General features: G+C 58.5%; 59 protein-coding genes and 1 pseudogene (2 of these 60 cut by a window edge). 34 read left to right on the plus strand and 26 right to left on the minus strand.

Going from position 1 to position 56,497, the window contains the following annotated elements; genetic code table 11:
- The 3 genes and pseudogenes from QRN55_RS12315 to QRN55_RS12325 form a co-directional block, all read left to right on the plus strand.
- Positions 1–88 carry the 3' portion of a M16 family metallopeptidase gene (locus tag QRN55_RS12315; protein ID WP_111840633.1) on the plus strand. The gene continues 1,211 nt to the left of window position 1, outside the view, so only the last 88 of its 1,299 coding nucleotides appear in the window; the start codon falls outside the window, past its left edge; it ends in the stop codon at positions 86–88.
- A gap of 48 nt (positions 89–136) precedes the next feature.
- Complete coding sequence (locus tag QRN55_RS12320; protein WP_112498345.1) at positions 137–727, plus strand: GNAT family N-acetyltransferase; 591 nt, start codon at positions 137–139, stop codon at positions 725–727.
- Between the two features lie 101 nt (positions 728–828).
- Positions 829–3,645 (plus strand): annotated as a pseudogene (locus QRN55_RS12325) (EAL domain-containing protein); the annotation flags it as partial.
- Here the strand turns inward: QRN55_RS12325 and QRN55_RS12330 are convergent.
- From QRN55_RS12330 to QRN55_RS12340, 3 genes are all read right to left on the minus strand, one after another.
- A complete protein-coding gene (locus QRN55_RS12330) occupies positions 3,624–4,760 on the minus strand; it encodes a zinc-binding metallopeptidase family protein (RefSeq protein ID WP_284776910.1) in 1,137 nt (378 codons plus the stop codon). The pseudogene QRN55_RS12325 and the gene QRN55_RS12330 overlap by 22 nt on opposite strands.
- A gap of 163 nt (positions 4,761–4,923) precedes the next feature.
- The gene (locus tag QRN55_RS12335; protein ID WP_111840630.1) at positions 4,924–5,115 is read right to left on the minus strand and encodes a CsbD family protein; all 192 of its coding nucleotides are present in this window, start codon (positions 5,113–5,115) and stop codon (positions 4,924–4,926) included.
- A gap of 94 nt (positions 5,116–5,209) precedes the next feature.
- Entirely contained in the window at positions 5,210–5,815 is a 606-nt protein-coding gene (locus QRN55_RS12340; protein WP_284776911.1) for a YqgE/AlgH family protein, read from the minus strand.
- A gap of 158 nt (positions 5,816–5,973) precedes the next feature.
- On the opposite strand from QRN55_RS12340, the gene QRN55_RS12345 reads away from it, so the two are divergent.
- The 6 genes from QRN55_RS12345 (at position 5,974) to QRN55_RS12370 (ending at position 10,328) form a co-directional block, all read left to right on the plus strand.
- Entirely contained in the window at positions 5,974–6,822 is an 849-nt protein-coding gene (locus QRN55_RS12345) for a protein-disulfide reductase DsbD domain-containing protein (protein ID WP_284776912.1), read from the plus strand.
- A gap of 78 nt (positions 6,823–6,900) precedes the next feature.
- Complete coding sequence (locus tag QRN55_RS12350; RefSeq protein WP_111840627.1) at positions 6,901–7,386, plus strand: peroxiredoxin; 486 nt, start codon at positions 6,901–6,903, stop codon at positions 7,384–7,386.
- Between the two features lie 297 nt (positions 7,387–7,683).
- A complete protein-coding gene (locus QRN55_RS12355; protein ID WP_284776913.1) occupies positions 7,684–7,806 on the plus strand; it encodes a hypothetical protein in 123 nt (40 codons plus the stop codon).
- Positions 7,803–8,546 (plus strand): metal ABC transporter ATP-binding protein, encoded by a 744-nt coding sequence (locus tag QRN55_RS12360; RefSeq protein WP_284776914.1) that lies wholly within the window; start codon positions 7,803–7,805, stop codon positions 8,544–8,546. The genes QRN55_RS12355 and QRN55_RS12360 overlap by 4 nt, the downstream gene beginning before the upstream one ends.
- Positions 8,543–9,415, plus strand: a complete 873-nt coding sequence (locus QRN55_RS12365) for a metal ABC transporter permease (RefSeq protein WP_284776915.1) — start codon at positions 8,543–8,545, stop codon at positions 9,413–9,415. Before QRN55_RS12360 ends, QRN55_RS12365 begins: the two co-directional genes overlap by 4 nt.
- Positions 9,416–9,431: 16 nt before the next feature.
- On the plus strand, positions 9,432–10,328 hold the full coding sequence (locus QRN55_RS12370; RefSeq protein WP_284776916.1) for a metal ABC transporter substrate-binding protein: 897 nt from the start codon (positions 9,432–9,434) through the stop codon (positions 10,326–10,328).
- 44 nt (positions 10,329–10,372) lie between these two features.
- Here the strand turns inward: QRN55_RS12370 and QRN55_RS12375 are convergent, their stop codons facing one another.
- From QRN55_RS12375 to coxB, 12 genes are all read right to left on the minus strand, one after another.
- Positions 10,373–10,681, minus strand: coding sequence for a Dabb family protein (locus QRN55_RS12375; RefSeq protein ID WP_284776917.1), 309 nt, complete (start codon positions 10,679–10,681; stop codon positions 10,373–10,375).
- Positions 10,682–10,770: 89 nt separating this feature from the next.
- A complete protein-coding gene (gene rnhA, locus QRN55_RS12380; protein WP_111840622.1) occupies positions 10,771–11,211 on the minus strand; it encodes a ribonuclease HI in 441 nt (146 codons plus the stop codon).
- Entirely contained in the window at positions 11,208–12,176 is a 969-nt protein-coding gene (locus tag QRN55_RS12385; RefSeq protein ID WP_284776918.1) for a homoserine kinase, read from the minus strand. The genes rnhA and QRN55_RS12385 overlap by 4 nt, the downstream gene beginning before the upstream one ends.
- A gap of 52 nt (positions 12,177–12,228) precedes the next feature.
- A complete protein-coding gene (gene ispH, locus QRN55_RS12390; protein WP_284776919.1) occupies positions 12,229–13,275 on the minus strand; it encodes a 4-hydroxy-3-methylbut-2-enyl diphosphate reductase in 1,047 nt (348 codons plus the stop codon).
- A 26-nt stretch (positions 13,276–13,301) separates the two neighbouring features.
- Positions 13,302–14,054, minus strand: coding sequence for an SURF1 family protein (locus QRN55_RS12395; RefSeq protein WP_502871313.1), 753 nt, complete (start codon positions 14,052–14,054; stop codon positions 13,302–13,304).
- Entirely contained in the window at positions 14,047–14,433 is a 387-nt protein-coding gene (locus QRN55_RS12400) for a DUF983 domain-containing protein (protein WP_284776920.1), read from the minus strand. Before QRN55_RS12400 ends, QRN55_RS12395 begins: the two co-directional genes overlap by 8 nt.
- A gap of 85 nt (positions 14,434–14,518) precedes the next feature.
- Complete coding sequence (locus QRN55_RS12405; RefSeq protein WP_111840618.1) at positions 14,519–15,394, minus strand: cytochrome c oxidase subunit 3; 876 nt, start codon at positions 15,392–15,394, stop codon at positions 14,519–14,521.
- A 201-nt stretch (positions 15,395–15,595) separates the two neighbouring features.
- Positions 15,596–16,198: a cytochrome c oxidase assembly protein gene (locus tag QRN55_RS12410; RefSeq protein WP_233136020.1), complete on the minus strand. Its 603-nt coding sequence runs from the start codon at positions 16,196–16,198 to the stop codon at positions 15,596–15,598.
- A gap of 26 nt (positions 16,199–16,224) precedes the next feature.
- On the minus strand, positions 16,225–16,356 hold the full coding sequence (locus QRN55_RS12415) for a cytochrome c oxidase system small membrane protein (RefSeq protein ID WP_111840616.1): 132 nt from the start codon (positions 16,354–16,356) through the stop codon (positions 16,225–16,227).
- Entirely contained in the window at positions 16,356–17,309 is a 954-nt protein-coding gene (locus QRN55_RS12420; protein WP_112498447.1) for a heme o synthase, read from the minus strand. The genes QRN55_RS12415 and QRN55_RS12420 overlap by 1 nt, the downstream gene beginning before the upstream one ends.
- Positions 17,310–17,427: 118 nt before the next feature.
- Positions 17,428–19,122 carry a cytochrome c oxidase subunit I gene (gene ctaD, locus QRN55_RS12425; protein WP_284776921.1) on the minus strand — a complete coding sequence of 565 codons (1,695 nt, stop codon included), beginning with the start codon at positions 19,120–19,122 and terminating at the stop codon, positions 17,428–17,430.
- Between the two features lie 17 nt (positions 19,123–19,139).
- A complete protein-coding gene (gene coxB, locus QRN55_RS12430) occupies positions 19,140–20,036 on the minus strand; it encodes a cytochrome c oxidase subunit II (protein ID WP_284776922.1) in 897 nt (298 codons plus the stop codon).
- Between the two features lie 327 nt (positions 20,037–20,363).
- Here coxB and QRN55_RS12435 point away from each other — a divergent pair, with 327 nt between their 5' ends.
- From QRN55_RS12435 to QRN55_RS12455, 5 genes are all read left to right on the plus strand, one after another.
- Positions 20,364–20,882, plus strand: a complete 519-nt coding sequence (locus QRN55_RS12435) for an invasion associated locus B family protein (protein ID WP_111840612.1) — start codon at positions 20,364–20,366, stop codon at positions 20,880–20,882.
- Positions 20,883–20,979: 97 nt separating this feature from the next.
- Complete coding sequence (gene tldD, locus QRN55_RS12440; protein ID WP_284776923.1) at positions 20,980–22,395, plus strand: metalloprotease TldD; 1,416 nt, start codon at positions 20,980–20,982, stop codon at positions 22,393–22,395.
- A 9-nt stretch (positions 22,396–22,404) separates the two neighbouring features.
- Positions 22,405–22,662, plus strand: coding sequence for a hypothetical protein (locus QRN55_RS12445; RefSeq protein WP_284776924.1), 258 nt, complete (start codon positions 22,405–22,407; stop codon positions 22,660–22,662).
- A gap of 99 nt (positions 22,663–22,761) precedes the next feature.
- A complete protein-coding gene (locus QRN55_RS12450; protein ID WP_112498333.1) occupies positions 22,762–23,199 on the plus strand; it encodes a bleomycin resistance protein in 438 nt (145 codons plus the stop codon).
- A 3-nt stretch (positions 23,200–23,202) separates the two neighbouring features.
- Positions 23,203–23,868, plus strand: a complete 666-nt coding sequence (locus QRN55_RS12455) for an HAD family hydrolase (protein WP_162694633.1) — start codon at positions 23,203–23,205, stop codon at positions 23,866–23,868.
- A gap of 14 nt (positions 23,869–23,882) precedes the next feature.
- On the opposite strand, the gene pdxH is transcribed toward QRN55_RS12455, so the two are convergent.
- The gene (pdxH, locus tag QRN55_RS12460) at positions 23,883–24,503 is read right to left on the minus strand and encodes a pyridoxamine 5'-phosphate oxidase (RefSeq protein ID WP_111840609.1); all 621 of its coding nucleotides are present in this window, start codon (positions 24,501–24,503) and stop codon (positions 23,883–23,885) included.
- 57 nt (positions 24,504–24,560) lie between these two features.
- Here pdxH and QRN55_RS12465 point away from each other — a divergent pair, with 57 nt between their 5' ends.
- The 4 genes from QRN55_RS12465 (at position 24,561) to QRN55_RS12480 (ending at position 28,008) form a co-directional block, all read left to right on the plus strand.
- On the plus strand, positions 24,561–25,010 hold the full coding sequence (locus QRN55_RS12465; protein WP_111840608.1) for an RT0821/Lpp0805 family surface protein: 450 nt from the start codon (positions 24,561–24,563) through the stop codon (positions 25,008–25,010).
- A 218-nt stretch (positions 25,011–25,228) separates the two neighbouring features.
- Positions 25,229–26,311: a DnaJ C-terminal domain-containing protein gene (locus QRN55_RS12470; protein ID WP_284776925.1), complete on the plus strand. Its 1,083-nt coding sequence runs from the start codon at positions 25,229–25,231 to the stop codon at positions 26,309–26,311.
- Positions 26,312–26,462: 151 nt separating this feature from the next.
- Positions 26,463–27,281, plus strand: a complete 819-nt coding sequence (gene fabI, locus QRN55_RS12475) for an enoyl-ACP reductase FabI (protein WP_112498330.1) — start codon at positions 26,463–26,465, stop codon at positions 27,279–27,281.
- A 118-nt stretch (positions 27,282–27,399) separates the two neighbouring features.
- Positions 27,400–28,008: a histidine phosphatase family protein gene (locus tag QRN55_RS12480; RefSeq protein ID WP_284776926.1), complete on the plus strand. Its 609-nt coding sequence runs from the start codon at positions 27,400–27,402 to the stop codon at positions 28,006–28,008.
- 6 nt (positions 28,009–28,014) lie between these two features.
- On the opposite strand, the gene QRN55_RS12485 is transcribed toward QRN55_RS12480, so the two are convergent.
- A complete protein-coding gene (locus tag QRN55_RS12485) occupies positions 28,015–28,275 on the minus strand; it encodes a DUF1344 domain-containing protein (RefSeq protein WP_062450584.1) in 261 nt (86 codons plus the stop codon).
- A gap of 294 nt (positions 28,276–28,569) precedes the next feature.
- On the opposite strand from QRN55_RS12485, the gene QRN55_RS12490 reads away from it, so the two are divergent.
- From QRN55_RS12490 to ribB, 3 genes are all read left to right on the plus strand, one after another.
- On the plus strand, positions 28,570–31,707 hold the full coding sequence (locus tag QRN55_RS12490) for a bifunctional diguanylate cyclase/phosphodiesterase (RefSeq protein WP_284776927.1): 3,138 nt from the start codon (positions 28,570–28,572) through the stop codon (positions 31,705–31,707).
- 167 nt (positions 31,708–31,874) lie between these two features.
- On the plus strand, positions 31,875–32,972 hold the full coding sequence (gene aroC / locus QRN55_RS12495) for a chorismate synthase (protein ID WP_233122664.1): 1,098 nt from the start codon (positions 31,875–31,877) through the stop codon (positions 32,970–32,972).
- Positions 32,973–32,983: 11 nt separating this feature from the next.
- On the plus strand, positions 32,984–34,084 hold the full coding sequence (ribB, locus tag QRN55_RS12500; RefSeq protein WP_112498328.1) for a 3,4-dihydroxy-2-butanone-4-phosphate synthase: 1,101 nt from the start codon (positions 32,984–32,986) through the stop codon (positions 34,082–34,084).
- A 167-nt stretch (positions 34,085–34,251) separates the two neighbouring features.
- Here the strand turns inward: ribB and QRN55_RS12505 are convergent, their stop codons facing one another.
- Positions 34,252–35,442, minus strand: a complete 1,191-nt coding sequence (locus QRN55_RS12505; RefSeq protein WP_284776928.1) for a winged helix-turn-helix domain-containing protein — start codon at positions 35,440–35,442, stop codon at positions 34,252–34,254.
- A 113-nt stretch (positions 35,443–35,555) separates the two neighbouring features.
- On the opposite strand from QRN55_RS12505, the gene QRN55_RS12510 reads away from it, so the two are divergent.
- From QRN55_RS12510 to dxs, 7 genes are all read left to right on the plus strand, one after another.
- The gene (locus QRN55_RS12510; protein ID WP_284776929.1) at positions 35,556–36,236 is read left to right on the plus strand and encodes an energy-coupling factor ABC transporter ATP-binding protein; all 681 of its coding nucleotides are present in this window, start codon (positions 35,556–35,558) and stop codon (positions 36,234–36,236) included.
- On the plus strand, positions 36,233–36,853 hold the full coding sequence (locus QRN55_RS12515) for a CbiQ family ECF transporter T component (protein WP_284776930.1): 621 nt from the start codon (positions 36,233–36,235) through the stop codon (positions 36,851–36,853). Before QRN55_RS12510 ends, QRN55_RS12515 begins: the two co-directional genes overlap by 4 nt.
- A gap of 17 nt (positions 36,854–36,870) precedes the next feature.
- The gene (locus QRN55_RS12520; protein ID WP_284776931.1) at positions 36,871–37,434 is read left to right on the plus strand and encodes a biotin transporter BioY; all 564 of its coding nucleotides are present in this window, start codon (positions 36,871–36,873) and stop codon (positions 37,432–37,434) included.
- Between the two features lie 30 nt (positions 37,435–37,464).
- Positions 37,465–38,400: a histone deacetylase family protein gene (locus QRN55_RS12525; RefSeq protein ID WP_173996237.1), complete on the plus strand. Its 936-nt coding sequence runs from the start codon at positions 37,465–37,467 to the stop codon at positions 38,398–38,400.
- A 2-nt stretch (positions 38,401–38,402) separates the two neighbouring features.
- Positions 38,403–38,657 carry an exodeoxyribonuclease VII small subunit gene (locus QRN55_RS12530; RefSeq protein ID WP_042618153.1) on the plus strand — a complete coding sequence of 85 codons (255 nt, stop codon included), beginning with the start codon at positions 38,403–38,405 and terminating at the stop codon, positions 38,655–38,657.
- A 231-nt stretch (positions 38,658–38,888) separates the two neighbouring features.
- On the plus strand, positions 38,889–39,812 hold the full coding sequence (locus tag QRN55_RS12535) for a pirin family protein (RefSeq protein ID WP_233122657.1): 924 nt from the start codon (positions 38,889–38,891) through the stop codon (positions 39,810–39,812).
- A gap of 92 nt (positions 39,813–39,904) precedes the next feature.
- Positions 39,905–41,827, plus strand: coding sequence for a 1-deoxy-D-xylulose-5-phosphate synthase (dxs, locus tag QRN55_RS12540; RefSeq protein ID WP_284776932.1), 1,923 nt, complete (start codon positions 39,905–39,907; stop codon positions 41,825–41,827).
- Between the two features lie 99 nt (positions 41,828–41,926).
- Here dxs and QRN55_RS12545 read toward each other — a convergent pair whose 3' ends face one another.
- Positions 41,927–43,942: a methyl-accepting chemotaxis protein gene (locus QRN55_RS12545; protein ID WP_284776933.1), complete on the minus strand. Its 2,016-nt coding sequence runs from the start codon at positions 43,940–43,942 to the stop codon at positions 41,927–41,929.
- A gap of 272 nt (positions 43,943–44,214) precedes the next feature.
- Here QRN55_RS12545 and QRN55_RS12550 point away from each other — a divergent pair, with 272 nt between their 5' ends.
- Both QRN55_RS12550 and QRN55_RS12555 read left to right on the plus strand, forming a co-directional pair.
- Positions 44,215–44,967 (plus strand): TlyA family RNA methyltransferase, encoded by a 753-nt coding sequence (locus tag QRN55_RS12550; RefSeq protein WP_284776934.1) that lies wholly within the window; start codon positions 44,215–44,217, stop codon positions 44,965–44,967.
- On the plus strand, positions 44,964–46,214 hold the full coding sequence (locus QRN55_RS12555; protein WP_284776935.1) for a class I SAM-dependent RNA methyltransferase: 1,251 nt from the start codon (positions 44,964–44,966) through the stop codon (positions 46,212–46,214). Before QRN55_RS12550 ends, QRN55_RS12555 begins: the two co-directional genes overlap by 4 nt.
- A gap of 142 nt (positions 46,215–46,356) precedes the next feature.
- Here the strand turns inward: QRN55_RS12555 and QRN55_RS12560 are convergent, their stop codons facing one another.
- The 3 genes from QRN55_RS12560 to QRN55_RS12570 form a co-directional block, all read right to left on the minus strand.
- A complete protein-coding gene (locus QRN55_RS12560) occupies positions 46,357–46,677 on the minus strand; it encodes a hypothetical protein (RefSeq protein WP_284776936.1) in 321 nt (106 codons plus the stop codon).
- Positions 46,678–46,773: 96 nt separating this feature from the next.
- Positions 46,774–47,532, minus strand: coding sequence for a crotonase/enoyl-CoA hydratase family protein (locus tag QRN55_RS12565; protein WP_284776937.1), 759 nt, complete (start codon positions 47,530–47,532; stop codon positions 46,774–46,776).
- Between the two features lie 10 nt (positions 47,533–47,542).
- A complete protein-coding gene (locus tag QRN55_RS12570; RefSeq protein WP_284776938.1) occupies positions 47,543–49,327 on the minus strand; it encodes an acyl-CoA dehydrogenase in 1,785 nt (594 codons plus the stop codon).
- Between the two features lie 202 nt (positions 49,328–49,529).
- Here QRN55_RS12570 and QRN55_RS12575 point away from each other — a divergent pair, with 202 nt between their 5' ends.
- Positions 49,530–50,525, plus strand: a complete 996-nt coding sequence (locus tag QRN55_RS12575; protein WP_111840591.1) for a transporter — start codon at positions 49,530–49,532, stop codon at positions 50,523–50,525.
- 60 nt (positions 50,526–50,585) lie between these two features.
- Here the strand turns inward: QRN55_RS12575 and QRN55_RS12580 are convergent, their stop codons facing one another.
- The 4 genes from QRN55_RS12580 to QRN55_RS12595 all read right to left on the minus strand — a co-directional run bounded on the left by QRN55_RS12580 (position 50,586) and on the right by QRN55_RS12595 (position 54,209).
- Positions 50,586–51,089: a BA14K family protein gene (locus QRN55_RS12580; protein WP_111840590.1), complete on the minus strand. Its 504-nt coding sequence runs from the start codon at positions 51,087–51,089 to the stop codon at positions 50,586–50,588.
- A 227-nt stretch (positions 51,090–51,316) separates the two neighbouring features.
- Positions 51,317–51,778 carry a BA14K family protein gene (locus QRN55_RS12585; RefSeq protein ID WP_111840589.1) on the minus strand — a complete coding sequence of 154 codons (462 nt, stop codon included), beginning with the start codon at positions 51,776–51,778 and terminating at the stop codon, positions 51,317–51,319.
- A gap of 101 nt (positions 51,779–51,879) precedes the next feature.
- Positions 51,880–52,959, minus strand: coding sequence for an FAD-binding oxidoreductase (locus tag QRN55_RS12590; protein WP_284777173.1), 1,080 nt, complete (start codon positions 52,957–52,959; stop codon positions 51,880–51,882).
- Between the two features lie 5 nt (positions 52,960–52,964).
- A complete protein-coding gene (locus QRN55_RS12595; RefSeq protein ID WP_111840741.1) occupies positions 52,965–54,209 on the minus strand; it encodes an aromatic ring-hydroxylating oxygenase subunit alpha in 1,245 nt (414 codons plus the stop codon).
- 323 nt (positions 54,210–54,532) lie between these two features.
- Here QRN55_RS12595 and QRN55_RS12600 point away from each other — a divergent pair, with 323 nt between their 5' ends.
- The 3 genes from QRN55_RS12600 to QRN55_RS12610 form a co-directional block, all read left to right on the plus strand.
- Complete coding sequence (locus QRN55_RS12600) at positions 54,533–55,141, plus strand: DUF6656 family protein (RefSeq protein ID WP_111840588.1); 609 nt, start codon at positions 54,533–54,535, stop codon at positions 55,139–55,141.
- 141 nt (positions 55,142–55,282) lie between these two features.
- Complete coding sequence (locus QRN55_RS12605) at positions 55,283–56,260, plus strand: L-threonylcarbamoyladenylate synthase (protein ID WP_284776939.1); 978 nt, start codon at positions 55,283–55,285, stop codon at positions 56,258–56,260.
- A gap of 20 nt (positions 56,261–56,280) precedes the next feature.
- Positions 56,281–56,497 carry the beginning of an FAD-binding oxidoreductase gene (locus QRN55_RS12610; protein ID WP_284776940.1) on the plus strand. Its footprint extends 1,214 nt past the window's final position, so 217 of the gene's 1,431 nt are visible here — the first part of the coding sequence; its start codon is at positions 56,281–56,283; its stop codon lies off the right edge, out of view.

A 56,497-nucleotide genomic window follows, 5' to 3' on the forward strand; every position in this document is an offset into this window, starting at 1 on the left:
CGGCCCGCTGGAAAACCTCTCGCCGCTGTCAGACATCACGGCGGAGCTTTCTGCGTCGCCGTCCATCCAGATAAAGGCAAATGGCTGAGGGCTAAGGGCATGTGTCCGCGGCAGGTAGGATGAGGTTTGACCTTACATGCTGCGTTTTCTTTCCCGTCACAGCGATACGCCGGAACTTCGCAGTGCCGAATATCTGTTGCGACTGCCGCGCTATTCCGACTACCGGCAGTGGCACAGGCTGCGCTCGGATAGCAGACAGTTCCTTCAACCGTGGGAACCGAGCTGGCGCGGTGACGAGCTGAGCGAAAGCTCCTATCGGGTACGCGTGACACGCAACGGCCAGGAATTTTCCTCTGGCCTTGCCGTGTCCATGCTGCTGTTCAAATCCGACAACACGCTTTTGGGCGGCATCACTATTGGCTACATCCGGCGGGGTGCGGCGCAAAGCTGCATGATCGGATATTGGATGGGCGAGGCTTACGCGGGCCAAGGCCATATGTCTGCCGCATTAAAGCTGGTAATACCCTACATCTTCAACGGACTTCAGTTGCACCGTATTGAGGCAGCCTGTATTCCAGAGAACTTCAAAAGCATACGGCTGCTTGAAAACGCCGGATTTCAGCGAGAAGGTCTCTTGCGGGAATATCTGAAAATAAACGGTGAGTGGCGAGACCACGTCATGTTCTCCCTCATTGCCGATAAGCAAAATCCCGGCGGGACGCAGTAGGATAGATGACATATATTAGCCTTGCGTTGCGCCTTATAGGACGCTTTGTGGCCGCAGCGCGCTTTACGCCCCTGATGTTTCTGTGCGCACTTTTCGCCGCACAAGCCCATGCTTTCGAACCGGTCAAGATTTCTCGCGATGACACCGCGCTGGACCTGACGGCGACGACGGACATTTACGCCAATCAGGGTGAAGCCTTTCAGGTTTCTACCGCGCCCGGCCCGGATGGCATTCGCCGCCGTATCGAGGTGCGCGCCTCCTCCCCCGCTCATCAGGGTGACTGGGCCGTGTTTGCGCTGGCAAACGTGTCGGAAGAGCAGTTGGAGCGCGTGATCGTGGCGCCGCATTTCCGTCTGGTGAATTCCAAACTGTTCTGGCCCGATCTCGGCTCGCAGCGCATCATTGCGATTACGCCGAGTGAAGGCTTTGCGCTGGACCGGCAACCCAGCCCCGACGCCGACGTGTTTCGCATCACGCTAAACCCCGGCGCGGTCATCACCTTCGTAGCAGAGCTTTCCACGCCGCAACTGCCGCAAATTTACCTCTGGGAACCCGAGGCATATAAGGACACGATCAACGCTTTCACGCTCTATCGCGGCATCGTGCTGGGTATTGCGGGTCTGCTTGCCGTGCTCCTGACCATTCTCTTCGTCGTCAAGGGTACGTCCGTCCTGCCCGCCTCTGCGGCGCTGTCCTGGGCCGTTCTGGCCTATATCTGCGTGGATTTCGGCTTTCTGGAAAAGCTGATCACCGTGACATCAAGCGACGAGCGAATATGGCGCGCGGGTGCGGAAGTCGCACTCGCGTCCAGTTTCGTGGTCTTCCTGTTCACCTATCTCAATCTGAACAGATGGCACGCGCATCTTGGCTACGCGACATTTGCGTGGATCATCGGGCTTGGTGCACTGTTCGGCGTGGCGATCTACGATCCCTCCATCGCGTCCGGCATCGCCCGCCTGTCGTTTGCGCTGACGGCCACTGCCGGTATCGTGCTGATCATCTATCTCGGCTTCAACCGCTACGACCGTGCCATTTTGCTTGTGCCCTCATGGGCGCTGATTCTCGTCTGGCTGTTCGGCAGTTGGCTGACGGTCACGGGGCAACTGGATAACGATATCGTTCAGCCTGCGCTGGGCGGGGGTCTCGTTCTCATCGTTCTCTTGATCGGCTTTACCGTGATCCAGCACGCCTTTGCGGGCAGTGCCTATCAACAGGGGCTGTTTTCGGATCTCGAGCGGCAATCGCTGGCGCTGACGGGTAGTGGCGACACGGTGTGGGACTGGGACGTGACGCGTGACCGCATCGTCACCACGCCTGATGTCTCGATCAAGCTCGGCTTGCATCCCGGCACTATGCACGGCGCCGCGCGCAACTGGTTGCCGCGCCTGCACCCGGATGACCGCGACCGGTTCAAAGCCACGCTGGACGTGCTGCTGGACCATCGCAAGGGACGCCTGAACCACGAGTTCCGCATTCGCGCCGAGGATGGGCATTTCCATTGGCTGCAAATCCGTGCGCGGCCCGTGCTGGGCTCGAACGGCGAAATCATCCGCTGCGTCGGCACCATTACCGATATCACCGAGCAGAAGAACTCGGTCGAGCGGCTGTTGCAGGACGCCTTGAGCGACAATCTAACTGGCCTGCCCAACCGCCAGGTTTTTCTCGACCGCCTGCAATCCGTGCTCAATCTGGCACCGGAAGGCGAAACCGTACGCCCCACCGTCATGGCCATCGATATCGACCGCTACAAGCTGGTCAATGATACGCTGGGCATTGCCGCTGGCGACAATATCCTGATTGCATTGACACGCCGCCTGCGCCGTCTGCTGAAACCACAGGATACGCTTGCGCGTCTGTCCGGCGATGAATTCGGCCTCATTCTCGTCTCGGAACGCGATCCTCAACGCGTGGCGGATTTTGCCGATGCGGTGAACAAGGCCATCATGGTGCCGATCAATTTCGCCAACCGCGAAATCATTCTGACGGCGTCCATCGGCCTCGTTTCGTGGATCGACCAGCAGGAAAATGCCGCTGGTCTGCTCAGCGATGCCGAGCTTGCCATGTACCGTGCCAAGCGCGCAGGCGGCAATCGCGTCGAACCGTTCCGCCCTGCCTTCCGCACATCCGGCACCGACCGTTTGCAGATGGAGAGCGACCTTCGCCGCGCGATCGAGCGCAAGGAGCTGTCGCTGGCCTATCAGCCCATCATCAAGCTCGACAATGGCGATATGGCAGGTTTCGAAGCATTGATGCGTTGGGAACACCCCAAGCGTGGCAGCATTCCGCCATCCGAGTTCATTCCCGTTGCGGAAGCATCCGGTCTTATCGAACCGCTTGGCATGTTCGCCCTGGAACGGGCTGCGACAGATCTGATGGACTGGCAACATGCCATCGACAAGCTGCCGATCTTCATTTCCGTGAACATCTCCAGCGCGCAACTGCTGAACAACGAGCTTTACAACGACGTGCGCAGCATGTTGCAGCGGACACGGTGCAATCCCGCGCAGTTGAAGCTGGAATTGACCGAATCCGTCGTGATGGAAAACCCGGAACAGGCGCGTCTGGTTCTGGCGAAGCTCAAGGAAACCGGGCTTAGCCTCGCGCTGGATGATTTCGGCACGGGCTATTCTTCGCTCGCCTATCTCACCCGCTTCCCGTTCGACACGATCAAGCTGGACAAGGCGCTGGTCGCCAATACCAGCGACAAGCGAAACGTGTTGCTGCGCTCCATTATCGCCATGGCGAGAGCGCTGGAAATGCAGGTCGTTGCTGAGGGGATCGAAACGCCGGAAGATGCGGCAGAGCTTGCCCGCATGAATTGTCACTACGGGCAAAGCTTCCTATTCGGCACGCCGGATACGCCAGAGGCGGCGCTACAGCTGCTGCGCGAGCGTTTTCAGGTGGTCAAGAGAGCCTGATTTTGCTCTGCCTGCTGCTGCGGCGCTGGCTGCCAGCTCTGCTGCTGATCTTCAGGCACGCGACCGTGCAACAGCTTGTGCAGGAACTCCAGCTTGTCCACAACGGCTGGCGTCAGCACGAAGGGATATAGGTCGGCCTCACCCATGCTTCGCTGCATGGAGTTCAACGCGACGCTAAGCGGCACCCAAGCGTTGACCAACTGTTTGGCACTTCGTGCGCTATAGGGCTCGAAGGCGACGTCCGTTTCCAGTTCCTCATGGCCTTCCGGCTCGATGGCGATGCCGAAAGCATGCGCCGTTTCCAGCGTGTCGACGATGTGGAGGTAGTGCGCGAAGCATTCCGCAAAGTCCTCCCACGGGTGAACCGAGGCATAGGAGCTGATGTAAGTCTGCTCCCAGCCGAGCTGCGGCCCCTGCTCGTAATTGCGCTTCAGCGCATCGCCATAATCCTCGCGCTCGTCGCCAAAAACGGCACGGCAGGCTTCCAACCGGTTGGCATCGCGCACCAGCTTGTTCCAGATGAAGTGACCGACTTCATGGCGGAAATGGCCGAGCATGGTGCGGTATGGCTCGTTCATGTTGCTTTTGATCTGCGCGCGCGTCGCATCGTCGGATTCAGCAGCGCGAATGGCGATCAGGCCTTCGTCATGGCCGGTCATGGCAGGAATGATCGAACCATCGGGTGCGACCTCATCCACCAGAAAGTCGAATACGAGACCGCCATTGGGGTCAACATCGCGGTTGGGGTGCGGCAGGTTGAGGCGCAGCATGGAATAGAACAGATGACGTTGCGCCTGGCTCAACCGGCGCCACTGCTCGATGCCCTCTTCCGTCGAAGCGTCTGGAACGAGCCGGTTATGGCTGCAGGCCGGGCAGAATTTATGATCGCTCTCAGCGGGAACCGACCAGTTGCAGATGTCGTTGACCTCATTGGCGCAATAGCGAATTTGCCGTTCTGGATTGGACACCAGCGACCAGTTGGGGTCACCCGCAGGGTCTACGGCTTCCATGGAAAGCGTTTCCGGCACGAAGGCCAGACGATGGCCGCATTTGACGCAGGACCGATTGTCGAAATGGACCGGCTGCCCACAGGCAGCGCAAGAGAATAGCTGCATTTAACGCTCCAGAAGCGAGCACTCGGACGGAAAGATCGGCTTTCGAATGGTCCGGCGCTAGGAAAATTGAGAGATCAGAGATGAAAAAACGCATGTGCCTTATATCGGCACATGCGCTTTACAGAATATTGCCACGGCCCGGTGGCCGAAGTGGCAAAATGAATTACATGCGGTCTACGGCGCCCTTGACGGAATCCTTGGCCTTGCCAACCGTCTTCTGGACCTTGCCTTTGGTTTCCTGTGCAGCACCCTCGGCGCGCATACGGTCATTACCAGTGGCAGAGCCAACGCTCTTCTTTACCTTGCCAGCAACTTCATTGGCTGTGCCAGCGACTTTATCGGATGTGCTACCCATGATGTTTCTCCCTAGTTTTTTAACCAGACTTGGCGCTGGCGACCGAGATAAAAACGTCGGGATTAAATTTTGGTTCCGCTAAATTTCTGGCGCCTTAAGCATGACCCGCTTCTGCCGACAGCATTCGCGGATCGACGCCCATCAGCGCCAGGGCACGTTCGTATTTATTGTCCAGCATACGGTCGAAGATCAATTCCTCGGATGCGGGGCAATTGAGCCAGCCATTGCTGGCAATCTCACCTTCGAGCTGCCCTGGTCCCCAACCGGCATAGCCCAGCAGCATCGTTGCCTTATCGGGTCCACGCCCGTTGGAAATGGCGCGCACAATATCCAGCGTCGAGGTCAACGAGATATCGTCGCTGACGGGAATGCTGGAGTCGCCATTATAATCGTCCGAATGCAGCACGAAGCCCCTGCCGGACTCCACCGGTCCGCCGCACTGAATGGGGAACTCGCGGGTGCGGTTCGGCAGCATGATGGCGTCGTTCTGATCCATCATCTTCAAGTGCAGCAGCACATCGGTAAAGGTGATCTGTTGCGGGCGGTTGATGATAAAGCCCATAGCACCGGCGCTGGAATGGGCGCAGATGTAAACCACCGAACGCTCGAAGGACCCGCCCTCCAGTCCCGGCATCGCGATGAGAAAGTGGCCATCCAGAAAGCCGCGTTCTCTCTTGTCCATCAGGGTCGAAAAGGTCACTGGAGCCTCCGGTCTGCGATAGGCTGGCGTGAGCAGCTACGGCATTGGGTTGGTCATTTGTTAAGGATGCGGCATAGTCGCCCATCAATCAACCGAAAATGATAACCGGCTCAAAATCGTAACTGGCCCGCTAGCGGATGTTAGGCTAGACCGGGGGAATGAACGCTAAGCTCCCTCTCTTTCTGCGCGCATCGCTGCCATTCTTCGCCCTTGCGCTTCCATTCGTCCTCTCCCCTGCCCCGGCCAATGCCGATACGACGGACTGGGAAACCAGCGAGGGTGGGCGCATGCGTGTCGTCAGCCAACCCGCCGACGCCAGCGGTCGCATCGAGGCCGTGTTGCAGATCGAACTCAAACCGGGCTGGATTACCTATTGGCGCGAACCGGGCGAAGCAGGCATTCCGCCGAAGATCACGCTCGATCCGACAAGCGGCGCGACCCTGACGTCGCTGGCGTTTCCCGTGCCGAAACTGATCGAGAATGGCGAAATCAACGACATCGGCTACGACGCCCCCGTCAGCCTGCCTTTCGTTTTGCAAGCACAACCGGGTTCGGATGAGGACAAGGCAAGATTGACGGCATTCATCGGCGTCTGCCTGAATATCTGTATTCCCTTCGAAGCGAATTTCGAGATACGCAAGGACCACGGCAAACCTGCGACTCCGGAAGAAACCGAGGCTGTCGCCAACGCCAAAGTCGCACTGCCACAGCCACCGGATGATGATTTCAAAGTGCAGAATTTCCACATCACGCCCGACAAAACCCTGCTCGGCGTGGAGCTTCGCCTGCCGGACAATGCGCCGAAGGAGACGGAAATCTACGTCGCTGGCCCCTCAGGCTACGCCTATTTCGAGCCGCAGAACATGGTGCGCGACAAGCGAAAGCTGTCCTTCTACATGAATATCAAGGGCCTGCCAAAATCCTATAACCCGCGCGGCCAGCACTGGACCATTCTGGTCAAGTCCGGTGGAGAGGTCATGGAAGCGCCGCTCGATTTTCCGCAGTGAAAGACACCGGATTTCATTGACGACGGCAGCAATTCGTCCTCTATAGTCGCCCCTGAAAACTGCCACAGGAGCGACAGCATGACCATCAAGATCGGCGATAAACTTCCATCCGCAACCTTCAAGGAAAAGACGGCAGACGGCCCGGTGGACACCACCACGGACGCCCTGTTTGCAGGCAAGAAGGTCGTTGTCTTCGCCGTTCCCGGCGCGTTCACCCCGACCTGCTCGCTCAACCACCTGCCCGGCTACCTCGAAAACCGCGATACGATCCTCGCGCGTGGCGTGGACGATATTGCCGTTGTTTCGGTCAATGACTGGCACGTCATGGGCGCATGGGCACAGTCTTCTGGTGGCCAGGGCAAAATCCACTTCCTCGCGGACTGGGACGCATCCTTCACCAAGGCCCTTGGCCTCGATGCCGATCTCTCCGCCGGAAGCCTCGGCGTGCGCTCCAAGCGCTACTCCATGCTGGTGGAAGACGGCGTGGTGAAGTCTTTGAACGTCGAAGACAATCCCGGCCAGGCCACGGTATCGTCTGCCGCGACCATGATCGAGCAGCTTTAAGCGTCTACCGACGCCGTCACCCCGGCCTTAAGCCGGGGTCCAGCCAACCCAAGTCCTTGGGTTGAAAGACTCTTTTGACCTGACCAACTCAGATCGCTAGTGTCAACGCTCAAGGCCGGAATGAGAAAAGCGATGATCAGAACCGGCTGCTGTCGTGGGTCTGGCTGGTCACTCACCTATATTTCGCTCATCGCGCGCTTAGGCGTGCTGTCTACCGTCATCGCAAATCGCACGTCATGCTTTCGCCGCAATCGTTATATCATTACAGTAATGCTATAACATTATTGTGAGCATTCCATGCTGCATCATCTCTCTCCACGGCACCTGTTGCGACAGTCTGCCATGACCCGCCTTATCCTCGCTCTTGTCATTCTCCTTCCGCTCTGGCTTGCCATCCACTGGGCAGCGGCGTTGTCATGAGCGGCGCGGCGGTTCTGTCGATCGATAATCTAACCGTGGCCTATGACAGGCATCCGGCGGTGCATCACCTCTCCGGGAGTTTTGACCGGGGCAGCCTGACGGCGATTGCCGGGCCGAATGGGGCGGGCAAGTCCACGCTGCTGAAGGCGATTATCGGCGACCTCAAGGTGTCAGAAGGCAGAATCACCCACGCTCTTGAGCGCGCCGACTTCGGTTACCTGCCGCAAGCAGCCGATATAAACAGGCGTTTTCCGATTTCGGTTCTGGAAACTGTGCTTCTGGGCACATGGAAAACCGCCGGGGCCTTCGGGTCCATTGGCAAAAAGCAGCAGGCGCGTGCTGAGGAGGCTCTTGCCATCGTCGGTCTTGCGGGCTTCGAGCACCGATCCATCGGGGCGCTTTCCGCCGGCCAGTTCCAGCGCGTGCTGTTTGCCCGCCTGTTGATGCAGGATGCCAGCGTCATTCTGTTGGACGAGCCCTTCACCGCAATCGACGCCCGCACCACCCGTGACCTTCTGGACATCGTTGGTCGCTGGCATGGCGAGGGACGCACGGTGATTGCCGTACTGCATGATTTCGATCAGCTGCGCGCCCATTTTCCCGAGACTCTTTTGATGGCCCGAGAACTGATTGCGTGGGGGCCGACGCAACAAGTGATGTCCCCCGTCAATCTGATGCGCGCCCGCATCATGGCGGAGCGCTGGGACGACAACAGCGATGTCTGTGAGCCAGCAGCATGACGGCCTATGATATTTTCCTCGCGCCGTTTCAGGATTATGGCTTCATGCGCCGGGCACTCGTTGCCTGCTTCTGTCTGGCAGTGGGCGCAAGTCCCATCGGCGTGTTTCTGATGCTACGCCGCATGAGCCTGATGGGAGATGCGCTGAGCCATGCCATCCTGCCGGGCGCTGCCATCGGCTACCTTATCGCCGGTTCACTTTCGCTGACAGCCATGGGTTTTGGCGGGCTGATTGCCGGGCTGTCCGTCGCCCTTCTCTCAGGCATCGTCAGCCGCATCACGCCGTTGCAGGAGGATGCGAGTTTTGCCAGCTTCTATCTGGCGTCGCTGGCGTTGGGTGTGCTGATTGTGTCGCTGCGCGGTTCCAATGTCGATCTTCTGCATGTGCTGTTCGGCACCATTCTGGCGATAGATGCACCGGCCCTCTACCAGATCGGCGCAATCACCTCCCTCACCCTTGTCGCTCTCGCCTTCATCTACCGCCCACTGGTGACGGAATGTTTCGACCCCGGCTTCCTGCGCGCCGTGGGTGGGCGTGGGCCTGCCTATCACGTCATTTTTCTGGTGCTGGTCGTCATCAATCTGGTCGCGAGCTTTCAGGCACTCGGCACCTTGATGGCAGTGGGGCTCATGATGCTGCCTGCGGCCATCGCACAACTGTGGACACGCAGCCTGCCATCCATGCTGATCGTCGCAGCACTCAGCGCCGCGCTTTCCGGCTATCTCGGGCTTGTGGTGTCCTACCATTTCGAGCTCGCCTCCGGCCCGACCATCATCATGGCAGCAACCTGCCTATACGGGCTTTCCATTCTGGCCGCCCCTGCGGGACTGGCCGGTCGTTACCTCACCCGCCCACATTTAAAGGGCTAAATCTGGAGACTTGCCAATGCTATCGCGAACTCTGCTCCTGACTGCTGCAATAACTGCCCTCATGGCGTATATCGCGCCCGCATCCGCTGCGGAATTGAAGACCGTCGCTTCTTTCACCGTGCTGGCCGATGTGGTCAAGCAGGTGGGCGGCAACCATGTGACCGTCACCAGTCTCGTCAAGCCTGACGGCGACCCGCATGAATTCGAGCCATCGCCTGCCGATGCCAAAGGCCTGAAGGCGGCAAATGTGGTTTTCGTCAGCGGCCTGGGGCTGGAAGGCTGGATGGACCGCCTGATTTCCGCCTCCGGTTACAAGGGAACGCCCGTGACTGTCTCGCAAGGCATCAAGACCCGCGAGATGGATGAGGACGGCAAGACGGTGACCGATCCGCATGTGTGGAACAGCCCGGTCAATGTGAAAGTCTGGGTGGAAAACATCGAGACCGCGCTTTCAGCCGCAGACCCGTCGGACGCCCAGGACTTCAAGGCCAATGCGCAGGCCTACCTCAAGACGCTGGACACTCTGGATGCCTATGCCCATACGAAATTCGATTCCATCCCGGAAGATCGCCGCAAGGTGCTGACCAGCCATGATGCGTTCGGCTATTTCGGGCGGGAATACAAGGTGACGTTCCTGTCGCCGCTGGGTGTCTCGACGGAAACCGAGGCGTCTGCGGGCGATGTTGCCAAGCTGATCGAGCAGATCAAGGCCGAGCATGTGAAGACGTATTTCTTCGAGAATTCGAACGATCCGCGCCTGGTGAAGCAGGTGGCAAAGGCAACGGGTGCCGAGCCGGGCGGTGAGCTCTACGTGGAATCACTCTCCAAGGCCAAGGGTCCTGCCTCGACTTACGAAAAGATGTTCCGTTACAATGTCGATCAGATTGCCGCTGCCATCAGCAAGTCCAGCTGATCAGCGGTTTGAGTTGCGGCGGGCCACCCCGCCGCAAGTCTCGATCAGATGGCCATATCGAAGACCAGCAGCCCGGCAGCGCCGCCATCCGTCAGGCCGATCAAGCGCTCGCCCACATCGATATGCTGCGGATGTGCCAGATATTCGTCGCGGGCTTCGACACTGTCGAGCGTTACGATAAACCCATCCAAAAAGCCGCCATTCAGCCCCTCAGACGAGACGTTTTGTCCGAATTTGACGTCGATAATGCCGGGAATGACGTCTTTAAGCGCGACGATCGCTTCATAGATCGCCTGCTTTTCCGAACTGGCAACGGCGGATTTGAAGCGCACGAATACGCAATGTGAAATCATCGGGGTCCCTCTCTGCTTTATTTCTTATTATGATCAGCGATAGATAGCCTTGCGGGCGCGATCTGCAACCCCAGTAAAGCACCTGTCTGTTACCGCCGTTTGAATGGCTCCATGCCCTTTCGGGCAAGTTCGTCGGCACGTTCGTTTTCCGGGTGACCGGCATGGCCTTTGACCCAATGTAGCGTCACCTTGTGTCGCTCACGTGCCAATTCTAGCGCCTGCCAAAGCTCGACATTCTTGACCGGTTTGTTATCGGCGGTTTTCCAGCCCTTTTTCTTCCAGCCGAAAATCCACTTGGTGATGCCGTCCTTCACATAGGCGCTATCGGTGTAAAGATCGACCTCGCAAGCCGCTTTTAGCGCGTTGAGCGACTGTATCGCTGCCATCAGCTCCATGCGGTTGTTGGTGGTATCCGCCTCTCCACCGAACAGTTCTTTTTCCGTCTCGCCATAGCGCAGCACCGCGCCCCAGCCGCCCGGACCCGGATTACCCGAGCAGGCACCATCGGTGTAAATTTCGACATGCTTCATGCGACTGTCAGCCCGTATTCCGCCACGTTGGAAACCGCGCGGTGGAACCGAAGCTTGCGCAGATACTCCAGCGGGTCTTTCTTGACCACCAGCGCGCTTTCCGGCGTCGTCAGCCAGTCATAAAGGCGGGTCAGGAAAAACCGCAGTGCAGAACCGCGCGCCAGAAGCGGCAGCGCGTCCAGTTCAGCCGCACTCATGGGCCGCACAGACTGGTAGCCCTCCAGCAGCGCCTTGCCCTTCGTGACGTTATAAGACCCGTCTTTCTCGAAGCACCATGCGTTGAGGCAGATGGAAACATCGTAGGCCAGCAGATCATTGCAGGCGAAATAGAAGTCGATCAGGCCTGACAGTTCATCTCCGAGAAAGAAGACATTGTCCTGAAACAGATCGGCATGGATGACGCCCGATGGCAGGTCCTTCGGCCAGTGGGTGCTGAGGAAATCGATATCGGCAGGGATTTCGCTTTGCAAACCGGCTTCGACCTCGTCAGCCCGATCAGCGGATTTTTCCCACAGAACCTTCCAGCCTTCCACCGACAGCGCATTGGGGCGTGTGAGTTCGAAGCCCTCACCAGCCAGATGCATGGCGGCGAGCGCCTTACCCACTTTACGGCAATGACGCGCCTCGGGCTTGCGCAACCACATGCCTTCCAGAAACGAGATCAGTGCGGCGGGACGGCCCGAAAGTTCACCCAGAAGCTCGCCATCGTGGCGCGGCAGGGGCAGAGGGCACGACAGGCCATTTGCGAAAAGATGCTGCTTCAGGCCCAGAAAGAATGGCAGGTCCGACTTTTCCACCCGCTTTTCATAGAGCGTCAGGATCAGCGGCTCTTTTGTCGTGTGCAGCAGAAAATTGGTGTTTTCCACGCCCTCGGCAATGCCCTTATAGGATGTCAGCTCACCGACATCGTATTGTCCGAGAAACTGCCGCAGATCGTCTTCGCTGATATCCGTGTAAACTGCCAATTTTCAATCTCTTAAGCGGAAGAAGGGTCGGGACATAAATTTTCGCTAGCGATCAGAAGGGCTTGGCGAGTTTGGCAGGCAGAGCGTCGCTTGCGCTACCGTTGACGAACGCCATGTCCTGCACCGTTAGTTCGATCTCGCGCAATTCGCGATTGACGAGGAAATGTTCTGTTTCCTCGACCGTTACGGCCAGATCGAGCTTGGTGTCGTAGCGCGCCTTGAAGGCCTGGATGATCTCATCCACGATGACCTCGGGCGCGGACGCACCGGCAGACAGGCCAACGGTCTCGACCTCACCGACCTCGTTCCAGTCGATTTCGGCAGCGCGCTGCACCAGCACGGAGCGCTTTGCGCCTGCGCGCAATGCCACTTCCACCAGCCGCTTGGAGTTGGAGGAGTTGGGGGCGCCGACGACGATGAAAAGGTCGCAACCGGGCGCCGCCTGCTTGACCGCATCCTGACGGTTGGTGGTGGCATAGCAGATGCTGTCTGCCGCAGGTGCCTGCATGGCAGGAAACCGCTCCTGAAGCTTGGCAATCACGCCTGCCGTGTCATCCACGGACAGGGTCGTCTGGGTGACGAAGCCGAGATTTTGTTTATCCGCGGGCTGATAGCGCGCGGCATCTTCGATGGTTTCGACCAGCGAGACAGAGCCTTCCGGCAGTTGCCCCATGGTGCCGATGACCTCCGGGTGACCGGCATGACCGATGAGGATGACATGGCGGCCAAGACGCTGGTGGCGCATGGCCTGCTTGTGGACTTTCGACACCAGCGGGCACGTCGCATCGAGGTAGAACAGGTTTCTGGCCTGCGCGTCTTCCGGCACGGATTTTGGCACCCCATGGGCCGAAAACACCACGGGCTGCTGGCGATGCTCCGGCGGAATTTCGTTCAATTCCTCAACGAAAATCGCGCCTTTGGCCTCAAGACCTTCGACGACATAGCGGTTGTGAACGATTTCATGGCGGACATAAACCGGAGCGCCATAGGCTTTCAGCGCCAGAACGACGATCTGGATGGCACGGTCGACACCGGCACAGAAGCCACGCGGGCCACAGAGCCTGATCGTCAGAGGCGGTTTGGAAACGGCAATATTCATTCCTTCTCCTTCTGCCTCCCGAGCTTTCAGTCCGTCGCTTTTCTTGAACCCCGGACATAGGCAAAACCGACCACGATGACAAGGGCGAGCGCCAATCCGTACCAAGTTATCGCGTATTGAAGGTGATTATTCGGCAGATCGATCAGGGTCACACCGCCCTTCGGCCATCCGCCGGGGTTGGGTGCATCGTTGGCATCCACGAAAAATGGCAGGACATTTTCCGCCTGAAGCCCCGCAGCGCCGGTCATTGCGGTGAGGTCTTTCCAATAATAGATGTTTTTGCCCAGATCGTTTTCCGGCAGCAGGCTGGATGGTTTGGCGTTAAGCCGCGCGCGGGCAAGACCTTCTATCGACACCACACTTGCAACCTCGCCTGCCATACGTTTGGCAGGCTCTTTCATGTCATAGGGCACGAAGCCACGATTGACGAAAATGGATCTGCCATCCTCAAGCTTCAGTGGCGTATAGATGTAATAGCCGGTCTGGCCCTGAAACGTCGCGAAGAAGTGTTGTTCGTGGGCGTGATCGAACGTGCCGGTGAGCGCCACAGTGCGATATTCGATATCGCCACCGCTCTTGGCCATCTCCTCGATATCCGAAAGCGGCACGGGGGCTGCGTGGATGCGTTGCTGGATATCGGCCAGAAGCGCCTCTTTCCAGTACATCCGTTTCACCTGCCAAGTACCCAGCGACACGAGAATGATCATGGCCAGCAGGATGAGCGGTGCGGCAAACCAGAAGCTGCGCTGTCGCGGTTTAAGAGATGCGCTGTCAGTCACGATCGATCCTGCCTTCACTGGCCTTGGTGCGATATTGCAGGGCAATCATGATGCCCTTCATTTTCTTGAGCAGAACGAGCGACAGGATGATCGCCGTGGGTATCCAAATCAAGGCGTGCAGCCAGACCGGTGGCGCAAACCGCGCATCGAACCACAGCGCCAGACCGATGATGAGGAAACCGACGATGAGCATGACGAAAACGGCAGGCCCCTCGCCCGCATCGGCAAAGGCATAATCCAGACCGCAGGCGCTGCATTTGGGTTTCAACGTCAGAAATCCGGCAAACAGCTTGCCGTGGCCGCAACGCGGGCAACAGCCCCGCAGCCCAACCTTGACCGGGTCCACGGGCGGATAAAGCGCCTCATTGTCCTGCGTCATCGCATCCTCTCCCTTTGCGATCCATCAGGCCGCAAAAATACAAAGGGCGGCACGCGCCGCCCTTTGTTCAATTCCTCGTTTGACCTCAATGGGCCAGCGGTGCGCCCCAGCCACCCCAAACGTAGATAGCGAAGAACAGGAACAGCCAGACAACGTCCACAAAGTGCCAGTACCATGCAGCAGCCTCGAAGGCGAAATGCCGCTTGGGTGAAAAATCACCTGAAATGGCACGGAACAGGCAGACCAGCAGGAAGATCGTTCCCACGAAGACGTGGAAGCCGTGAAAACCCGTCGCCATGAAGAAGGTCGCGCCGTAAATCGAATTCTTGAAGTCGAATGGCGCGTGCATGTATTCGTAAACCTGCACGAAGGAGAAGAATGCGCCGAGCGCGACCGTCAACGCCAGTCCGCTGATCAGACCCTTGCGGTCATTGTGCAGCAGCGCATGGTGCGCCCAGGTCACGCAGGTACCGGACAACAGCAGGATGACGGTGTTGTAAAGCGGCAGGTGCCAGGGATCGATGACCTCGATACCCTTGGGTGGCCATTGACCGCCTGTGAACTCCACGCGTGCTGCCTGAATGGCCTCATGCGGGTAAAGGCTGGCATCGAAATAGGCCCAGAACCAAGCCACGAAGAACATGACTTCGGAGGCGATGAACATGATCATGCCATAGCGCAGGTGCAGCGACACGACGGGCGTGTGGTGCCCCTCATGCCCTTCCTTCACCGTATCGGCCCACCAGGCGTACATGACGTAGAGCACGATGGCAACACCGATGTAGAACATCCATGGGTTGGCCCATTCCAGGCCGAACATCTTCATCGATCCGCCATGCAGGTAGCGCATGTAACAGACGCCACCGAAGGTCAGGACGAAAGCACCAATCGAGGCCAGAAGCGGCCACGGGCTGGGGTCTATGATATGGTAGTCATGTTTCTTCTGATGTGTGTCTGCCATGTGATCGATCCCCGCAGGCTCTTCCCTAAAGCGCCGGACGTCCAACCGGACGCACGCCACGCTCTCACTCTCTTCATCTACCCATCGACCATTTCGAAACCCTTGAGGTTTCAAGTCGATGCGCTCGTCTCACTCGATATCGTGTTCTCCGTCAAGAAGACCACGTCTACAGCACGACCGAAACGGTCGGGCCTCCCACTCTCAAAGTTTCGTCTCTTCACGTTCAGTCTTTACCGGCAAGGACGCAACCGGTTTTTCCGTCTTGGACGGATAAAACGTATAGGACAGTGTCAAAGTATGAATGCCCTTCGTTTCCCGAGCCTTGACGATCTCGGGATCGATGAAGAAAACCACTGGCATCTCAAGCGTTTCGCCGGGTTGCAACGTGGTTTCCGTAAAGCAGAAACATTGCACCTTGTTGAAGTAGGCACCCGCCTCCATCGGCGTCACGTTGAACACAGCGCTGCCGGTGGTGGCGACCGGCGAGCGATTCGTCGCCTTGAACATAACCTGCACCGTCTCGCCGATTTTCGGCTCGACTTGTCTGTCGACCGGACGGAAATCCCAGTTCAAACCGGTGGAGGTGTTGGCGTCGAAGGTGACCTTCATCGTCTTGTCGAGAATGACATCCGAATATTGCTCGACGCGCTGGGTGGTGCCGTTATAGCCGGTGACCTGGCAGAACAGACGGTAAAGCGGCACCGACGCATAGGCCATGCCGACCATGCCGCAGACGAAGACAAGGCACAGCACGAGAATAGAGCCGTTGCTGGTCTTCTTAGCCGTGGTTTCCGTTGCTGCCATATCGCCTCCCCCTCCTCTGATCGCGATCAGAAATCGCCGATTTTTATGATGGTGATGATGTAGAAAAGAACCACGAGCGATGCCAGCACGACGCCGAGCGCGATGTTGCGGCTGCGTCGCGAGCGCTTCTGTGCATCGTTGAGCTTGATGGTTTCCATTATGCCGCTCCCGAGATCAACGTCATAAATGACGGCGCGAGATGATCGGCCAACAGGCCGGAAAAGATCGCGAAGAGATAGAAAACCGAATAGGCGAACATCTTCTTGGCCTGCATCATACGCTCGTCGCCATCCGGCATGCGCCGGACAGAGATGGAACAGTAGATGAAGATGGCGCTGAGAACGGCGGCGAAGATGCCGTAACCGGCACCCGCAAGACCCGTGTAATAGGGCGCAACCGCAACGAAGGCCGTCAGCACCGCATAGGCGATCATCTGGTTTTTGGTGGACCGCTCGCCTGCAACATTCGGCATCATTGGGATGCCGACGGAGCCGTAGTCGCGCATCTTGAAAAGCGCCAGCGCCCAGAAATGCGCAGGCGTCCAAAGGAAGATGATGAGAAACAAAATGGTGCTGTCGAGCGACACGCCGCCCGTTACACAGGCCCAGCCCAGCATGGGCGGGAATGCGCCTGCCGCGCCACCGATAACGATGTTCTGCGGTGTCGAGCGCTTCAGCCACATGGTGTAGACCACGGCGTAGAAGAAGATCGTAAAGGCCAGAAGGCCTGCGGCGAACCAGTTGATGGCCAGCCCCAGAATGGCGACTGAGAACACCGACAATATCAGGCCGAATGCCAACGCTTCACCGGGTGCGACGCGACCAGACGGGATGGGGCGCTTGGCGGTGCGCGTCATCACGGCGTCGATATCGGCATCGTACCACATGTTCAGCGCGCCGGATGCACCGGCACCCACGGCGATACAGAGGATGGCAACCACGGCCAGAACCGGATTGATCGTGCCCGGCGCGAGGACGAGGCCAGCAAAGCCCGTGAACACCACAAGCGACATGACGCGTGGCTTCAGCAGCTCGAAATAATCGCGAGCGCCCGCTTCCGAAAGCCTGACGCTTTCCAGTCCCAACGTGTCGCGATTGTCGATAACAGTCATTTTTCCTGCTTTCATAGGAAACGCCGCGCATGGATGCGGCGCTCCTGTGTGTCTTTCATCTCAGCGTGAAACTGACATTTATCATGTTCAGCAAACATACACGCTTGGACAAAATGCCTCAGCGGATACGGGGAAGCTGTTCCCACTGGTGATATGGCGGCGGCGAAGACAGCTGCCATTCCAGCGTGGTTGCACCTTCACCCCAGGGGTTGTCACCCGCCACACGCTTCTTGGCGAAGGCTTCCCAGACACCGGCGAGGAAGATGAGAACCGCCACGGCCGAGATATAAGAGCCGTAGGACGACACTGCGTTCCAATGTGCATAGGCATCCGGGTAGTCGATGTAACGACGCGGCATGCCAGCAAGACCGAGGAAGTGCTGCGGGAAGAAGATGAGGTTGACGCCGACGAACATGACCCAGAAGTGCAGGTTGCCGATCTTTTCGCTGTACATGTAACCGGTGATCTTCGGGAACCAGTAGTACCAGCCCGCAAAGATCGCGAAGACGGCACCCAGCGACAGCACGTAATGGAAGTGCGCGACCACGTAATAGGTGTCATGCAGCGAACGGTCGAGACCGGCATTGGCGAGCTGTACGCCGGTGACGCCACCCACCGTGAACAGGAAGATGAAGCCGATGGCCCAGATCATCGGTGTCGAGAAAGTCAGCGACCCACCCCACATCGTGGCAATCCAGGAGAAGATCTTGATCCCCGTGGGCACCGCGATGACCATGGTTGCGAAGACGAAGTAGCGCTGCGCTTCTAGCGACAGGCCGACTGTGTACATGTGGTGCGCCCACACGATGAAGCCGACGGCACCAATGGCGACCATGGCGTAAGCCATGCCGAGATAACCGAAGATCGGCTTCTTGGAGAATGTCGAGACGATGTGGCTGATGATGCCGAAGCCGGGCAGGATTAGAATGTAGACTTCCGGGTGACCGAAGAACCAGAACAGGTGCTGGTAGAGGATTGGATCACCGCCGCCTTCCGGCGAGAAGAAGGTCGTGCCGAAGTTGCGGTCGGTCAGAAGCATGGTGATGCCACCAGCCAGAACCGGCAACGACAGAAGAAGCAGGAACGCCGTGACCAGCACCGACCATGCAAACAGCGGCATTTTGTGCAGGGTCATGCCCGGCGCACGCATGTTGAGAATGGTCGTGATGAAGTTGATTGCACCCAGAATGGACGAGGCACCGGCAACGTGCAGCGCAAAGATCGCCAGATCCACCGCAGGCCCCGGCATACCGCTGGTCGAGAGCGGCGGATACATGGTCCAGCCACCACCCACACCATAGGCACCCGCCGGTCCTTCAACGAAGAGCGACAGAAGCAGCAGGATGAAGGCTGGCACGATGAGCCAGAAGGAGATGTTGTTGAGACGAGGGAACGCCATATCTGGCGCACCGATCATGATCGGCACCATCCAGTTGGCGAAACCGCCGATCATGGCAGGCATGACCATGAAGAAGATCATGATGAGCGCGTGCGCGGTGGTGAACACATTATACATGTGCTTGCCACCATCAATGGCTGCATCGCCTTCGAAACCATAGACCATGGATGCGAGGCCATGGAAAATCTGGATGCCCGGCTCTTGCAGTTCCATACGCATGACGACGGAAAGGCCACCACCGATGATACCGGCGATGATCGCGAAGATCAGGTAGAGCGTACCGATGTCTTTGTGGTTGGTGGAAAAGAGCCAGCGCTGAGCGAAGCTCGGCTTATGCGCATGGTGCGCGTGATCATCATGAGAAACATCATGCGCGTGAGAGTGATGATCGTCGTGTGCGGAAGGTCCAGCCATTGTCCTCACTCCTTACGTTACTTGGTTTCGTTTTCGGCGACTTGAACGGTGCTTGGCGCACCATCCACGGAAGCCATGAGCGCCCGGTTCGCACCGCTCAGATCTGAAGCGGCTGCGGCGTGCCAGGTGTTATACTGCTCTTCGGAAACCACACGTATGGCGATCGGCATGAAGGCGTGATCCTTGCCGCAAAGCTCGGAGCACTGCCCGTAATAGAGGCCTTCTTTTTCAGGCTTGAACCATGTTTCATTCAGGCGGCCCGGCACGGCATCGATCTTGACGCCGAAGGCAGGCATGGCGAAGGCATGGATGACGTCTGTCGGCGCTGCCGTGACCAGAAGACGCACGGTCTTGCCGACGGGAACGACCATTTCGTTGTCGACGGCAAGAAGACGCGGATAGCGAGCCACATCCTGCTTTCCAGCGGTGGCGCGATCCGGCTCTTTCAGCATGTAGCTGTCGAAGGCCAGCGGCTCAGTGCCCTCGGCAGCCGCGTATTCGTAGTTCCACTGCCACTGTGTAGCTGTGGCCTTGAGCGTCAGATCGGGATTTTCCGGCTGCGTCAGCTGCGCATTGAGCAGGTTGAACGAGGGAAATGCCAGGAACATCAGAATGAGAACCGGCGCAAGCGTCCAGACGATCTCGATGGCAGTGTTATGGCTTGTCTTGGACGGCACCGGATTTTTCGACGCGCGGAACTTGACCGCGACGACAATCAACAGGGCGAGCACGAACAGCGTGACCGGAACGATGAACCAAAGCGTATATTGTTCGAACCAGCGAATCTCATGCATGATGGGCGTTGCTGCCTCCTGCAATCCCATTTGCCAGTCCCGCGGCTGATCGGCGCGGGCGCCGGCAGCCGTGAGCAGACAGATGGTGCCCACCAAGCTTGCGTAAATCCTGTTAGTCACGGTACCTCTCCCTCACGCGTTTGATCATGATCAATCTCAAACGCAGAATCCATGCATATAGTGTAGACTTCAAATCATAGTTTGCCCTTCGCCGCAATATCGCCTTGGTTGGCAAGCCACGCATTTTTAACGCTATACGTTCTGCTATGATGGCCCAAGCAGGCCCGTAAAGCGCAGGATTAGGCGCTTGCCGAAGCCCGGAACCGCAGCCATCTCCCCTCTAAGTCCTATTTTGGCCGCACTCGCTTGGAATTGAGGAGCGCGGCTCTTTCCTTGTCCCTGACGGCAAGTCAAAATAGCCGCACTGATTCGAATTCCGAGGTATCCATGCGTCTGTCCCCGATTGCGCGCGCTTTTCTTTTCGCCGCCGGTCTTTCCCTTACCGTTCCCGCTGCGGGTTTTGCCCAGCAGCCGCCGGGAACACCGAAATCGACGCATGGCGCATGGTCTGTCATCTGCGACAAGCCCGCAGGCGCATCCGAAGAACAATGCGCATTGATGCAGAACGTGATTGCAGACGATCGCCCGGAAGTCGGCCTTTCCGTTGTCATTCTCAAGACAGCGGATCGCAAGTCGCGCATTCTGCGCATTCTGGCGCCGCTGGGCGTGTTGTTGAAGGACGGGATGGAACTTTACATCGACAACAACAATATCGGCCGCGCCTATTTCACACGCTGCTTCTCCGAAGGTTGCTATGTCGAGGTCGATATTGACGACGAGTTGCTGAAGGTGCTGCGGGCTGGCAAGAATGCCGTTTTCGCGCTGCGTGAAGCCGTGGATCAGGACCGTGTCGGTATCCCCATCGAGCTGCGCGGCTTTGCCGAAGGTTACGACACCCTCCCCTGACCGATCTTGCGCGCAAGGGTTTCAGCACTTAAATGCGCTGAAGCATTGGACAGAAAGACTGTTCGATGCTGAGGACACACCAAGACTGGAGCCTGCGATGACCCAAGACCTGTTGACCCTTTTCGATTGCGATGAAGGGCAGTTGCGCGCCAAGGTCGCCGAGGCGCTCTCAGGGGCAGACGACGGTGAATTGTTCGTGGAACATGCGCAGTCGGAATCCCTTACCTTCGACAATGGTCGCCTCAAGGGCGGCAGCTTCAACACCGATCAGGGCTTTGGCCTTCGCGCCGTTGCGGGTGAAACAGTGGGCTATGCCCATGCTGGCGAACTTTCGCTGGGCGCCCTTCAGCGTGCATCGGATGCCGTTAGCGCCGTGACTAAGGGATATGCCGGATCTTACGCCGCAGCACCGCAGCGGACCAACAAGAAACTCTACGGCGATGAAAATCCCATTGGGGCGCCAAGCTTCGAGGAAAAGGTCAAGCTTCTGACCGAAATCGATGCCTATCTGCGCGACAAGGACCCCAAGGTGCGTCAGGTCACGGCCAGCGTCTCGGCAAGCTGGCAGGTCGTGGATATCTTGCGTGCAGACGGCCACCGCGTCAGCGACATCAGGCCGATGACGCGCATCAATATCTCCGTCATCGCCGGAGAAGGCGACCGTCAGGAAAGCGGCTCCTTCGGCGTCGGCGGTCGTGTTGGCTTCAGCGATTTCATCACCACGGAAAGCTGGCAGCGCGGTGCCGATGACGCCTTGCGTCAGGCCCTCGTCAACCTCAGCGCCATCGATGCGCCTGCGGGCACCATGGATGTGGTGCTCGGTTCTGGCTGGCCCGGTGTGATGCTGCATGAAGCGGTCGGCCACGGGCTGGAAGGTGATTTCAACCGCAAGAAGACATCGGCCTTTGCTGGCCTGTTGGGCGAAACGGTGGCAGCACCCGGTGTAACCGTGGTGGATGACGGCACCATCGACAATCGTCGCGGTTCGATCACTGTCGATGACGAAGGCACGCCATCGGCCTACAACGTCCTGATCGAAAACGGCAAGCTGGTCGGATATATGCAGGACCGGCAGAACGCTCGCCTGATGGGCATGACGGCAACCGGCAATGGCCGCCGTCAGGGCTATTCCCACGTGCCGATGCCGCGCATGACCAACACCTATATGCTGGGCGGCGACAAGACACCGGACGAGATCATCGCTTCGGTCAAGAAGGGCATCTACGCCGTGTCCTTCGGCGGCGGTCAGGTGGACATCACCTCGGGCAAATTCGTTTTCGGCTGCACGGAAGCCTACCTGATCGAGAACGGCAAGATCGGCGCGCCGGTCAAGGGCGCCATGCTGATCGGCAACGGGCCTGACGCCATGAAGCGCGTGACGATGATCGGCAACGACATGAAGCTCGACACCGGTATCGGCAATTGCGGCAAGGCAGGCCAATGGGTGCCGGTCGGCGTTGGCCAGCCGCATCTGCGCATGGACCAAATCACCGTGGGCGGGACGAAGGCTTGACGGAGCGTCATGCGGAAGCTCGCCGAACTAACTCTCTTATCGATATGGGTGTTGTTCGCCTCAAGCGTTCTCACGCATCTCTGGCTCACGCGACCTGACTGGTTTCCGCAATTTCCGCAACCACTTGCCGAAAAGCTTGTCGATCTTTATGGGGCGGAAAATGCGGAACAGGTTGCTGATCTGGAAATGCTGATCGGCTTTGGCATCAGCTTACCGCTCATGATCGTGCTGACCTATGGTGCCCTCAAACTGGTGCGTTCGCGTTGAATGGATCGCGGGCCTGCAACGTTTCCGCCTGAACGGAGTTACCTTTTCTGCGCAGAAGCGTTATAGCAATTGTATTTTTAAAGGTGACATGGCCCAAAAATGACTTTCATAGCAAATGCCCTTGTTCCTGAACTGGCCGTTAGCGACTGGCCGAGAAGCCGGTCTTTTTATTGCGATCTCATCGGTTTTCACGTGGTCTATGAACGTCCAGAAGAAGGTTTTACCTATCTGGCGCTGGGTGATGCGCAGCTGATGATCGACCAGATCGGGGCGGGACGGACTTTCGAAGACGACAACGGGCCGATGAATTATCCATTGGGGCGGGGAATGAACCTTCAATTGGTGGTGCCATCGCTGGAGGCCATTATCGAGCGGTTGGAGCGCGCGGAGATTTCACTGTTTCTGCCGTTGGAAGAGAAATGGTATCGGCGGGGCGAGACCGAAGTCGGCAACCGGCAATTCGTCGTCGCTGACCCGGACGGCTACCTCATCCGCCCATTCGAAAGCCTGGGCGAGCGCCCATTCCGGTTCGGCTGAACCATGGCCCTGATGTTGCGCAGGCCGAAAGCCGTCATTTTTGATATGGATGGGCTGCTGATCGAGAGCGAAAAGCACTACCGGGATGCATTTCTGGCTGCCTCAGAAGAGGGCGGCCATGGCATGGTGGTCGATGTCTACCAGCGGGTCTGCGGTAGTCCGTGGGATGTCATTACCAAGACCATCCGCACCGAATACGGCGAGGATTTTCCAATGGAGGCGTTTCGCGACGCCTGGCTTCGGCATCTGGCGATCCAGATGGCGGATGGCGTGGCACTTCGGGGTGGCGTTCTCGAAATTCTGGATCTGCTGGACGAGATGGGCCTGCCGCGCGCCATCGCCACGTCGTCCGGCCACGAATCCGTCAATCGCCATCTCGGCCCGTTCGATCTCCTGCGCCGCTTTGACCATATCCTGGCGCGCGGCGATTATGCGGAACCGAAGCCATCGCCCCTCCCCTATCTGACCGCCGCCGAACGTCTCGGCATCGACCCTCGCGATTGCGTTGCGCTGGAAGATTCCTATCACGGCGTTCAGTCCGCATGGAGCGCTGGAACGCAGACCATTATGGTGCCGGATGTCGCGCCCGCGACGGACGCGATGCGCGAAAAGTGTGTGGCGATCTGCGACAGCCTGTTCGACGTAGCGGAATTGTTGAAAGCGTCGTAACAGACGCTTTCAGATCACGGATACATCCGCACCTTCGACCAATCGCCCTGAGGCGTATCGCGGCGGAATTCGACGCGGTCGTGCAGGCGGAATTTGCCGTCTTGCCAGAACTCGATGGTCAGCGGCTGGATGCGGAAGCCCGACCAGTGCGGCGGGCGGGGTATGTCGCCGATGGCGTATTTTGCCGTATAGGCGGCAACCGCTTTTTCCAGCGCGAAACGGCTTTCCAGCGGGCGCGACTGTTTGGACGCCCATGCGCCGATGCGGCTGCCACGGGCGCGCGTTGCGTAATATTCATCCGCTTCCGCATCGCTGACAACCTCGACCAGACCGCGCACACGCACCTGTCTGCGCAGGCTTTTCCAATGAAAACACATGGCCGCCTTTTTTTGGCCAAGCAGTTCATGGCCTTTGCGGCTTTCGAAGTTGGTGTAGAAAACGAAGCCCCGCTCATCGGCATGTTTCAACAGAACCATACGCACGCTGGGCATGCCTTCCTCATCCACCGAAGCGAGTGCTACGCCGTTCGGATCGTTGATTTCCGACGCGGTCGCATCCTGCAACCAGGCCGCAAAAAGTGTGAAAGGTTCATTTTCCTCAGTAAAGTCACTGGATGTTAACCGGCTTTCCGACATATTGAATAAAATGCTCCTGAGCTGATTTGCACACCAGAGATGGATTCTGGTTTATAGATGGTGAACGTCATAGCAAAGTCGAACAGTCGAACAAAGAGCTTCTTGTCATCGGTCGCGGGTGTCTCCGCAACTGTGTGCATGCTTGGCATGTTGACCGGTTGCGTCAGTCTTGACCTGTTCGGTGGTGACAAGGTCGATAAATCCCTGTCCACGGCATCGGTTCCCAACCAGTCGAATACCCAGACGCTTTCCGACGATGCGACGATCCGCAACGCCGTCACGTCTGCCGATCTCGCAAAGATTTCCGATTCTCCCCTGCCCTGGGCCAACGCGGCCACCGGCAGTGCCGGTGTCGTCACCGCCATCAGGGAAGACAGGGCCAGCGGATTCGTGTGCCGCCAGTTCGACACCACTCGCCATTCTTTCGAAGGCGTGGCGAGCTATAGCGGTCAGGCCTGTCTCTCAGAGACCGGTGAATGGCTGATGACCCGCTTCAGCCAGAAATAAAGCATTTACCCTTTCCTTCTTTAAAGCGGCAGCAACAGCTGACGGCTTGCGACTGTAAAGGTCTGATTAGCAACTTCTTGCGACAGTCAAACCCAATTTAAACCGAACGATGCAACGCAATACACCGCAAGCACGTTCAGAAGGGGTGGCATACGTGTTGCAGGCTTTTCATGATGGAAACAAACGGCCTGCACCGGCAAGCGTAACTGGTGGTCTGGATGCGTGATCCTTACTCTATTCTCGGTGTTCAAAAGGATGCCGGATCGGACGAAATCAAGGCGGCGTGGCGTTCGCAGGCGAAAGCCGTGCATCCTGATCAAAACCGCAACGACCCGGACGCAACCGCGCGCTTTGCCGAAATAGGCCAGGCCTATGACCTCCTGAAAGACCCCAAGAAACGCGGCCTTTATGATCAGGCCAAGCGTGTGGCGGAAACCAAGAAACGCGACCAGACCATCATGCAGCAGCGCGATGCAGCCAGACAGGCAGCGGAACGCGCAAAGGCTGCGGAAAAACTGATGGAAGAACTGGCCCGCGCACAGGCCCGCACTGCTAAGGCAGAACCGTCAGCCGAGGCTGCAAAGCCGGAAACTGCCGAGGATATGCTGGAGCGCATTTTCGGCGCAGACGCGAAGGCCAAGGTCTCCGCCAAGGCTGAGGCAGAACAGTCCGACAATTCATCGGAAGACACTCCGGCACAGCAAAGAGAAAAGGCCGAAGCTGCCAGCGCGCAGGTCACGAGCTTCTTCGCTTCGCTTTTGCGCCGTATCAGGGGCACCACGAGTGTTCCCGAAAAGGCACCCGATATCACCGCCGAAGCCACAATCAGCGTGACCGATCTTATCGAGCGCAAGTGGGTCACCCTCAACATGCCAGAAGACCGGGAAGTTCGCTTCCAGCTCGAGCCCGGCATGACGGATGGTTACGTCGTGCGTCTAAAGGGTCAGGGGCTAAAACTGCCGGAATCCAATCGCGGCGACCTCGTGGTGACGCTGCTGGTTTCGCGAGATGGCCCCTTCACCATCAACAATTTCGATATTCACACGACTTTGCCTGTTTCCCTGGCGGATGCCGTTCTGGGTTACGAGGCCACCGTTCAGTCTCCGTTCGGAGAGGTGAAAGTCGATGTTCCCGCATGGTCCGGCTCCGACCGCGCCATTCGCGTTGAAGGCAAGGGTCTTGCCGATGGCAATGGCGGCCATGGGGATTTCGTCGTCGAGCTGCGCATTGTGCTGCTGGACACGCCGGATGCCAAGGTGATGGACCTCATGCGCCACATGCGCGAAGGGCTTTATCTCTAAGCCGGCACACGGTTTCTACGTACTTCTTGTCGAAAGGCGTGAACAACGCACCCTTTGTTACGTTCCCAAACACGAGATGATCCCGGCCCTGCTTGAACCGGCGTTCGGCCTATGCCATAGGCAAGTTCGATTTGTGTATAGGGAGCATCCAATGGCTCAGACATCCGGCCTCATGGCTGGCAAGCGCGGCCTCATCATGGGCGTCGCAAACAACCGCTCCATCGCATGGGGCATTGCCAAGGCGTGCGCGGATGCGGGCGCGGAACTGGCTTTCACCTGGCAGGGCGATGCGCTGAAGAAGCGCGTCGAACCACTTGCGCAGGAACTTGGCGCGTTTATGGCGGGCCACTGCGACGTGACCGATCTCAGCACCATCGATGCGGTGTTTGCGAATATCGAAGCACATTGGGGCAAGATCGACTTCGTCGTTCACGCCATCGCGTTTTCCGACAAAGATGAGCTGACCGGTCGTTATCTCGATACCAGCCGCGACAACTTCAACCGTACCATGGACATTTCGGTCTATTCGCTGGCCGCAGTTGCCAAGCGCGCGGACCCGGTCATGAACGATGGCGGCTCGCTGCTGACGCTGACCTATTATGGCGCGGAAAAAGTCATGCCAAATTACAACGTCATGGGCGTTGCAAAGGCGGCTCTCGAAGCCAGCGTTCGTTATCTCGCTGTCGATCTCGGCGGTCGTGGCATTCGCGTCAACGCTGTCTCGGCTGGCCCGATCAAGACGCTTGCCGCCTCCGGCATCGGTGACTTCCGCTATATCCTTAAGTGGAACGAATATAATGCGCCGCTGAAGCGCACCGTTTCCATCGAAGAAGTCGGCAAATCCGCCTTGTATCTCTTGTCCGATCTGTCCACCGGCGTGACGGGTGAAGTTCACCACGTCGATTCCGGCTATCACACGATCGGCATGAAGGCTGTGGACGCGCCCGATATCTCTGTCGTAAAAGACTGATATTCTGCATGTCGCGCAAAAGTGTAAAGCGCTTTTGCGCGACATGTGTAATCAACGCACTTGCCGTTGAGTACAGCGCAGCTGTCCTTGAATGACCGAATGAAACAGGAGTGACGCTTTGCTGGTCTATGTTATCCGTCACGGACAAACAGACTGGAATGCGATCCGCAGGCTTCAAGGCCAAAAAGACATTCCCCTCAATGACTTCGGCCGCTCACAGGCGATCGCCAACGGCAAGACCCTTCGCGACATTCTTGGGGAAAAAGCTCCCGAATTCGACTACATCGCCAGCCCGCTGGGCCGCACGCGCGAAACCATGGAACTGCTGCGCGGTGCCATGGGACTGGACACGAACGCCTACCGAACCGATGATCGTTTGGTGGAAGTTTCCTTCGGTGACTGGGAAGGCCAGACACTCCCCGAGTTGAAGCTCACGCATCCCGAAAAAGTCAGGACCCGCAAGGCTGCCAAATGGGATTTCATCCCACCCGGTCAGGACGCTGAAAGCTACGAGATTTTGTCCTGGCGGATCGGCGCTTGGCTAGCGTCTGTCGAGCGTCAGACCGTCTGCGTCTGCCATGGTGGCGTTATCCGCTCCATCTTCCGTCTGGTGACAGGCATGGAAAAAGAAGAAGCTGCGGACATTCCCATTCCGCAGGACAAGATTCTCAGGGTCGAAACCGATAACGGAACCGCCGAGTGGATCGACGCCACGGCGAACCTCTAAGGGCTGTTACTGGATAACCTCAAGGTCATCCACGACGCGCTTTCCGTCGACTTCGGTGTAGAACACCACGACCTTAACGCCCGCCTGCAAACCATCGAAATTGAATTCTTCGGGTACCTTGTAGCTCTTGCCATCGGCAAGCGTAATCGTCAGGCCCTTCACATCCACCTTGCTGATGGTGGATTCCACATCCACGCTCTGCGAGAACGCGTTGAAGGGAGCAAACAGACTGGCTGTGGCCATCAGTGCGGCAATCATCAAACGCATCGCTATAGCTTTCTTAAGGCTGCTGAAAAACTGTGTACGCGACAAGATTTGCCTCCCGAATGTGGCGGAATTCGCCCGCAAGCATGACATTTTCCGTATAATTGATGAACGGATTTTAACTTTTAATCAAGCCTTTAGGCAATGTTTCCTCTTGCTGTGCGCGAAACCGCCCGGCAATTTTGGTGTTTCTATATTAGCTTTAATTGAAACACGATCTATATTTCACGATTCAGAATATATTGTCTTTTACACTGTATAGCAGAGAAAATTGCGATAATGCCGAAGGATAATTAAGTGACTGTTTGGGCTGATATTAGCGACCGCCTTAACGAAATCATAAAACGCCGGGTTGTCGCCGCCATGCTGGCTCTCGCCATGGCCGGTATCACCTTCTGCGCATTCAATGTCGTGGATCACCGCAGCGCGACGTCAATGCGCGAAGACCTCGAAACCCACGCGCATTACGCGCTCGATCTCCTGCATGACGGTCTTGTCATGCGTTTGCGCAACGATGTCGCGACGCTGACCTCGCTTGGGCATTACGCCACGCTGTCAACGCAGGGTTTTGACAGGATCGCAGACTTCCAGTTCGAGCAGTCGAACCATTTCATCGCCATCGGCTTTGCGCAGAATTTCCAGCTGGATAAGGTCTATACGTCTCAGTCTGCGTCTGATTTTCCCGCCGATCGACTGAACAGGATGCTGAACGAGTGGCTGGCGAAGCTAGCGGCCATGCCGGAAAAAGATCGTCTGCCGCACACGCAGGTTTTCGAGGCGGCTGAGGGCGGCACCATCATGGTCATCGTCACCATGCCGCCTGCCACCGCTGGAAACACGAATAAAGATGATCTCATCCTTGCCGTCGTCGACCGCAGAAAGCTGCTCCAGAACATCGGTTACGACACGCATGCACCGCTGAGTGAAGACGCCGGTGATATAAGGTTCGAAATCCGCGATACGGTGACGAACGAAGTCGTCAGCAGCGTCCTTGAGCCACTGCACGAAGACCCCGTCGTCAGAACCGTGGACCTGCCCGGTTCGAACTGGGAAATCCGTGCCACACCCGCGTCGGGATGGGAGGCGGTGAAGCCCTATTATCGCTCCGTCAGCACCACTCTGGCCATCGCTGCAATATCCATGCTGCTGCCCATCATCGTGGCCGCACTGCTGCTTTCCGAGCGCAACCGCAACATCAAGACGCTGCGCCAGCGCGAGAGCAAGCTTCTGGAACTCTCCCAGCGCTTCAAGCTTGCGATGGATTCGTCCAGTATCGGCATCTGGGAAATCGAAAACGATACATCACGCTGTTATCTGGATGAGCGCGCCTCCAGCCTGCATGGTTTTCCGATGCAGGAGCAGCACCTGTTGCTGAACGCATGGCTGACGGCGCTGGTGGTCGAGGACCGCTCGAAGGCGGCACGGTTCTTCTTCAATTGCTCCTCCGGCCAGCAGACATCATCGGAAGTCTATCGCGTGCCGATGGAAGGTGGCACCGTTCGCTATCTGCGCTCTGCCGGTTCCAGCTACATCAAACCCGATGGCACTTACCAGACCACGGGCATTTTGTGGGATGTGACATCCGACATGCTGATGGCGCAAAAGCTGCGTGAGGCAAAGGACAATAGCGACATCAAGAATGCCGAACTCGAGCTTGCCCTGCAGGAGCTTTCAAGCCGCGAACATGAGTTGGAAGAGCTTTCGGGGCGCCTGACACTCGCCTTGGAATCCTACAATTGCGGCATATGGGAATCAGTCGCCGACTATTCCAGCGCCGTTTGGAATGAGCGGATGTGCGAGCTTTACGGACTGCCACCGGAGGCGGGAAGATACGTCACGCGGGATGATTACCTCAACTGTATCCATCCCGACGAAAGACCGAACGCTCTTTTGAACACGATGAGAGCCGCCGATGACCCGGAACGCGTGACCACGCAGCGGATCGTTTTGCCTGATGGTAGCATTCGCTATGTCAAAGCTGTCGGCCGTCTCCACGAAAACCGCAATGGAACCCGGAAAATCGTTGGTATCGCCTTCGATGTCACCGCTGATGTTTTGCTGTCGGAACAGCTCAACTCCGCCAAGGATGAAGCGGAGGCCAGAAACGCAGAGCTGGAACACGCCAAGAACCGCATCGAGCATAATGCGCTTCACGACCCTCTAACCGGGCTTGCCAACCGCCGCAAGCTGGACCACGAGTTGGACGCGCTCTCCTCGCATTCTCCCGGCGAGCGCAAGCGTTTCGCCATTCTCCACCTCGATCTCGACCGCTTCAAGCAGATCAATGACACGCTGGGCCACGCTGCCGGCGATGCGGTGTTGATCCATGCTGCGAAAATATTGTCGCGAAACGTCCGTGAAGGCGACGTCGTCGCGCGCATCGGCGGCGACGAATTCGTCATCCTCATCTCGCCCTTGGCCGACAAGGACAACATCAAAGCAATCGCCACGAAGATCATTGCGGCCTTCAGCCATCCCTTTGATTTCGAGGGCTTCACCTGCCGCTGCGGCGTCTCCATCGGCATAGCGTTCGCGGATATCGGTTCGGCGGATGCACGACGCACGCTGATCAACGCCGATCTCGCGCTCTACCGCGCAAAGGCAACGGGTCGTAACCGTTACGAGTTCTTCACCCAGAACCTTCAGGCCGAAATCGTCAGCCACAAGCGCACCGCCGACGAAATTCTGGCGGGACTGGAGCGCGGCGAGTTTGAAGCGTGGTATCAGCCGCAATTCTGCGCCAACACGCAACAACTGACCGGCGTGGAAGCGCTGGTGCGCTGGCGCCACCCTGTCCGGGGCATTCTGACACCGGACAAGTTCCTCAAGATTGCCGAGGAGCTGAACGTCGTCTCGAACATCGACCACATCGTTCTTCAACACGCGCTGCGAGACATGGAAATCTGGCGCCTGAAGGGCTTCAATGTCCCGCGTGTTTCGGTCAATGTCTCGGTTCGCCGCCTGCACGACGATCAGTTGATCGAGAGCCTCAAGCAATTGCAGATCAAGCCCGGCGAGGTCACGTTCGAGCTGGTGGAATCGATTTTCCTCGATGAGAACGAAGATGTCGCTGCAAGCAATATCGAGCGCATCAAGGCCATGGGCATCGATATCGAAATCGACGATTTCGGCACCGGCCACACATCGATCATCAGCCTGTTGCGCCTGAAGCCGAAGCGCCTGAAGATTGACCGGCAACTGGTCATGCCTATCGTCACCTCGCCGCAGGAGCGCTCGCTGGTCCGCTCCATCATAGACATCGCCCGCTCGCTGGGTGTGGAAACCATTGCCGAAGGCGTAGAAACGCAGGAACACGCCGCCCTGCTGCGGCAGCTGGGTTGCGACATGGTTCAGGGCTACGCCTTTGCAAAGCCGCTTGCGCCGGAAGAGTTTTCGGAATTCGCAGGCGCGGAAAGATGGCGCAAGGTATCGTGATGCACCAGCAAGATGGCGGGTGGCCCCCTGCCCGCCTGCGCCATTCCCGACGAGCCCCATTGGCAAAAGAAAGGCTTTTGCCTTCCCCGGTTTTTACACTATGACAAACCCGCCTGTTTTTGAAAATGCGTTCCGCCTGCGGAATGCCGCTCTCTCGGTTTGATCATATGTCGCATAATACCTTCGGTTATCTCTTCCGTGTCTCCACCTGGGGCGAAAGCCACGGTCCTGCTCTGGGCTGTGTGATCGACGGGTGCCCGCCCGGTATTCGCTTCACACTTTCCGAAGTGCAGGCATGGATGGACAAGCGCAAGCCTGGTCAGAACCGCTTCGTGACCCAGCGCCGCGAAGACGACATTGTGAAAGTCCTCTCCGGTGTGATGATGGACGAGGACGGTGAGACGATGATCACCACGGGAACGCCCGTGTCGATGATGATCGAAAACACCGACCAGCGCTCCAAGGATTACGGCGAAATCGCCAGAAGCTTCCGCCCCGGCCATGCGGATTTTACCTATGACCTGAAATACGGCATTCGCGATTATCGTGGCGGCGGTCGGTCTTCCGCCCGCGAAACGGCAGCCCGTGTTGCCGCCGGTGCGCTGGCCCGCAAGGTGGTGCCCAGCCTCAATGTGCGCGGCGCGCTGGTGCAGATCGGAAAACACAAGATCAACCGCGACAACTGGGATTGGGCGCAGGTCGACCAGAACCCGTTCTTCTGCCCGGATGCCGAGATGGTGCCGGTCTGGGAAGAGTATCTCGATGGCATCCGCAAGGCCGGTTCTTCCATCGGTGCCGTTGTCGAAGTCGTGGCCGAGGGCGTTCCCGCTGGTATAGGCGCCCCCATTTATGCCAAGCTCGATCAGGATATCGCTTCCAACCTCATGTCGATCAACGCCGTCAAGGGCGTGGAAATCGGCGAAGGTTTTGCCTCTGCCGAGTTGACCGGCGAAGAAAATGCCGACGAAATGCGGATGGGCAATGATGGCAGGCGGATTTTCCTGTCCAACCATGCAGGCGGCATTCTGGGCGGCATCGCAACCGGCGAACCTGTCGTCGCCCGCTTTGCCATCAAGCCGACCTCATCCATTTTGACCGAGCGCCAGTCCATCGATGCCGATGGGCGCAATGTCGATGTGCGCACGAAGGGTCGCCACGATCCCTGCGTCGGCATTCGCGCCGTGCCCATTGGCGAAGCCATGGTTGCCTGCACCGTTGCCGACCATTACCTCAGAGACCGCGGCCAGACTGGCCGTCTGGAATAGGAGACAGACCCATGACCTACGATCAAAAACGCGTCGTTGAAGCGATCAGAGCCTTCGAGGCTGGCGAAATCGTTGTGGTCATGGATGACGACGACCGCGAGAACGAAGGCGACCTGATCGTCGCTGCCGTGCATTGCACACCGGAAAAGATGGCTTTCATCGTGCGCCACACCTCCGGTATCGTCTGCGCGCCTATGCCACGGGAAGAGGCCAAACGCCTCAACCTCAACGCTATGGTCGCCGAAAACGACAGCGCGCATACGACAGCCTTTACTGTTTCGGTAGACTTCAAACACGGCACGACGACGGGCATTTCCGCCAGCGACCGCAACGTGACGGTTCGCAATCTGGCCAATCCGAATGCAGGTGCCGCCGATTTCACCCGCCCCGGCCACATCTTCCCGCTGGTGTCGCGCGAGGGCGGTGTGCTGATGCGCTCCGGCCATACGGAAGCCGCCGTCGATCTCTGCAAACTCGCGGGCCTGCCACTGATCGGCGTCATCAGCGAGCTGGTCAATGACGACGGCACCGTCATGCGCGGCCCGCAAGTTTCGGCCTTCGCCGAAACGCATGGCATGAAGCAGGTTTCGGTCGCCGATCTCATCGCCTACCGCCAGCGCAAGGAAACGCTGGTCGAAAAGGAATCCGAATTCACCCTCGACACGCCCTTCGGCCCCGCCAAGGCGCAAACCTATTCCCTACCCTGGGACCCGATGGAGCACATGGCCGTGATCTTCGGTGATATCCGCGATGGTGTCGATATTCCCGTGCGCCTGCACCCGGAAAACGTGGCCGATGACATTTTCGGCAAGAAGCAGCCCGTCCAGCATTACATGGAGAAGATCGCAGCCGAAGGCCGTGGCGTGATTATCTATCTGCGCGAAGGCTCGGTTGGTGTCGGACAGGTTGCCGGACGCCGCAAATCCCGCGACCCGGAAGAAGCCCATGCGCAAGCACGCTCACGCGACGACGAATGGCTGGAAATCGGCCTCGGCGCGCAGATCCTGAAAGAGCTTGGCATCAGTTCGATCAAACTGCTGAGCACCCGCGAGCGCCACTATGTCGGGCTTGAGGGTTTTGGAATCCAGATCAGTTCGACGGATATTGGGTGAGTTCAGAATACCGCTGCGCATCAACTCTCCCTCATTCCTGTCCTTGTGACAGGAATCCAGCCAGCCCAAGTCCTTGGGCTGAAAAGGCCTTTCCCGCCGCGCAGCGCGCGTCCAATGGATTCCTGTGACGAGCACAGGAGTGAGGGTCGTGGGGCAACATTACCCTCTCACCCCAGCCACCCATCCAGATACCGCACACTCTCGACGCCGGTAAACTTCGCCAGTCGGTTCAGCTCCGCATCCAACTTTGCAAGCCTCCCCGAAGACGGACGCACGCCCTTCTCTAGCCACAACCGCCTGACATCCAATGTCCCACCCTTGCGCTCCGCCTTCATGTTGATGCGACCAATAAGGCGGTCACCTTCCAGAAGTGGGAAGACGTAATAGCCGTATTGCCGTTTCGGCTCAGGCACGAAGACTTCGATGCGGTAGAAGAAACCGAACAAGCGTTCGGTACGGGCGCGGTTGCGCAAGAGCGGATCGAACGGGCTGAGTACCCGAATGCGGTTGGGGGGCTCGATTTCTGCTTCCGCTCCGCTCGCAAACCCTTCAAAGGCGTAGGAGATTCGTTCCTTGGCGCCATCAGACGAGGCGAGCGAGACTTCGCAGAGTTCATCGCGATGCGCCATCACCCATGCCCGCGCTTCCTGCGGCGTGACGATGTCGAAGAAGGCGGATATCTCGCCTGATGTGGCAAAACCGAGCCGCGTTAACGCTTCGCGGCAGGCCCAGTCGACAAAGGCATCGTGATCGACCTCCAGATCGTGATGCTCTGATGGGATAACCCGTTCCGCCAGATCATAGACCTTTTGAAAATTGACGCGGCCTGCCACGGCGAGCTTGCCCGTGTGCCAGAGATATTCGAGCGCGGTTTTCGATGGATGCCAGTTCCACCAGCCGCCGGACTGATGTCCCTCCGCTTTCATATCGCGCGACATGGTGGGACCGTTTTCGGCGATGCGCCGATAGGTTTCCTCGAAGGCGGAATCGAAACCTTCGCCGTGCCAGGTGCGCCAGCGTTCCTGAATGATCGGCTCACGGCGGCGGAAGCGGTGTTTCCAATATGGGTAAAAGGTCGCGGGCAGAATCGAAGCGTCATGCGTCCAGTGTTCGAACAGCGCACGGTCTTTTTCCAGCAGTTCCGTCAGGTGCTGCCGTTTGTAGGTCTGGTTGCGGGAAAAGATGATCTGGTGATGCGCTCGCTCCACCGTGGCGATACTGTCGAGTTGCACAAAGCCGAGGTCGGTGATGAGCTTCAGCAAATCTGCCTTGCGCATGGCGCGGCTAGGCGATGTGGACAGACCCTGTCGCGCCAGGAAAATACGTCGTGCTGCTTCATTCGAAATCTTGATACCCATGCCGAAAGCCTAGGGTTGTATGATCAGAAAATCAATGTTCTTTTTTTGTTCCTTGTTTCGTTTGGCGTTCCTCGCGTTTATAGAGACAGCCAGAACATTTCGGGGACTGGCCTTTGGATATTCGTTTTCAAGATGCTGGCGTGGCGTTTGATGGCAGAGCTGCGGTCGAGCCGCTTACGCTTACGCTCACTGAACGACGCGTCGGCATTATCGGCCTCAACGGCTCGGGCAAAACCACCTTTGCGCGGATGATCAACGGCCTGACGAAACCGACGAGCGGCCATGTCAGCGTCAACGGGCTGGATACGGTCAAAGACGCTTCGGAGGTTTTGAAGGATGTCGGCTTCATCTTCCAGAACCCGCAAAACCAGATCATCCTGCCCATCATCCGCGACGACATCGCTTTTGGCCTGAAGAACAAGGGACTAAACAAGGCGGCAGTCGATGCAGCGGTGGACGCCACCTTGCAGCAGTTCGATATAGTGCATCTGGCAAAACGCCGCGCGCATGAACTGTCCGGTGGAGAATTGCAGCTATCGGCCCTTGCGGCGCTGACAATTACCAAGCCAAAAATCCTGATCATGGACGAGCCGACTAATCAGTTGGACCTGAAAAACCGTGCTCTCGTGGAGCGAACGATGGCTGGTTTGGAGCAGTCGCTGATCGTCATCACCCATGACCTTCCGTTGCTGGAAAGTTTCGATCGCGTTCTGCTGTTTCATCAGGGAAAGTTGCATATCGATGCCTCGCCAATCGAGGCCATAAGCGCCTACCGCACGCTGGCGCTGTCATGAGAGGCCTCCACGTTGAAGGTAGTGGGTGGCTCTACCGGCTATTGCCGCGCATCAAGCTCATCACGCTTGCCGCTTTCAGCGTCGCCTTGTTTCTGACCCGCGATATGCTGGTCCTTGGTATGGCAGTTGCGTTGGCGGCGCTGGTTCTGTCGCAGGCGCATCTGGGCTGGCGCGAGACGATGGCGCGGTTGCGCCCGATCTTTTTGACCATCGCCATCATCGCGGCTTTCAGTTTCGTTCTGGTCTCCCCTCTCGAAGCAACCATTTCCCTGCTTCGACTGACGGCGCTGACGCTGCTGGCAACGGCGGTGACGGCCAGCGTCAGCATTTCACAGTTCATGGATGAAATTGCCTTTGCGCTGCGTCCCTTGGAAAAACTTGGCCTCGCCAATGCCTCAGATATCGGCCTTGCCGTGGGGCTCGTCGTGCGCTTCGTGCCCGAGGTCGTGACCCTCTACGAGACATTGCGGGATGCGCAACGCGCGCGCGGGTTGACGCCAAAGCTGCACAGCACGTTGGTTCCGCTCATCATTATGACGTTGAAGGATGCCGATGCGATTGCGGATGCCATTGACGCGCGCGGTTTCAGAGGCCAAACCTCATCCAAGGATTTGTAGAGGGGAGCCTATTGAGAATGAAGACCCGTGACCTCGTTCTGATTTCGCTGTTTTCAGCCATCATCATCGCGCTGGGCCTGTTGCCGCCGATCCCGCTCGGCTTTATTCCCGTGCCCATCACCGCGCAGTCGCTTGGTGTCATGCTGGCCGGTGTGGTGCTGGGGGCAAAGCGCGGCACGCTGGCCGTTCTGCTCACCATTCTCATCGCCGCCATCGGCCTGCCGGTGCTTTCGGGCGGTCGCGGCGGCCTTTCGATCTTCTATACGCCGACAACAGGTTATCTGATCGGCTGGATCGCGGCGGTCTTTACCACCGGCTACCTGTCAGAGCGTCTGGTCAATCGCGGTCAGTCGGCTCTGGCGCAAGGCCTCGGCTTCTTTCTCGCCAGCGTCGCCGGTGGCGTCGTCGTGCTCTATGCGTTCGGCATCACCTATCTTGGCTTTGCAGCGGGCATCGGCTTTTCCAAAGCCTTTATCGGCTCCATGGCCTTCATCCCGGGCGATGTCCTCAAGGCTGTTCTTGCAGCACTGGCAGGCCGGGCCGTGATGGCCGGATATCCGCTGTTGCCGCAACGCGCATAAGTCTAACCACCACGTTCAGGAGTATCCGCCATGGCCACACGGCTTTACGAGCATCCCATATTCCTGGAACACATCACACCTGCGGGCCACCCGGAGCGGCCCGACAGGCTGCGGTCCCTCAACATCGCGCTGGAGCATCCGAATTTCGAGCGGCTGGAGCGTAGCCAAGCGCCGCAAGCCAATGAGGATGCCGTTCTGCTGGCCCACCCCGAGAGCCATCTGATCTCGATCATGCGGCAGATTCCCGAGGAAGACGGCGAGATCAACCGCATCGAGGCCGATACCTATGCCTCGCCCAAAAGCCTGCAAGCGGCGCTCACCGGCATCGGCGCTGCCATGGCGGCGGTGGATGATGTGTTCAGCGGTGCTGCCGACAATGTCTTCGTCGCCAGTCGCCCGCCCGGCCACCATGCCGAGACCGAAAAGGCGATGGGCTTTTGCCTGTTCAACAATGCCGCCATTGCCGCCCGCCATGCGCAGAAGGTGCATGGCGCAGAACGTGTTGCGATCGTTGATTGGGATGTGCACCACGGCAACGGCACCCAGGATATTTTCTGGAACGACACATCCGTCCTGTTCTGCTCCACCCACCAGATGCCGCTTTACCCTTGGAGCGGCGATAAAAAAGAAACCGGCATCAAGAACAATGTGGTCAACGCGCCGCTGTCTCCCAACACCGGCAGCGACCATTTTCGCGAGGCGTTCAAGTCCCGCGTGCTGCCAGCGCTTGCGGATTTCTCGCCCGATCTCATCATCATCTCTGCGGGTTTCGATGCGCATCACCGCGATCCGCTGGCGCAGATCAATCTGGTAGGCGATGATTTCGACTGGGCAACGGGGCGAATTCTAGAGATGGCCGACAAATTTGCCGCCAACCGGGTCGTCAGCCTGCTTGAAGGCGGTTATGATCTGGAAGGGCTGGCGGAATCGGCAGCCATGCATATTTTGAGAATGATGAAGGGTTGAACATGACGGAAAATGCCAACACAGCCGATGTCAGCGGTTATTCTTTCGAAAAGGCTGTCGCCGAGCTGGAAAGCATTGTCGCCCGTCTGGAACGCGGCGATGTGGCGCTGGACGAATCCATCGCCATCTATGAGCGTGGCGAAGCCCTGAAGAAACATTGCGAGACCCTGCTGACGGCTGCCGAAAAGCGCATTGAGAAAATTCGTCTGGATCGTGCGGGCAAGCCGGTGGGTGTGGAGCCGCTGGACGGCGAATGAGGCGCAGGTTATCCTCGCACTCGTCACCCTCGGGCTTGTCCCGACGGTCTGCCCACGTCTCATCAACGTAGGGGTTCGTTAGATGCTCGGGACAGGCCCGAGCATGACGGCGGAGGGGTTGTGGGGCAATCTCCTATCCTCCCATAACCAAGAACACAGCGTTCATAAGAGAACGCTCAACAGTCCCGCAAATCGTGGTAATCTACCGGCCAGCAACGCAGGAGATCTGCCATGTCGTTTTTTCCCGGAAAAGACCCCGTCGCGGGCGACGCTTTTGCCTGCGATGCTATCGAGAACCTCATCATTCCGCGCTCCAGCGACATCGGTGGCTTTGCCGTGCGGCGCGCGCTGCCGACGCGGGACCGGCGGCTGGTTGGCCCCTTCATCTTCTTCGACCGTATGGGTCCCGCGATCCTCAAAGCCGGTGAAGCGCTGGATGTGAAGCCGCATCCGCATATCGGTCTTTCCACCGTCACCTATCTGTTCGATGGCGAGATCAAGCATCGGGATAGTCTGGGCACCGAACTCACCATCCGCCCTGGGGATATCAACCTGATGACGGCGGGGCGCGGCATCGTGCATTCGGAACGCACACCGGAAAATCTGCGCGGGCATCCGCTGTCCATGTCCGGCCTGCAAACATGGCTTGCCCTGCCCGATGATAAGGAAGAGATCGCGCCGGAGTTCTCCCACACCGGGCGTGAGTCCATGCCGATGATAGACGATGCAGGTGTCTTCGGTCGCGTCGTGATCGGCGCCTTCGCCGGTTCGTCGTCACCGGTCAAAACCCTGACGGACACGCTCTATGTCGATCTGACCCTGAATGCCGGAGTGAAATTCCCTTTCCCTGCCGACCAAGAGGAGCGGGCGATCTATATTCTCTCCGGCTGCCTTGAAGTGGCGGGCGATGTGTTTGCCGCCGATCAGTTGATCGTCTTTCGTGCGGGCGACGACATCACGCTGAAGGGTGGAATCAGTGGTTGCCACATCATGATGTTCGGCGGAGCGGCACTGAATTCGAAGCGATACATCTGGTGGAATTTCGTATCGTCATCAAAAGAACGCATAGAACAAGCCAAGCAGGAGTGGAGAACCGGACGCTTCGATATCGTTCCGGGGGATGAAGAAGAGTTTGTCCCTTTGCCGCAGGGTTGAAAGTCGTTAAAAGGATTTAAATCTTGCCGAAGGCCACGCTACACACCATCTGGTAGCCAATAGGTAGAACGATAGAGACGAAGGCCGAACGATTGACCGGAATGCCAGAGACACCATTGCTTGACCGGGTGAAATTCCCATCCGACCTCAAGGCGATAGAAGATCGCGACCTGCCGCAACTGGCCAGGGAATTGCGCGACGAGATGATCGACGCCGTTTCCACCACCGGCGGGCATCTGGGTGCGGGTCTTGGTGTCGTCGAGCTGACCATTGCCATTCACAAGGTGTTCAACACACCGGAAGACCGATTGATTTTCGATGTCGGCCATCAGTGCTATCCACACAAGATCCTGACCGGTCGTCGTGATCGCATCCGCACGCTGCGCCAGGAAGGCGGCCTTTCCGGCTTCACCCGCCGCGCCGAGAGCGAATATGACGATTTCGGCGCAGGCCATTCCTCCACCTCCATTTCCGCCGGTCTCGGCATGGCCGTCGCGGCTGAGCTGGATGGCAGCAATCGCAAGGTCATTTCCGTCATCGGTGACGGCTCGATGTCGGCGGGCATGGCGTTCGAGGCGCTGAACAATGCCGGTGCGCTGGATGCGCGCCTCATTGTCATTCTCAACGACAACGACATGTCGATTGCGCCGCCGACCGGTGCCATGAGCGCCTATCTCGCGCGTCTGGCCTCGGGCCGCACCTATATGGGCTTTCGCGATTTCGGCAAGAAACTGACGGCCTACCTCGGCAAGACCATCGACCGGGCGATTACCCGGGCCGTGACCCATGCGCGGGGCTACGTCACCGGCGGCACGTTGTTCGAAGAACTCGGCTTTTACCATATCGGCCCCATCGACGGTCATTCCTTCGACCACCTGCTGCCCGTGCTACGCAATGTGCGCGATAACCAGAAGGGCCCTGTTCTGATCCATGTCGTCACGCAGAAGGGCAAGGGTTACGCCCCTGCCGAGGCTGCGGCAGACAAGTATCACGGCGTCAACAAGTTCGATGTCATCACCGGCGCGCAGGCCAAGGCAAAACCAAATGCGCCGAGCTATACCAGCGTCTTTGCCGAAGCGCTCATTCAGGAAGCCACGCTGGATGACAAGATCGTCGGTGTCAGCGCCGCCATGCCGAACGGCACGGGGCTGGATAAGCTCGCCGAACTCTTCCCCACACGCAGCTTCGATGTCGGCATTGCCGAGCAGCATGCGGTGACCTTTGCGGCGGGGCTTGCAGCCGATGGCTACAAGCCCTTCTGCGCACTCTACTCCACCTTCCTGCAACGCGGTTACGACCAACTGGTGCATGATGTGGCCATTCAGAGCCTGCCGGTGCGCTTCCCGATTGACCGCGCTGGTTTCGTCGGTGCAGACGGCCCCACCCATTCGGGATCTTTCGATACAACCTTCCTCGCCACCCTGCCCGGCATGGTGGTTATGGCGGCGGCTGACGAAGCTGAGCTGAAACATATGGTGCGCACCGCTGCCGCTTATGATGAAGGTCCGATTTCCTTCCGTTACCCGCGGGGCGAAGGTGTCGGCATCGAAATGCCGGTGCGTGGTGAAATCCTCGAAATCGGCAAGGGCCGCATCGTCAAGGAAGGTAGCAAGGTCGCCCTTCTGTCGTTCGGCACACGCCTTGCGGAATGCCTGTCCGCAGCCGAAGATCTCGACGCCGCTGGACTATCCACCACCGTTGCCGATGCGCGGTTCGCAAAGCCGCTTGATCTCGATCTCATTCGCCAACTGGCCAGCCATCATGAGGTTCTCATCACCATCGAAGAGGGATCGGCAGGCGGTTTCGGTGCCCATGTGCTGCATTTCATGGCCAGTGCGGGTCTGCTCGACACGGGCCTCAAGGTTCGCACGCTGACCTTGCCTGACCAGTGGGTGGAACAGGCCAAGCCTGAGATCATGTATGCCAATGCCGGACTGGACCGCGCGGGCATCGTTGCGACGGTGTTCAAGGCGTTGGGGCAGAAGCAGACGGGCGTGGAATACGCCGCGTCCTAGAACGTTTTTGGATCAGACCGATCCTTGAATTCTTACGATAGAACAAAACAAAACGCCGGGATGACCCGGCGTTTTATTCATTTCAAATTCCGTTTAATCTCAGAATTCTTCCCAGTCCTGCGTTGCTGGCTGTGCCGGAGCCGGAGCAAAAGCCTGAGCGAGGCTCTGGCCCAGTGCTCGGGCCGGTGAAGACACCGGGCGTGCAGTTGGCGCAGCGATCTTTGCCGCGGGGCGTGGCTTTGCGACGAAGCTTGGCTTCGGTGCAGGCGCTGCCGAGCGTGGCGCCGCGTGAACGCTGGATGGTGCAAAGGCCGTCGTACCACGCGCTCTGCCACCCAGATTGAACTGGCCGATCAGGCTGTTCAGCGCTTCCGCTTCCCGGGCCAGAGCATGGCTTGCGGCGGTCTGCTCTTCGACCATCGCTGCGTTCTGCTGCGTGCCCTGATCCATCGTGTTGACGGCGGTGTTGATTTCCTGAAGGCCGGTTGCCTGCTCTCGGGCCGCAGTCACGATGGTGCTGACGTGCGAGTTGATTTCCTCGACCTCGGCAATGATCGCCTGCAAGGCCTTGCCGGTTTCGCCAACGAGGTTCACGCCGTTTTCAACCTGGGCGCTGGATGCACCGATCAACGCCTTGATTTCCTTTGCCGCGTTGGCGGAGCGCTGCGCCAGTTCACGCACTTCCTGTGCCACAACCGCAAAGCCCTTACCGGCTTCACCGGCACGCGCGGCTTCGACACCGGCGTTCAAAGCCAAGAGGTTGGTCTGGAATGCGATGTCATCGATCACGCCGATGATGTTGGTGATTTCGCCAGACGACTTCTCGATTTCCTGCATGGCGGCAACGGCCTTGCGAACCACGACGCCGGAGTTTTCTGCGCCTGAACGCGCGCGTTGAACCAGCGCGCTTGCCTCTTCCGCACCCCTTGCGCTATCGCGCACGGTGGTGGTGACTTCTTCGAGTGCTGCAGCCGTCTGTTCGATGGAAGCGGCCTGCTGTTCGGTGCGGCGCGAGAGATCGTCTGCGGAGGACAACATTTCTGAGGCACCGGCGTTGATGGCCGACGCGTTGTCGCCGACATTGCTCAAGGCTTCCTGTAGCTTGTCCAGCGAGTTGTTGAAGTTGATGCGCAGCGGCTCCATGGATTCTGCAAATGGCGTTTCGATACGGTAGACGAGATTGCCATCTGCGAGCGACTGCAAGCCCTTCGCCAGCTCTTCGCTCGCAAAGGTCTGCTCGGCGTCTGCACGTGCCTTTTCCGCTTCGTTGCGGCGACGGTCTGCTTCCGTCGAAGAACGCATGCGGTCGCTTTCATCCGCAAGGCGCGATTTTTCGATACCGGCTTCCTTGAAAACCAGAACGGCCTTCGCCATCTTGCCGACTTCATCGCCACGGTCGAGTGCTGGAACGTCAACGGTCGTGTCACCACCGGCAAGGCGGCTCATCGCGTCCGTCATGCCGACAATCGGGGACACGATGGCACGCGACAGGGCCCAGATCAGCAGGACGGCGACGACGCCAGCGGCGGCACCGCCACCCAGAAGCGCCAGTTCAAGATTGGTGTGGGCGGCTGCCTGTGTGGCAACCTGAGCATCCGACGCAACGGTCAATTGCTCCTTGATTTTTGCAGCGGCGGCACGGAAGCCATCCAGCTGACCCTTGGCCTGATTGCGACCGATCTCGATGACTTCGGAAATCGGTGCCTCGGTGTTCTTGCGGGCTGCCATCTGTGGCTGAGCCAGCTGCGTGTAGAACACGGTTGCGCTGGCCTGCATGTCGTCGATGGATTTCAGGATGTCCGGCTGACCGGCAGCCAAGGCACGGGCCTCATCCAGCTTCTTCAACATCAGGTCACGCTGGGCAAACACATCATTATATGTGCTGTCACTGCGAAACAGCAGGAAGCCGCGCTGGTTGACCGCCTGCTCCAGCATCGCTGCTTTCGCGTCGTCGACATTCGACATGATCTTGGCGGTGTTCGTCTGACGTTCAGAGACACGCTTGGCATCAACCGTTTGCATGAAAACAACCGCTGAGGCGACCAGGCAAACGCCCATCAGCGCAACGAATGTGGCGACCAGCTTCAGGTTGATAGGTAAATTCTTCAAAGACATCGAGAACTCTTTCGACACGCTTCAGGTGTGACCAGGCGCAGAGCGACCTGTGACACAACACAATGTATTTGGGGAGGACCGCCTTCATGGCGAAAATGTTGAGACTAACTCAGCTGGGCGAGAGAATGCCACCAAGCCGTTTATTTTCGCTTAAACGCCAAGGAGGACCCAGATTGCTGCAACCGCGTTGAAATCGCAGTTCACGCCTCGCTCACAGGTTCACCCATACAAAACACTTGCTTTCCGGGCTTTTGGCAGTCATTGACACGGCCATGTCTCATTCATCTGAAAATCACCGGCTGGACCAGCTTCTGGTATCGCGCGGCCTGTTTGCCAGCCGCTCCCGTGCGCGCGACGCGGTTGCACGCGGCACCGTACGCGTCAATGGCAAGGTCGTCACCAAACCAAGTCTGACATTTCCCGGAAATGTCGTCTTCGAGATCAGCGATCCTGCGCAGGATTATGTGTCGCGCGCGGCCTTGAAACTGGTTGCAGCGCTCGACCATTTCCAGATCGACCCACGCAATTGCGAATGCCTCGACGTCGGCGCCTCCACCGGTGGCTTCACCGAGGTGTTGCTGAAGCGCGGCGCGTCTCATGTCACCTCCATCGATGTCGGCCATGGCCAGATCCATCCGCGCATCGAAAACGACCGGCGCGTCACCAGCATCGAAGGTTTCAACGCCCGCTTTCTGACCAGTGACGATATCTACAACCGCCCGATCAATTTCATCGTTTCGGACGTGTCCTTCATCTCGCTGAAACTGGCGCTGGCCCCTGCCCTGGAACTGGCAGAACCGGAAGCACTGGCCATCCTACTCGTCAAACCGCAATTCGAGGCCGGACGCGATGCGATCAGCAAGGCTGGTCTGCTCAAGGAGCCGGAGACGGCACCGGCGGTCGCCGCAGAACTCGAACGCTGGCTGGTCGAAGATATGGGCTGGGTCAGCCTTGGCCTCATCCCCTCGCCCATTGCAGGTGGTGACGGCAACGAGGAATTCCTTCTCGGAGGCAAAAAACCATGACCGCCCAGACCGTGAAGATACAGAGCCTCGGCGCGCAGGGCGACGGCATCGTCCACTGTCCCGACGGCCCGGTCTATGTACCGTTTGCTTTGCCGGGCGAAACGGTGGCCATTGCCCGCGTCAAGGACGTGGGCACGATCATGTCGATTGCCGAGGCTGCTCCCGAACGGCGTGAGCCCGCCTGCCGCCACTTCGGCCCTGACGGCAAGAACGGCACATGCGGAAGCTGTTCCCTACAACATCTGGCAGACGAGCCCTATGATGTCTTCAAGCGCAGTCTGGTTGTTGCCGCCTTGAAGTCCAAGGGGCTGGATGTCGAGGTGGGTGCACTGGTGCGCTGTCGTCCCGGCGAAAGACGCCGCGTGGTGTTTACTGCCCGCAAAACGGAAAAAGGTCTGTTGCTGGGCTTCAGCCAGGCCAACAGCCACCATATCGTCGCCATCGAGGAATGTCCCGTCACCACGGACGGTATCGTCTCGCGACTGGATGCCATTCGCGCGATCGGTCTGCCTCTTGCCTCCAATGCCGAGCCTTTCCGCATTACCGTGATGGAAACGCTCTCCGGTCTCGACATTTCCTTCGAAGGTATCAAGGCACCCGTCGACAAGCAGCGCCGGACTGCGACCGAAATCACCCTTGCCACACGCGGCATTGCCCGTGTTTCCATTGCCGGGGAAATTCTGGTCGAACCGCAAAAGCCCATCATCGAATTCGACGGCGTTAAGATTTCGCCACCATCGGGTGGTTTCGCGCAGGCCACCAAGCAGGCCGAAGATGCCATGGCCGAACTGGTTCTGGCACATGTGGGCAAATCCAAGCGCATTGCCGACCTGTTCAGTGGTTCCGGCACATTTGCGCTGCGGCTGGCCCGTCTCGGCAAGGTGCATGCGGTGGAAGCCGAAGACAAGGCGCTCAAGGCGCTCGATCTTGCGGCCCGCAACACGCAGGGCTTGAAGCCCGTCACCACCGAAAAGCGCGACCTCTTCCGCCACGCGCTGACCGTCAAGGAACTGAAGAACTACGACGCCGTCGTGTTCGATCCACCCCGCGCGGGTGCGGAAGCACAGTGCAAGGAACTGGCGAAAAGCAGCGTCAAGAAGATCGTTGCCGTCAGCTGCAACCCGCTGTCGCTTGCCCGCGATCTGGCCATTCTGGTCGAGGGTGGTTACCGCGTGACCAAGGTCGCGCCTATCGATCAGTTCCTGTGGTCGCCGCATGTGGAAGCGGTTGCGACGTTGGAGAAGTAGGGCAAAAGACCCCCTCCGTCACCCCGCACTTGCTGCGGGGTCCAGTGCGATCAAGTCCTTGATCGCGAGGGACTCTTCTGCCACGCAGACGCGTGACTGCTGGATTCCGGCTCAAGGCCGGAATGACGCAAGCATTTATCGCTCACCAAGCCGTATCGATATTGCCATTCCTAACCACACCGCTGCAACGGCAGCGTCCACCCACGCGCCCCTGCTGTACCGGGCAGACATAGGGCCGTGAGCGGTTGGCGCTATCGGGTGGCGTCACGACGCAGACGAAACGCTGTTTGCGACGGTCGTAGCCGTTGTTGCGGTTGGATGGACCGGCCTGGCTGTTGAAGTTCTGCACTTCGATAATATCGCTCTGTGCTGGCTGCGACATCAACGGCGGCTGGAAACTCGCCGCTTCCGCAAGGCTGGAGAGCGACATGAGGGCGAGCGTTGCGAAAACGACTTTACGCATGGTGGCGGCTTTCTTGAAAGACGGGCGTTGTTGAGCAAAGACTAACCAGCCTTCATCAGCAATTCCATAAGACCCGACCACTTTCATCAGCCACGCTTAACGGCGCATGAATGCCTCGAAGGCAGCACGGGCTTCTGCGCTTTGCAACTGCGCTGCGAAATGCACGATCTCGGCGTCGATGCGATCGCGGACCTCTGAGACATCGCCGCGCAGCAGATCACGGGCGATCTTGAGTGCCTTGGGCGGCTTTGCGGCGAGCGATGCTGCGATTTTCAGGGTTTCACCCTCGACTTCGGTTTCGGACACGACCTTCCAGATCAACCCGGCCTGTAGCGCCTGTTCAGCGGAGAAGCCGTCGCCAGCGGCTAGGAGCGCGAAAGCCCGCTGATAGCCCATGATGCGCGGCACGAGCAGGCTGGAGGCCGCTTCCGGCACCAGCGCCAGATCGACGAAGGGAGTCTTGAACAGGCTGCGGCTGGAGGCGACCGTCAGATCGCAATGCAGGTTGAGCGTCGTGCCGATACCGATGGCCAAACCATCGACGCCCGAGATGATGGGTTTTCCGACGCTGATCAGCGCATGAAGGAAATCACCGGCTGCCAATCTTCCCTGCCCGCCGGACATGGCGAAGGCCATGAAATCGGCCATGTCGTTGCCCGCCGAAAAGCAACCGTTGGAGCCGAGAAACACGATGGCCCGCACATCGGCGTCGGCATCCGCTGCCTGCAACGCCTCGATCATGCTGCGATACATGGCGTCGGTGATAGCGTTTTTCTTTTCCGGGCGGTTGAAGCGGATGACCTGCACGCCCGGTGTCGTTTCAGGCCGTTGGACGAGGATGGGTTCTGCGGACATGGATAGCTCCTTATGCCAGAACGGCGCGTGCCGCCTCAAGGCTTGCGGCACCGGCAATGACTCGATCTTTCAGGGCCGCTGTTTCCGCCAGTAGATTTTCAGCCGTAAAGCGGCACAGTGCGGCGCGGTTTCCAGCCTGCCCGTCATCCACAGGCGCTAGCGCCCCCTTTGCGTGGTAGACACCTGATAGCGCAAGGCCGAACAGCCGCTGGTAAGGGGTAGCGCCTGAGAGTGCTGCCGCCGTCTCTCCCTTGGCGATGGACGCCAGCATCCACTCCGTCGCCTCTTCCAGATCGGCAAGGCTCTGTTCCAGATATCGTGCGGTCTCGCCCAACTCAGGCCGGTTGGACGCACGCACAGCTTCGGCTTGCTCTTTCAGCTCGGCAATGAAGCCGCGAACCTGCGCGCCTTCGGACAGCGGCAGCTTGCGCATGACGAGATCGATGGCCTGAATGCCATTGGTACCTTCATAGATCGGCGCAATGCGGGCATCACGCAGATAACGGGCCGCACCGGTTTCCTCGATGAAGCCCATGCCGCCATGTACCTGAATGCCGAGCGAGGCCACGTCCACACCGGCATCGGTGGAGAAGGATTTTGCAATCGGGGTCAGAAGGGCCGCCCGTTCCTGCCAGAATTTCTGCTTCGTCGCATCGGTCTCGGCGTGGCTCATGTCGATGGCGTGGGCGCAGGAGAAGGAAATGGCGCGCGAGCCCTGCGTCAGCGCCTTCATGGTCAGAAGCGTTCTGGCAATGTCGGGATGCTCGATGATCGGGCTCATGCCCGTGGCCTGGGTGCCGGGTGCCTTGCCTTGCGTGCGGTCCTTGGCGTAGGCGATGGCCTTTTGCGTTGCCGCTTCGCAGATGGCAACACCCTGCATTCCGACGGCAAGGCGGGCATTGTTCATCATCGTAAACATGCAGGCAAGACCCTTGTTCTCCTCGCCGACGATCCAGCCGATGGCACCCTTTTCGCTGCCGTAGCGACCATCACCGAAAATCATCGTGCAGGTGGGGGAGCCGTGAATGCCGAGCTTGTGTTCCAGCGCGTGGCAGAAGAGATCGTTGCGCTCGCCCGGCTGACCCGCCTCATCGGGCAGGAATTTCGGCACGAGAAACAGCGAGATGCCGCGCGTACCGGCAGGCGCATCCGGCAGACGCGCCAGCACCAGATGGATGATGTTGTCGGCAGCGTCGTGCTCACCCCAGGTGATGAAAATCTTCTGGCCGAAAATCCGGTAGCTGCCATCGCCGACGCGTTCCGCCCTGCTTTTCAGTGCACCGAGATCAGATCCCGCATGGGGTTCCGTCAGGTTCATCGTTCCGGTCCAGAGGCCGGATACCAGCTTTTCGAGATAGGTGGCCTTCAGATCATCGCTGCCGTGGGTGGCAATGGCTTCCACAGCGCCCATGGTCAATGTCGGGCACAACGCAAAGGCCATGGAGCCGGAGTTCCACATTTCCAGTGCGGCGACATTGAGCAGATGCGGCAGGGCTTGGCCGCCGAATTCTTCCGGCGCGGTCAGACCGTTCCAGCCGCCTTCCGCCCAGCGGCGATAAAGGTCTGCCCAGCCATCCGGCGTGCGAACAACACCGTCCACCAGTTTCGAGCCCTGCTTGTCGCCGATTTCTGCGAGCGGTGCGACTTCGTCAGAGGCAAAGCGCCCGGCTTCGTGAAGGATAGCATCGACGATGTCTTCGCTGAGGTCGCCAAATGCGCCGCTTTCCAGTGCGGCACCAAGGCCAGCTACGTGTTTCAGCGTAAAAGCAATGTCGTTGACCGGTGCGGTGTACATCCTGCCTCCTCCCGAAGCGTCTGCTGCAATGCGATAATCTTCGGCTAAATGATTTTTACGTAAACGTCAATTTGAAATATCCTTGGTACGATCAACTTCGATGTTATCAAACTGTCACAAAACTCTGTTCAGCATATCCGCATCGCCTGAGCGGAGCCCTCCATCCGCTGCCCGCCGCGATTGCCGTTTCAGGATTACGCCCATGGACATTCCCCACCCTTCCATTCCCGGCCTTGTCTGGGCTTATCGCTTCCGTCCCGGCGTGGAGCCCTGCACCCGATTGCCACCGGATGTGGAGCTTGCCGAACTGCAAACCGAAGACGGCTTTTTCTGGCTGCATCTCAATCTGGCAGACTCGCGCGTCACCGCCTTTCTCGAGACCATGCCGGGGCTCGACGAAAGCATGAAGGCCAACCTGACGACGCATGAGACACATCCCTCCATTGTGGTGGATGAGGGCGCGCTTTATGGAACGCTGGTCGATTTCCAGCGGGAGTTCGATCAGGAAACGCGTGATATCGGCTGGCTGCATTTTGCGTTGGGCGAGCGTTACATCATCACCACTCGCCTGCAACCGCTGCGCTCCGTCGATCGCCTGCGCGCCGCCATCGACAAGAACCCCAAGCGCTATTCGACGCCGTCGCATATCTTCGAAGGGCTGGTCGCGGAATTTCAGCGCAGCCTGATCGCCCTGGTGATGGAAACGACCGAAGAACTGAATGCCATCGAGGACATCGTCTATGACAGCACTCCGCGCGATGAGCGCCGCAGGCTGGCACCGGTGCGGCGCACCGTGGTGCGTCTCCACCGGCATCTGCGCACGGTGCTGACATTGATGCGGAGAGCCTCTGCAGCCGATGAAGAGGAAATGCCCTTCGGCTTCGAAGATATCGCGGCACGGCTGACCGGCCGCCTGGAATCCATCGATCACGACGTCTATGCGCTTCAGGAGCGGGCAAGGTTGCTGCACGAGGAAGTAGACTCGAAGCTATCCTCCGAAACCAACCGGCACCTTTATATCCTGTCGCTGATGACGGCGTTTCTGTTGCCGCCCACGCTGGTCACAGGCTTTTTCGGCATGAACACGGGCGCGCTGCCCTTTACCGAAGGCACCAGCGGCACGGTCTACGCGGCGAGCTTCATTGTCGCTTCGATTTTGTTCGCCTGGGTGGTCTTGCGCCGAGCCGGTATTCTCTAAACGCAAAAACGCCGCCCGTTTGGAGCCGGACGGCGTTTGTCATTTCACACTGTCAATATATCAGCCATAAGGCGAATAGCAGGTCTGACGTGGGCCGTTGTAAGGCTGGAACGTGTTGCTATAGGCATCATACGAACGGTAGCGACCGAAGCACCAGTTCACATGGCTCTGGCTGACGCCAGCGCGGCGTGTCGGGCGGTACTCGCGATATACTGGGCGAGGACGGTATTCCGGCACGGGACGGTAGACTTCACGTGGCTGGGCAAGCGCACCGCCGATGATGGCACCAGCACCGAAGGCAGCGAGCGGGAACCAGTAGCCATTGTGGTGGCGATAACCGGGGCGGTAGTCGCGGTATCCGCGGTGGCCACGATAATAACCGCCGCCGTAATCACGGCCATAGCCGCGGTCGCGCCAATACTGCACGTTGACGACGCCGTCATTGGCCTTATCGACCACAGGCGGATTGATCGTCATCGGCATGGCCTGAGCAGGCACAACGGAGCCTGCCGCAGTCAATGCTGCGAAACCGGCAGCCCAGAGTGTTTTCATATAGTTTTGCATCTGATTTCCTCCATCCACGACCGGCTACTCTTCCGGCTCATTGTGAACAACGACGACGTTTTCTTGTTTATTTCAGCTCACACGAGGTGAGGTATTTATATGTTATGCAGCATAGGAACGGCTAGCTGAACCCAGCATTAACAATGCGATCACAGGTACTTGATGTGGTCTCAATAAATCAAACGCAGCAAGCCCGGCTTGCGCCGGGCCTATTGGGAACTGTCAGCTTATGGCGAAACGCACTGCCTGCGTGGGCCATTGTTTGGCTGATACGTGTTGTCATACGCGCGGTACGATCTCCAGCGATTGGCACAATATTGCTGGTGGCTGCTGCCATAGGCTGGACGCGTCTGCTGCTGCATTGCGCCCCCGATAATCGCACCTGTTGCGAAGGCTGCGAGCGGGAACCAGTAGCCATTGTGTTGGCGATACCCTGGGCGACGGTCGCGGTAGCCACGGTGACCGTTGTAGTAGCCCTGACGACGGAAGTCGCGGTCACGGCGAAAATCACGGCCATTGCGGTAATGACGACGGTCCCATTCGCGGTACTGAACGTCTACGACGTTGCTCGACTGTGCGGCGATCGGCTTTGGCGCTGGGATTGGCACCTGAAAGGCCTGGGACGGCGTGAAGCTTGTCAAAAGCATGACCAGAGCGGTCGCAACGCTCGTCTTGCGCAAATTCAGCATGAATTTCCTCCGTTTTTACACTACGCGTTGAAACCGCGCTTCGATAGGCAAATAACGGGAAAACGGGGTGTTGGTTCCACGCGAAGTGCAACCAAGTATATTTATGCCTCTACTTTGACATCTGTCAGCGGGCGCGAGCAGCAGGCGAGAATATAGCCTTCCTCGATATCTTCATCGAGAATACCACCATTATGGTTCATCTCGACTTCGCCCGATATCTTCAAAACGCGGCAGGTGCCGCAGATGCCGGATTCGCAGGCAGCACCGATGCGCACGCCCGCGGCACGCGCCGTCATCAAAATCGTCTGGCCCGGCTGGCAGGGCACGTCCTTGCCGGACAGCGTGAAACCGATTTTAGCCAGCACTTCGCCGTCGTCAGGCAAATCGCTTTCGCCAACAGCCACCGGCATGGCAGGCGAAAAACTTTCCTGATGGTAGCGCGCCATGTCGAAGTCCGAGGCGTCCAGCATGGAGCGGATGGCCGCCATAAACGGCTCCGGCCCACAGCAGAACACGGTGCGGTCCATGAAATCATGTGACAGCAGCGCGATTTTGGCCTTGTCGACCATGCCCTTCAGGCCCGACCAGAGATCGGTGCGACCGCAATTCTCGACGATAAAACCCAGCGAGAGATTGGGCATAAAGCGGGCGAGATATTCCAGCTCGTGCCGGAAAACGATGTCGGAGGGGGAGCGAGAGCAGTTGATGAAGGAGATGTCGCTCTGTGGCGCGCGGTCGCTCATATCGCGCACCATCGACATCATCGGCGTAACGCCGGAACCCGCCGAGATGAACAGATATTTCTCGCCCGGATGGCGCACATAGGAAAAGTCGCCCAGCGGCCCCAGCGCACGGATGCGCATGCCCGGCTTGAGGTTGTTGAACATCCAGCGCGTGCCAACACTGGTAGCCTGCGCCTTGACCGTGACGGCCAGCGCATAGGGTCGCGACGGGCTTGATGACAACGTGTAGGTGCGAAACAGCGGCTCCGAGCCCACCGGCAGTTCCAGCGTGACGAACTGGCCCGGCAGATACCGGAACCAGTTGGGACCTTCGGAGCGAAACAGGAACGTCATCACATCGGGTGTTTCGGGCGTGACCGAGATACATTCCAGCATGTGGAGCTTGTCGCTCCATGGCTTCATTTCATCGATGTGCTTGTACGTCGTCGTCATGGTCATCGATGTCATGCGACCGCCGACAGTTTCTGTTTATCGCCGGACAGACGGTCGATCATGAAATCGGAATACCAGTTCACGAACTGCATGACGCCGCCCTCGTCTTCCATCGAATAGGGTCCGGGCTCATAGGCCGGCGAGCGAATTCCGAAGGCGTTTTCTTCGACGATGCGGCGGTCCTGATCGTTGGTTTCGTTCCAGACATGGGTCAGGTCTTCGAGATTGTAATCGACACCCTCCACCGCATCCTTGTGCACCAGCCACTTGGTCGTGACCTGCGTTTCCTGCGGGCCCAACGGTATCACGCGGAAGGAAATCAGGTGGTCGCCAAGGAAGTGGTTCCATGTCGTGGGGTAGTGGAACAGAAGCAGCGTGCCGATATGGTCGATGGTCACATCGTCGGACAGAGGACGGCGCACCGCGCGCTTGCCGGACATGGTGTAGCTTTCGGCATCGCCGATCAGCGGCATGCGCGCCACGCGGAACTGGCCGGTGGGATCGATCTTGAAGCGGCTGGGCAGACCGGCAGCTTCGCAGCGCGCCCAGTGGCCGCCGATTTCCGGGTCGCTTGCCCCGCCATCGGTACCGGTGACACTGGGGTTTTCAGGATAGGTGCGGCAAAGCTCGGGGTGGTTGGCGGCGCAGTGGTAGCATTCGCGGTTGTTTTCCCACACGAGCTTCCAGTTGCCCTTTTCGATGATCGTGCTCTCATGGGCGACCTTCGCCTCCCAGACACGGTGCGGGGCCATGTAGGATTCGATCTCGGCGCGCACAGGCGCGAAATCGAGCGGCTGCTCTGCCAGACAGATGAAGACGTATCCGGCAACGGATTCGCAGGCAATCGGCTTCAGGCCGAAATCACCCTTGTCGAAATCATCGCCCATGTGGCGTGCAAACAGAAGCTTACCATCCAGATCATAGGTCCACTGATGGTAGGGACAGACGAGACGGGCTGACTGCCCCTTCTGGCTGGTGCAGACGCGGGAGCCACGATGGCGGCAGGAATTGTGGAATGCTCTGATAACGCCATCCTTGCCGCGAACGATGACGATGGCGTAATCGCCGATCTGTACCGTTGTGTAGGCGCCGGTCTTGGGCACCTCGCAATCATGCGCCACGAACAGCCAGTCCCGGTACCAGATATTTTCCATATCCAGCTTGAAATAGTCCTGATCGACATAGAAGGGCTGCTCCAGAGTGAAGCCCTCACGGCGGTTTTTCAGTTGGCGCAGTACGGTTTCACGCAAATCCATGGCCATGTCCTCGAAAAGTCGCGGCTGGATCGACTGGCATGCGCCGCGTGTGTGGAAATGATCTAACCATTGACGCCCCTTTTCAGCACCACATGGAGCGACATCGGCTTCCGCATTGGCGACAATTTGCGACATGTCGCAGAATGGCGACAAAGGGTTATTCTAATTCCAAAACAGAGGCTTATTGCCGTTCCAGCGATAAAATCCGTCGCAATAAGACGCAATCGTCGCACTTTGCAATCCTTAACGCTTGTCATGATGCGACAAGGAAATTTTAACTCCCTTGTCGTAAAAAAGGTCAGATCGGCAACAGGAGTTCTCCGATGGAAAAGGGAACACAGATCCGCTACTTCGATGCAAGCGCGCGCTCGGCGGCTCCTGCACGCACGAAAACGGCCCATTCGGATTTCCTGCGCACCGGCAGAATTGCCCGTTATGAGCAGAAATGGCTGCCGCCGGAGCCGCGTTATCTCACACATGACCAGGTCGCGGACATTACCGGCCGCAAGCTTCAGGCTGCCGGAGAATTGACCTATTCGCGCCTGAACAGCTTTCACAGCTCCATTCGCTTTCCCAACATGGTGTTTCACCGCACCATCGATGAGAGCCCGCATCTCGGCTACTGCCACGTCACGGCATCGCGCACCAGTTTCGATCTGCGCAATCCGGTCATCTGGTCGTTCTACTTCGCAAACTTCTTTTCTGAACTGTGCGGCGAGGGTGCGTTTTTCGAAAACATCGATTCGCGCCATTCCCGCATGTATTTTGCAGTTGCGATGGATGTGGCAGGCGACAGGTCGGTGAAGATCGACAAGACCATCCACCGCGATGGCCTGCTGTTTCGCACCCACGACCCGAAGATTGCACTGAAAAATGTGCTGATGCTCGGCACACGCTCCAGCGAGATGCGCAAGTTCATCCGCAGCATCTGATCTTGTCCGAGAAGCCGCCCCGGCATCATCGCCCCGCGGTGAACGGCATATGGCTTTCCAACCCTCCCGAAAACCTCTAAAGCATGCCGCGCAAAACCGTGCGGCGCTTTCAGGCGACGCGCGCCACAGGGTGCAGCAGCAATGGCTCGTCATATCGACATCGACCAAGACAGGGAAACGGCGCTTCGAGACGCCGTGGCGGTGTTGTCGTCTGGCCATCCCGTCGCCATTCCCACCGAGACGGTCTATGGCCTTGCTGCGGATGCGACCAACCCCGCCGCCATTACCCGTATTTACGAGACCAAGGGTCGCCCGCAGTTCAATCCGTTGATCTGCCATATGGCGAACCTTGAGATGGCTGAGGAATACGCCACCTTCGACCCCATCTCACGCAAACTGGCGCAGGCATTCTGGCCCGGCCCGCTGACCCTCATTGTGCCGCTAAAGCCCGGAAGCTCGATCCATTCGCTGGCAACGGCAGGACTTGATACCGTCGGCATCCGCATTCCCCAGGGCTTTGCGGCCGAGTTGATCGGTGCTTTCGGCAAGCCGCTGGCGGCACCCAGCGCCAACAGTTCCGGCAAGATCAGTTCCACCAGCGCGGCCCATGTTGAGGCCGATCTGGGTGCACGCATCAGCCTCATTCTCGATGGCGGCGCGGCACCTGTCGGCGTCGAATCCACCATCGTCAAGGTCGAGGCCGATGGTACCGTGCGGCTTTTGCGGCCCGGCGGGCTGGTGGCAGACGATATCGAGCGGGTGACCGGCGTGGCGCTGATCCGCCCGCAAACGGCATCCGCCACCATCGAAGCGCCAGGCATGCTGGCCTCCCATTATGCACCAGGCGCTGCCGTGCGGCTGAATGCCGTTTCCGTGGAGGCCGGCGAAGCACTGATCCGGTTCGGTGGCCGCCGTGTCGAGGGTGACGAAAACGCGGCTATCATTCTTGATCTGAGCACCGCCGCCGATCTGGCCGAAGCCGCTGCCAATCTCTTCGACCATCTCAAAATCGCCGATGCCAGCGGCGCAAGCCGCATCGCCATAACGCCCATCCCCAACACCGGGCTTGGCGAAGCCATCAACGACCGGCTGTCTCGCGCCGCAGCCCCCCGCCCCTGACGCATCACCACAAGGACTTCATGACGATGACCGCTTTGCCCGATGACCTGTTGCAGCGTTTCGTGACCATTGTCGGGGAGAAGAACGCTCTACGCGATCCCTCAGATCTGGCGCCGCATCTCGTGGAAAATCGTGGCCTTTACAAGGGCAGCTCGCCGCTGCTGCTGAAACCGGCCACGACGGAAGAGGTCGCAGCCATCATGAAGCTTGCCAGCGAAACCGGCACGGCGATCGTTC

It is taken from the genome of Agrobacterium sp. lyk4-40-TYG-31 (assembly GCF_030209855.1).
Lineage (GTDB): Bacteria > Pseudomonadota > Alphaproteobacteria > Rhizobiales > Rhizobiaceae > Agrobacterium > Agrobacterium vaccinii.

Coding starts and splice junctions, on each gene's coding strand:
- QRN55_RS12320 (WP_112498345.1), top strand. CDS start 137: ATGCTGCGTTTTCTTTCCCGTCACAGCGATACGCCGGAACTTCGCAGT.
- QRN55_RS12330 (WP_284776910.1), bottom strand. CDS start 4,760: ATGCAGCTATTCTCTTGCGCTGCCTGTGGGCAGCCGGTCCATTTCGAC.
- QRN55_RS12335 (WP_111840630.1), bottom strand. CDS start 5,115: ATGGGTAGCACATCCGATAAAGTCGCTGGCACAGCCAATGAAGTTGCT.
- QRN55_RS12345 (WP_284776912.1), top strand. CDS start 5,974: ATGAACGCTAAGCTCCCTCTCTTTCTGCGCGCATCGCTGCCATTCTTC.
- QRN55_RS12350 (WP_111840627.1), top strand. CDS start 6,901: ATGACCATCAAGATCGGCGATAAACTTCCATCCGCAACCTTCAAGGAA.
- QRN55_RS12355 (WP_284776913.1), top strand. CDS start 7,684: ATGCTGCATCATCTCTCTCCACGGCACCTGTTGCGACAGTCTGCCATG.
- QRN55_RS12360 (WP_284776914.1), top strand. CDS start 7,803: ATGAGCGGCGCGGCGGTTCTGTCGATCGATAATCTAACCGTGGCCTAT.
- QRN55_RS12365 (WP_284776915.1), top strand. CDS start 8,543: ATGACGGCCTATGATATTTTCCTCGCGCCGTTTCAGGATTATGGCTTC.
- QRN55_RS12370 (WP_284776916.1), top strand. CDS start 9,432: ATGCTATCGCGAACTCTGCTCCTGACTGCTGCAATAACTGCCCTCATG.
- QRN55_RS12375 (WP_284776917.1), bottom strand. CDS start 10,681: ATGATTTCACATTGCGTATTCGTGCGCTTCAAATCCGCCGTTGCCAGT.
- rnhA (WP_111840622.1), bottom strand. CDS start 11,211: ATGAAGCATGTCGAAATTTACACCGATGGTGCCTGCTCGGGTAATCCG.
- ispH (WP_284776919.1), bottom strand. CDS start 13,275: ATGAATATTGCCGTTTCCAAACCGCCTCTGACGATCAGGCTCTGTGGC.
- QRN55_RS12400 (WP_284776920.1), bottom strand. CDS start 14,433: ATGACGCAGGACAATGAGGCGCTTTATCCGCCCGTGGACCCGGTCAAG.
- QRN55_RS12405 (WP_111840618.1), bottom strand. CDS start 15,394: ATGGCAGACACACATCAGAAGAAACATGACTACCATATCATAGACCCC.
- QRN55_RS12410 (WP_233136020.1), bottom strand. CDS start 16,198: ATGGCAGCAACGGAAACCACGGCTAAGAAGACCAGCAACGGCTCTATT.
- QRN55_RS12415 (WP_111840616.1), bottom strand. CDS start 16,356: ATGGAAACCATCAAGCTCAACGATGCACAGAAGCGCTCGCGACGCAGC.
- QRN55_RS12420 (WP_112498447.1), bottom strand. CDS start 17,309: ATGACTGTTATCGACAATCGCGACACGTTGGGACTGGAAAGCGTCAGG.
- ctaD (WP_284776921.1), bottom strand. CDS start 19,122: ATGGCTGGACCTTCCGCACACGACGATCATCACTCTCACGCGCATGAT.
- QRN55_RS12435 (WP_111840612.1), top strand. CDS start 20,364: ATGCGTCTGTCCCCGATTGCGCGCGCTTTTCTTTTCGCCGCCGGTCTT.
- tldD (WP_284776923.1), top strand. CDS start 20,980: ATGACCCAAGACCTGTTGACCCTTTTCGATTGCGATGAAGGGCAGTTG.
- QRN55_RS12445 (WP_284776924.1), top strand. CDS start 22,405: ATGCGGAAGCTCGCCGAACTAACTCTCTTATCGATATGGGTGTTGTTC.
- QRN55_RS12450 (WP_112498333.1), top strand. CDS start 22,762: ATGACTTTCATAGCAAATGCCCTTGTTCCTGAACTGGCCGTTAGCGAC.
- QRN55_RS12455 (WP_162694633.1), top strand. CDS start 23,203: ATGGCCCTGATGTTGCGCAGGCCGAAAGCCGTCATTTTTGATATGGAT.
- pdxH (WP_111840609.1), bottom strand. CDS start 24,503: ATGTCGGAAAGCCGGTTAACATCCAGTGACTTTACTGAGGAAAATGAA.
- QRN55_RS12465 (WP_111840608.1), top strand. CDS start 24,561: ATGGTGAACGTCATAGCAAAGTCGAACAGTCGAACAAAGAGCTTCTTG.
- QRN55_RS12470 (WP_284776925.1), top strand. CDS start 25,229: ATGCGTGATCCTTACTCTATTCTCGGTGTTCAAAAGGATGCCGGATCG.
- fabI (WP_112498330.1), top strand. CDS start 26,463: ATGGCTCAGACATCCGGCCTCATGGCTGGCAAGCGCGGCCTCATCATG.
- QRN55_RS12485 (WP_062450584.1), bottom strand. CDS start 28,275: ATGCGTTTGATGATTGCCGCACTGATGGCCACAGCCAGTCTGTTTGCT.
- aroC (WP_233122664.1), top strand. CDS start 31,875: ATGTCGCATAATACCTTCGGTTATCTCTTCCGTGTCTCCACCTGGGGC.
- ribB (WP_112498328.1), top strand. CDS start 32,984: ATGACCTACGATCAAAAACGCGTCGTTGAAGCGATCAGAGCCTTCGAG.
- QRN55_RS12505 (WP_284776928.1), bottom strand. CDS start 35,442: ATGGGTATCAAGATTTCGAATGAAGCAGCACGACGTATTTTCCTGGCG.
- QRN55_RS12515 (WP_284776930.1), top strand. CDS start 36,233: ATGAGAGGCCTCCACGTTGAAGGTAGTGGGTGGCTCTACCGGCTATTG.
- QRN55_RS12520 (WP_284776931.1), top strand. CDS start 36,871: ATGAAGACCCGTGACCTCGTTCTGATTTCGCTGTTTTCAGCCATCATC.
- QRN55_RS12525 (WP_173996237.1), top strand. CDS start 37,465: ATGGCCACACGGCTTTACGAGCATCCCATATTCCTGGAACACATCACA.
- QRN55_RS12530 (WP_042618153.1), top strand. CDS start 38,403: ATGACGGAAAATGCCAACACAGCCGATGTCAGCGGTTATTCTTTCGAA.
- QRN55_RS12535 (WP_233122657.1), top strand. CDS start 38,889: ATGTCGTTTTTTCCCGGAAAAGACCCCGTCGCGGGCGACGCTTTTGCC.
- QRN55_RS12545 (WP_284776933.1), bottom strand. CDS start 43,942: ATGTCTTTGAAGAATTTACCTATCAACCTGAAGCTGGTCGCCACATTC.
- QRN55_RS12550 (WP_284776934.1), top strand. CDS start 44,215: ATGTCTCATTCATCTGAAAATCACCGGCTGGACCAGCTTCTGGTATCG.
- QRN55_RS12555 (WP_284776935.1), top strand. CDS start 44,964: ATGACCGCCCAGACCGTGAAGATACAGAGCCTCGGCGCGCAGGGCGAC.
- QRN55_RS12560 (WP_284776936.1), bottom strand. CDS start 46,677: ATGCGTAAAGTCGTTTTCGCAACGCTCGCCCTCATGTCGCTCTCCAGC.
- QRN55_RS12565 (WP_284776937.1), bottom strand. CDS start 47,532: ATGTCCGCAGAACCCATCCTCGTCCAACGGCCTGAAACGACACCGGGC.
- QRN55_RS12570 (WP_284776938.1), bottom strand. CDS start 49,327: ATGTACACCGCACCGGTCAACGACATTGCTTTTACGCTGAAACACGTA.
- QRN55_RS12575 (WP_111840591.1), top strand. CDS start 49,530: ATGGACATTCCCCACCCTTCCATTCCCGGCCTTGTCTGGGCTTATCGC.
- QRN55_RS12580 (WP_111840590.1), bottom strand. CDS start 51,089: ATGCAAAACTATATGAAAACACTCTGGGCTGCCGGTTTCGCAGCATTG.
- QRN55_RS12585 (WP_111840589.1), bottom strand. CDS start 51,778: ATGCTGAATTTGCGCAAGACGAGCGTTGCGACCGCTCTGGTCATGCTT.
- QRN55_RS12590 (WP_284777173.1), bottom strand. CDS start 52,959: ATGACCATGACGACGACGTACAAGCACATCGATGAAATGAAGCCATGG.
- QRN55_RS12595 (WP_111840741.1), bottom strand. CDS start 54,209: ATGGATTTGCGTGAAACCGTACTGCGCCAACTGAAAAACCGCCGTGAG.
- QRN55_RS12600 (WP_111840588.1), top strand. CDS start 54,533: ATGGAAAAGGGAACACAGATCCGCTACTTCGATGCAAGCGCGCGCTCG.
- QRN55_RS12605 (WP_284776939.1), top strand. CDS start 55,283: ATGGCTCGTCATATCGACATCGACCAAGACAGGGAAACGGCGCTTCGA.